Annotated in this window: 42 protein-coding genes (1 of these 42 cut by a window edge); 20 read left to right on the top strand and 22 right to left on the bottom strand. The window is 59.5% G+C overall.

Annotated elements, in window-relative coordinates:
• The 6 genes from FHX08_RS19415 to cysG form a co-directional block, all read left to right on the top strand.
• A protein-coding gene (locus FHX08_RS19415; protein WP_132655449.1) for a CmpA/NrtA family ABC transporter substrate-binding protein crosses the window boundary here: on the top strand, positions 1-464 show its 3' end. 811 nt of this gene lie to the left of the window's left edge; 464 of the gene's 1275 nt are visible here — the last part of the coding sequence; its start codon lies off the left edge, out of view; the stop codon is at positions 462-464.
• Between the two features lie 450 nt (positions 465-914).
• Positions 915-2156 carry an MFS transporter gene (locus FHX08_RS19410; RefSeq protein ID WP_132655191.1) on the top strand — a complete coding sequence of 414 codons (1242 nt, stop codon included), beginning with the start codon at positions 915-917 and terminating at the stop codon, positions 2154-2156.
• A gap of 18 nt (positions 2157-2174) precedes the next feature.
• Entirely contained in the window at positions 2175-4625 is a 2451-nt protein-coding gene (gene nirB, locus FHX08_RS19405) for a nitrite reductase large subunit NirB (protein ID WP_132655189.1), read from the top strand.
• An 11-nt stretch (positions 4626-4636) separates the two neighbouring features.
• Positions 4637-4966: a nitrite reductase small subunit NirD gene (gene nirD, locus FHX08_RS19400; RefSeq protein WP_132655187.1), complete on the top strand. Its 330-nt coding sequence runs from the start codon at positions 4637-4639 to the stop codon at positions 4964-4966.
• A complete protein-coding gene (locus FHX08_RS19395; protein WP_132655447.1) occupies positions 4966-7623 on the top strand; it encodes a nitrate reductase in 2658 nt (885 codons plus the stop codon). The genes nirD and FHX08_RS19395 overlap by 1 nt, the downstream gene beginning before the upstream one ends.
• The gene (gene cysG, locus FHX08_RS19390; protein ID WP_132655185.1) at positions 7595-9070 is read left to right on the top strand and encodes a siroheme synthase CysG; all 1476 of its coding nucleotides are present in this window, start codon (positions 7595-7597) and stop codon (positions 9068-9070) included. Before FHX08_RS19395 ends, cysG begins: the two co-directional genes overlap by 29 nt.
• Before the next feature lie 41 nt (positions 9071-9111).
• Here cysG and FHX08_RS19385 read toward each other — a convergent pair whose 3' ends face one another.
• Positions 9112-9999 carry an AraC family transcriptional regulator gene (locus tag FHX08_RS19385; protein WP_132655183.1) on the bottom strand — a complete coding sequence of 296 codons (888 nt, stop codon included), beginning with the start codon at positions 9997-9999 and terminating at the stop codon, positions 9112-9114.
• A gap of 219 nt (positions 10000-10218) precedes the next feature.
• Here FHX08_RS19385 and FHX08_RS19380 point away from each other — a divergent pair, with 219 nt between their 5' ends.
• Both FHX08_RS19380 and FHX08_RS19375 read left to right on the top strand, forming a co-directional pair.
• Entirely contained in the window at positions 10219-10974 is a 756-nt protein-coding gene (locus tag FHX08_RS19380) for an SDR family oxidoreductase (RefSeq protein ID WP_132655181.1), read from the top strand.
• A gap of 297 nt (positions 10975-11271) precedes the next feature.
• Positions 11272-14565 (top strand): GH36-type glycosyl hydrolase domain-containing protein, encoded by a 3294-nt coding sequence (locus FHX08_RS19375; RefSeq protein WP_132655179.1) that lies wholly within the window; start codon positions 11272-11274, stop codon positions 14563-14565.
• A gap of 51 nt (positions 14566-14616) precedes the next feature.
• Here the strand turns inward: FHX08_RS19375 and FHX08_RS19370 are convergent, their stop codons facing one another.
• From FHX08_RS19370 to FHX08_RS19340, 7 genes are all read right to left on the bottom strand, one after another.
• Positions 14617-15624 carry an ABC transporter ATP-binding protein gene (locus tag FHX08_RS19370; RefSeq protein ID WP_132655177.1) on the bottom strand — a complete coding sequence of 336 codons (1008 nt, stop codon included), beginning with the start codon at positions 15622-15624 and terminating at the stop codon, positions 14617-14619.
• Positions 15621-16628, bottom strand: coding sequence for an ABC transporter ATP-binding protein (locus FHX08_RS19365; RefSeq protein ID WP_132655175.1), 1008 nt, complete (start codon positions 16626-16628; stop codon positions 15621-15623). Before FHX08_RS19365 ends, FHX08_RS19370 begins: the two co-directional genes overlap by 4 nt.
• A complete protein-coding gene (locus FHX08_RS19360) occupies positions 16625-17506 on the bottom strand; it encodes an ABC transporter permease (RefSeq protein ID WP_132655173.1) in 882 nt (293 codons plus the stop codon). The genes FHX08_RS19365 and FHX08_RS19360 overlap by 4 nt, the downstream gene beginning before the upstream one ends.
• On the bottom strand, positions 17506-18441 hold the full coding sequence (locus FHX08_RS19355; protein ID WP_132655171.1) for an ABC transporter permease: 936 nt from the start codon (positions 18439-18441) through the stop codon (positions 17506-17508). Before FHX08_RS19355 ends, FHX08_RS19360 begins: the two co-directional genes overlap by 1 nt.
• A gap of 86 nt (positions 18442-18527) precedes the next feature.
• Positions 18528-21089, bottom strand: a complete 2562-nt coding sequence (locus tag FHX08_RS19350) for a hypothetical protein (RefSeq protein WP_132655169.1) — start codon at positions 21087-21089, stop codon at positions 18528-18530.
• Between the two features lie 203 nt (positions 21090-21292).
• Positions 21293-22912, bottom strand: a complete 1620-nt coding sequence (locus FHX08_RS19345; protein ID WP_132655167.1) for an ABC transporter substrate-binding protein — start codon at positions 22910-22912, stop codon at positions 21293-21295.
• 221 nt (positions 22913-23133) lie between these two features.
• On the bottom strand, positions 23134-24228 hold the full coding sequence (locus FHX08_RS19340) for a LacI family DNA-binding transcriptional regulator (RefSeq protein ID WP_245508310.1): 1095 nt from the start codon (positions 24226-24228) through the stop codon (positions 23134-23136).
• Positions 24229-24603: 375 nt separating this feature from the next.
• Between FHX08_RS19340 and FHX08_RS19335 the strand changes: the two genes are divergently transcribed.
• Positions 24604-26793 (top strand): alpha-amylase family protein, encoded by a 2190-nt coding sequence (locus FHX08_RS19335; protein WP_132655163.1) that lies wholly within the window; start codon positions 24604-24606, stop codon positions 26791-26793.
• A gap of 66 nt (positions 26794-26859) precedes the next feature.
• Here the strand turns inward: FHX08_RS19335 and FHX08_RS19330 are convergent, their stop codons facing one another.
• The gene (locus FHX08_RS19330) at positions 26860-27672 is read right to left on the bottom strand and encodes an IclR family transcriptional regulator (RefSeq protein ID WP_132655161.1); all 813 of its coding nucleotides are present in this window, start codon (positions 27670-27672) and stop codon (positions 26860-26862) included.
• 567 nt (positions 27673-28239) lie between these two features.
• Between FHX08_RS19330 and FHX08_RS19325 the strand changes: the two genes are divergently transcribed.
• The 8 genes from FHX08_RS19325 to FHX08_RS19290 all read left to right on the top strand — a co-directional run bounded on the left by FHX08_RS19325 (position 28240) and on the right by FHX08_RS19290 (position 37616).
• A complete protein-coding gene (locus FHX08_RS19325) occupies positions 28240-29373 on the top strand; it encodes a transporter substrate-binding protein (protein ID WP_132655159.1) in 1134 nt (377 codons plus the stop codon).
• Entirely contained in the window at positions 29370-29951 is a 582-nt protein-coding gene (locus tag FHX08_RS19320; RefSeq protein WP_132655157.1) for an ANTAR domain-containing response regulator, read from the top strand. The genes FHX08_RS19325 and FHX08_RS19320 overlap by 4 nt, the downstream gene beginning before the upstream one ends.
• Positions 29951-30799 carry an ABC transporter permease gene (locus FHX08_RS19315; RefSeq protein ID WP_132655155.1) on the top strand — a complete coding sequence of 283 codons (849 nt, stop codon included), beginning with the start codon at positions 29951-29953 and terminating at the stop codon, positions 30797-30799. Before FHX08_RS19320 ends, FHX08_RS19315 begins: the two co-directional genes overlap by 1 nt.
• A complete protein-coding gene (locus FHX08_RS19310) occupies positions 30799-31719 on the top strand; it encodes an ABC transporter permease (RefSeq protein WP_132655153.1) in 921 nt (306 codons plus the stop codon). Before FHX08_RS19315 ends, FHX08_RS19310 begins: the two co-directional genes overlap by 1 nt.
• Before the next feature lie 25 nt (positions 31720-31744).
• Positions 31745-33364 carry an ABC transporter substrate-binding protein gene (locus tag FHX08_RS19305; protein WP_132655151.1) on the top strand — a complete coding sequence of 540 codons (1620 nt, stop codon included), beginning with the start codon at positions 31745-31747 and terminating at the stop codon, positions 33362-33364.
• A 66-nt stretch (positions 33365-33430) separates the two neighbouring features.
• Positions 33431-34375, top strand: coding sequence for an acetamidase/formamidase family protein (locus FHX08_RS19300; protein WP_132655149.1), 945 nt, complete (start codon positions 33431-33433; stop codon positions 34373-34375).
• On the top strand, positions 34372-36048 hold the full coding sequence (locus tag FHX08_RS19295) for an ABC transporter ATP-binding protein (protein ID WP_132655147.1): 1677 nt from the start codon (positions 34372-34374) through the stop codon (positions 36046-36048). Before FHX08_RS19300 ends, FHX08_RS19295 begins: the two co-directional genes overlap by 4 nt.
• Positions 36049-36554: 506 nt before the next feature.
• The gene (locus tag FHX08_RS19290) at positions 36555-37616 is read left to right on the top strand and encodes a porin (RefSeq protein WP_132655145.1); all 1062 of its coding nucleotides are present in this window, start codon (positions 36555-36557) and stop codon (positions 37614-37616) included.
• 294 nt (positions 37617-37910) lie between these two features.
• Here FHX08_RS19290 and FHX08_RS19285 read toward each other — a convergent pair whose 3' ends face one another.
• The 4 genes from FHX08_RS19285 to FHX08_RS19270 are packed head-to-tail and all read right to left on the bottom strand — an operon-like array spanning position 37911 to position 42767.
• Positions 37911-38909, bottom strand: a complete 999-nt coding sequence (locus FHX08_RS19285; RefSeq protein WP_132655143.1) for a TRAP transporter substrate-binding protein — start codon at positions 38907-38909, stop codon at positions 37911-37913.
• Positions 38910-38926: 17 nt separating this feature from the next.
• Positions 38927-40756, bottom strand: coding sequence for a TRAP transporter large permease subunit (locus FHX08_RS19280; RefSeq protein ID WP_132655141.1), 1830 nt, complete (start codon positions 40754-40756; stop codon positions 38927-38929).
• A 24-nt stretch (positions 40757-40780) separates the two neighbouring features.
• Complete coding sequence (locus FHX08_RS19275) at positions 40781-41911, bottom strand: LLM class flavin-dependent oxidoreductase (protein WP_132655139.1); 1131 nt, start codon at positions 41909-41911, stop codon at positions 40781-40783.
• Between the two features lie 10 nt (positions 41912-41921).
• Positions 41922-42767: an ABC transporter substrate-binding protein gene (locus FHX08_RS19270; protein WP_132655137.1), complete on the bottom strand. Its 846-nt coding sequence runs from the start codon at positions 42765-42767 to the stop codon at positions 41922-41924.
• Between the two features lie 209 nt (positions 42768-42976).
• On the opposite strand from FHX08_RS19270, the gene FHX08_RS19265 reads away from it, so the two are divergent.
• Positions 42977-43342 (top strand): ArsR/SmtB family transcription factor, encoded by a 366-nt coding sequence (locus tag FHX08_RS19265; protein ID WP_132655135.1) that lies wholly within the window; start codon positions 42977-42979, stop codon positions 43340-43342.
• A gap of 7 nt (positions 43343-43349) precedes the next feature.
• Positions 43350-43985 carry a glutathione S-transferase family protein gene (locus FHX08_RS19260; protein ID WP_132655133.1) on the top strand — a complete coding sequence of 212 codons (636 nt, stop codon included), beginning with the start codon at positions 43350-43352 and terminating at the stop codon, positions 43983-43985.
• A 23-nt stretch (positions 43986-44008) separates the two neighbouring features.
• Here the strand turns inward: FHX08_RS19260 and FHX08_RS19255 are convergent, their stop codons facing one another.
• From FHX08_RS19255 to FHX08_RS19230, 6 genes are all read right to left on the bottom strand, one after another.
• A complete protein-coding gene (locus FHX08_RS19255; RefSeq protein WP_132655131.1) occupies positions 44009-44440 on the bottom strand; it encodes a hypothetical protein in 432 nt (143 codons plus the stop codon).
• A gap of 119 nt (positions 44441-44559) precedes the next feature.
• A complete protein-coding gene (locus tag FHX08_RS19250; protein WP_132655129.1) occupies positions 44560-46125 on the bottom strand; it encodes a SpoVR family protein in 1566 nt (521 codons plus the stop codon).
• The gene (locus FHX08_RS19245; RefSeq protein WP_132655127.1) at positions 46122-47399 is read right to left on the bottom strand and encodes a YeaH/YhbH family protein; all 1278 of its coding nucleotides are present in this window, start codon (positions 47397-47399) and stop codon (positions 46122-46124) included. The genes FHX08_RS19250 and FHX08_RS19245 overlap by 4 nt, the downstream gene beginning before the upstream one ends.
• 36 nt (positions 47400-47435) lie before the next feature.
• Complete coding sequence (locus tag FHX08_RS19240) at positions 47436-49379, bottom strand: PrkA family serine protein kinase (protein WP_132655125.1); 1944 nt, start codon at positions 49377-49379, stop codon at positions 47436-47438.
• Between the two features lie 508 nt (positions 49380-49887).
• A complete protein-coding gene (locus FHX08_RS19235) occupies positions 49888-51255 on the bottom strand; it encodes a sigma-54 dependent transcriptional regulator (RefSeq protein ID WP_132655123.1) in 1368 nt (455 codons plus the stop codon).
• Positions 51252-53129: a sensor histidine kinase gene (locus FHX08_RS19230; protein WP_132655121.1), complete on the bottom strand. Its 1878-nt coding sequence runs from the start codon at positions 53127-53129 to the stop codon at positions 51252-51254. The genes FHX08_RS19235 and FHX08_RS19230 overlap by 4 nt, the downstream gene beginning before the upstream one ends.
• 204 nt (positions 53130-53333) lie before the next feature.
• Between FHX08_RS19230 and FHX08_RS19225 the strand changes: the two genes are divergently transcribed.
• Positions 53334-54668: a dicarboxylate/amino acid:cation symporter gene (locus tag FHX08_RS19225; RefSeq protein WP_184327562.1), complete on the top strand. Its 1335-nt coding sequence runs from the start codon at positions 53334-53336 to the stop codon at positions 54666-54668.
• A gap of 102 nt (positions 54669-54770) precedes the next feature.
• Here the strand turns inward: FHX08_RS19225 and FHX08_RS19220 are convergent, their stop codons facing one another.
• The 3 genes from FHX08_RS19220 to FHX08_RS19210 are packed head-to-tail and all read right to left on the bottom strand — an operon-like array spanning position 54771 to position 57648.
• A complete protein-coding gene (locus tag FHX08_RS19220; RefSeq protein ID WP_132655117.1) occupies positions 54771-55844 on the bottom strand; it encodes an ABC transporter ATP-binding protein in 1074 nt (357 codons plus the stop codon).
• Between the two features lie 24 nt (positions 55845-55868).
• Positions 55869-56717, bottom strand: a complete 849-nt coding sequence (locus FHX08_RS19215) for a carbohydrate ABC transporter permease (protein WP_132655115.1) — start codon at positions 56715-56717, stop codon at positions 55869-55871.
• On the bottom strand, positions 56710-57648 hold the full coding sequence (locus FHX08_RS19210; protein WP_132655113.1) for a carbohydrate ABC transporter permease: 939 nt from the start codon (positions 57646-57648) through the stop codon (positions 56710-56712). Before FHX08_RS19210 ends, FHX08_RS19215 begins: the two co-directional genes overlap by 8 nt.
• Between the last annotated feature and the right edge of the window lie 23 nt (positions 57649-57671).

Raw genomic sequence — 57671 nt, 5'->3', positions numbered from 1 at the left:
AGCCGGAAAATCATGACGCTCTTGCCGAAACGCTCGCAGATGCCCGCTATATTGCTGCCCCGGTAAAGATCATTCGTCATGTGCTGGCGGGGGAATTCAGCCTCGATGCGAAGGGAACCCGGCGCGTCATCGACAATTATTTCATGTTCCATGCAGGATTTGCCAATTATCCGCGCACCAGCCAGGCGCTCTGGATTTACAGCCAGATGATCCGTTGGGGTCAGGCCGAACTCGGCCTCAACCCCGCTCGCGCCGCCGCCTCCGCCTATCGCCCCGATCTCTATCGTGCAGCCCTCGGGGAAGGCAGCGCTCCTGATGATGCCGACGTGCGCATCGAGGGCACGGACGAAGATGACCGCTTCATGGACGGCCACATCTTCGACCCCTCGAAGCTGCCGGACTATATCGCCGGTTTTACCGTCAAGAGCGCCCTACCCCTCTATTCCGGCAGCGATGAGATCTGATCTCATGCCTGTTTGCACAAAACGCCATCAAGGATCTGCGCCCGGCACACAAGGGCGCACAAAAGATTTGCACGAGCAGCAACAGCCCGAAAAACGGGCAAACGCTGAATCTTCAAAAAATCCTTTAGTTTCAACGCACTGTACCAACCGCCGAGAACTGGCACACGGTTTGCTTTGTTAATACTGCACTGGTCAAAGGCGATCGGAGCAGATGAGCGCGCAATAGGCGCTTACGGAGATACAGGAATACTCCTCAGGCCGTCTGGCGTACGGATCGCATGAGGCAGATAGGCCGAGAGGCCATGATTTGACGTCCAACGGCGGACGTCACCAGCAAAGCCGCTGATCAGGATATTTCGCGCAGCTCATACATGCGCGTCCTGACCAGCGGCTTTTTGTTTTAACCCCCAGCGATGAATCGGCACGACCTTGTCGGGCCACGGAGAAGCCATGTCTGTCATCAAGAAAGCGCAGCCCATGTCCGCCGGCGAACCAGCCAAAGCATTGTGGATCTCCACGATCGCCTTTACTCTCTGTTTTGCCGTCTGGACGATCTTTGCGATCATCGGCATTCGCATCAAACAGGAACTCGGGCTGAACGAAGCCGAGTTCGGGTTGCTGGTCGGCACCCCTGTGTTGACCGGTTCGCTCGTCCGCATCGTCCTTGGTATTTGGACGGGACGTTATGGCGGTCGTCTCGTTTATACGCTGACGATGCTTGCCGCAGCGTTGGCGACCTTCCTGCTTTCCTACGCCCACACTTATACTCAGATGCTGATCGCCGGCCTCGGTGTCGGGCTTGCCGGTGGTTCTTTTGCCGTCGGCGTCGCCTATGTCTCGCCCTTTTTCCCGGCGGAGAAACAGGGAACGGCGCTTGGCATCTTCGGCGCGGGCAATGTCGGCGCGGCCGTGACCAAGTTCGCGGCCCCCTTCGTGCTGATCGCATGGGGCTGGCAGGCAGTTGCACAGATTTGGGCGGTCGGCCTTGCGATAATGGCAATCGTCTTCTGGTTCACCACGACAGATGATCCGGCTTTCCGTCTTCGCCGCGAACGTGGCGTCGCCTCGAAGAGCCTAGCCCAAGAATTCGCACCGCTGCAGAACCTTCAGGTTTGGCGCTTCTCGCTTTACTACTTCTTCGCCTTCGGCGGCTTCGTCGCCCTGTCCTTGTGGCTGCCGCGTTATCTGGTCGGCGTCTACGGCTTCAACCTGGAAACTGCCGGCATGGTCGCGGCTGCCTACTCTATTCCGGGCAGCATCTTCCGCGCCTTCGGCGGTGTACTGTCAGACAAGAAGGGCGCGCGCAGCGTGATGTATGCGATGTTTGCCGTGTCGGCTGTCGCCACCCTCATCCTGTCGTTGCCAGCTGCTGCCATCACGCCTGTCATCTTCATCGTCGTCATCTTCGTGCTCGGCTTCTTCATGAGCCTCGGCAAAGCGGCGGTCTACAAGCACATTCCCGCCTACTACCCAGAAAGCGTCGGCGCCGTCGGCGGCATCGTCGGCATGATGGGCGGTCTCGGGGGCTTCATCCTTCCGATCGCCTTTGGCCTGCTCAAGGATATGACCGGCCTCTGGTCGAGCTGCTTCCTGCTGCTCTTCGCAATCGTCGCGATCTCGCTCATCTGGATGCACCTGTCCGTAAAGCAACTGTCGCGCCAGGGGCACTCCGCGCCCGTGCCTGCAACCTGATCCAAGGACCTGTAAATAATGACTGAAAAACTCGTCATCATCGGCAATGGCATGGCGCCCGGGCGCATGCTGGAACATCTCTTCGAACAGGCGCCCGGCCGCTACGACGTTACGATCTTCAACGCCGAGCCTCGCGTCAATTACGACCGCATCATGCTGTCGCCAGTCCTTTCGGGAGAAAAGGACTACGAGCAGATCATCATTCACGGCGACGGTTGGTACATCAAGCACGGCATTACGCTCTACAAGGGCCACAAGATCGTCAACATCGATCGTATCGCAAAGACCGTCACGTCGGATCATGGTGTCACTGAAAGCTACGACAAGCTGGTGATTGCTACCGGCTCGGTACCCTTCATCATTCCCGTTCCCGGCAAAGATCTGCCCGGCGTCATCACCTATCGCGATCTTGACGACGTGCAGGCCATGCTGCTGGCAGCGCAGTCGCGCGAGAAGGCCATCGTCATCGGCGGCGGCCTGCTCGGACTTGAAGCGGCTGCCGGCCTTGCCCAGCGAGGCATGGATGTCACCGTGCTGCACGTCATGCCGACATTGATGGAGCGCCAGCTCGATCCCGCCGCCGGTTACCTCCTGCAGAAGGCGGTCGAAGAGCGCGGCATCAAGGTAGTCTGCAAGGCCAATACCAAACAAATCATCGGCAACGGCAAGGTGGAAGGCGTCGAGCTCGATAACGGCACGATCATTCCGGCGACGCTTGTCGTCATGGCGGTCGGCATTCGTCCGAACGTTAATCTCGCCAAGGATGCCGGGCTCGCCGTCAACCGCGGCATCGTCGTCGACGCCGGCATGCAGACTTCGGATGGTAATATCTACGCGCTCGGTGAATGCGCCGAGGTGGGCGGCATGGTCTATGGCCTCGTTGCACCGCTTTATGAAATGGCCCGGGTTGCTGCCGCCCATCTTTCCGGCGATACGAAGCCAGGTTTCGTACATTCCGACACGCCGACAAAGCTCAAGGTCACCGGTATCGAGCTCTATTCTCTCGGTGATTTCGCCGATGGCGATGACCGGCAGGAAATCGTACTGCGTGATGCGACCGCCGGCGTCTATAAGCGCCTCGTGCTCAAGGACAATCGCATTATCGGCACAGTGCTTTATGGCGAAACGTCCGATGGCGCCTGGTTCAACGATCTTAAGAAAAAGGCGGTCGACATCTCCGACATGCGCGACACGCTGATTTTCGGCCAGGCCTACCAGGGAGGGTCCCCGCTGGACCCTATGGCGGCCGTTGCAGCCTTGCCGGATGATGCGGAAATCTGTGGCTGTAACGGCGTTTGCAAGGGGAAAATCACATCAACAATCACGGCTAAGGGGCTGACGTCGCTTGACGATGTGCGCGCCCACACGAAGGCCTCCGCCTCTTGCGGCTCCTGCACCGGCCTTGTTGAACAGCTGATGTCGCTGACGCTCGGCGACACCTATAATCCGAAGGCCGTCCAGCCGATGTGCACCTGCACCGAGCTTGGCCATGACGATGTGCGCCGCCTCATCAAGGCGAAAAAGCTGAAGACCATACCCGCTATCATGCAGGAACTGGAATGGAAGACTTCAGGCGGATGCGCGAAATGTCGCCCGGCACTCAACTACTACCTCGTTTGTGACTGGCCCGACGAATATGCCGACGATTACCAGTCGCGCTTCATCAACGAGCGCGTTCACGCCAACATTCAAAAGGACGGCACCTACTCCGTGGTGCCGCGCATGTGGGGAGGCGTCACCAGTTCCGGTGAATTGCGTGCCATCGCCGATGTCGTGGACAAATTCTCAATCCCCATGGTCAAGGTGACGGGTGGCCAGCGCATCGACCTTCTCGGCGTCGAAAAGGAAGACCTGCCGGCCGTCTGGGCCGATCTTGGCAAGGCCGGTTTCGTCTCCGGCCAGGCCTATGCCAAGGGCCTGCGCACGGTGAAGACCTGTGTCGGCTCCGACTGGTGCCGCTTCGGCACGCAGGATTCCACCGGGCTCGGCATCCGGATCGAGAAATTCATGTGGGGCTCCTGGACGCCGGCCAAATTGAAGATGGCAGTGTCGGGATGTCCGCGAAACTGCGCCGAGGCGACCTGTAAGGATATTGGGGTCATCTGCGTGGATTCCGGCTTCGAGATCCATTTCGCCGGCGCCGCGGGCCTCGACATCAAGGGCACCGAAGTACTCGGCCTGGTCAAGACCGAGGACGAAGCGCTCGAACATATCGTGGCGCTGACGCAGATGTACCGTGAACAGGCCCGTTATCTCGAGCGCATCTACAAATGGGCCAAGCGCATCGGCCTGGATGAAATCCGCCGGCAGATCATGGAGGATCACGACAAGCGCAAGGCCTACTACGAGCGCTTCGTCTTCTCCCAGAAATTCGCGCAGGTCGATCCTTGGTCTGAGCGTGTCTCCGGCAAGGACAAGCACGAATTCCGGCCGATGGCGACCATCGGTTTCAGTCAGGCAGCCGAATAAGGAGAACGATCATGAACTGGCACCCGATCGGCGATATCTCGGATATCCCGCTGCGCGGTTCGCGCTGCGTCAAGACCCCGCATATGAACATCGCCGTCTTTCGCACCGGCGAGGATGAGGTCTATGCGATCGAAAACCGCTGCCCGCACAAAGGCGGGCCGCTTTCAGAGGGTATTGTGCACGGCAATGCCGTCACCTGCCCGCTACACAACTGGGTGATTTCGCTGGAAACCGGCAAGGCGCTTGGCGCCGATGACGGCGCGGTGCGGACGATCCCGCTCAAGAACGAGGGAGGCTCGCTTTATATCGCACTCGAAAGCCTGATGATGGCGGCCGAATGATGGAGAAGGAGGTCAAGACCACCTGTCCCTATTGCGGCGTAGGCTGCGGCGTGATCGCCAAGGTGGACGAGGCAGGCAGCGTGACCGTGAAAGGCGATCCCGAGCATCCGGCCAATTTCGGCCGGCTCTGTTCCAAGGGGTCAGCACTTGCCGAAACGATCGATCTCGACGGCCGCCTCCTGCATCCGGAAATCGAAGGCAGGCAGGCCGAATGGGACGAGGCCCTTGATCTTGTCGCGCAGCGTTTTGCCGACACCATCGCCGAATTCGGGCCGGACTCTGTCGCCTTTTATGTGTCTGGGCAGTTGCTGACCGAAGACTATTATGTCGCCAACAAGCTGATGAAAGGCTTTATCGGCTCGGCCAATATCGATACCAATTCCCGCCTCTGCATGTCCTCTTCGGTCGCCGGCCATCGCCGCGCTTTCGGATCCGATACCGTGCCGGGCCTCTATGAGGATCTGGAACTTGCCGATCTCGTCATCCTGACCGGCTCGAATCTCGCCTGGTGCCATCCCGTTATTTACCAGAGGCTGGCAGCCGCCAAAGCGGCCCGGCCCGGCCTGAAGATTGTCGTCATCGATCCGCGCCGGACGATGACATGCGATATCGCCGATCTGCATCTGGCCATAAGGCCCGACGGCGACGTGGCTCTCTTCATGGGACTGCTCGCCCACCTCGCGGCGAGCCCCTCCATCGATCAGAACTATATCGGCGCCTATACGGAAGGTTTCGGCGCGGCCTTTGCCGCTGCTGCAGCGCAGACATCCGATGAACTGCTCGACCGGACCGGCCTGCCGGCTATGCAGGTAAGAGAGTTTTTCCGTCTGTTCGAGACGACCGAAAGGGTTGTCACTTGCTATAGCCAGGGCGTCAACCAGTCCGCTTCGGGCACCGACAAGGTGAATGCGATCATCAATTGCCACCTGGCGACCGGCCGCATAGGCCGGCCCGGCATGGGGCCATTTTCGCTGACGGGACAACCAAATGCCATGGGTGGGCGCGAGGTCGGCGGGCTTGCAAATATGCTTGCCGCCCATATGGCGATCGAACGTGCCGATGATCGCGACCGGGTGCAGCGCTTCTGGAACGCACCCGATATCGCCGCAAAACCCGGCCTGAAAGCTGTCGACCTGTTCCGGGCGGTCGAGGATGGGCGCGTCAAGGCGCTCTGGATCATGGCGACCAATCCCGTCGTCTCCCTGCCCGATGCCACCAGGGTCGAGGCGGCGATTGCAACCTGTCCTTTCGTCGTCGTGTCCGACATCTTACAAAAGACCGATACGACACGACACGCCCATGTGCTCCTGCCATCGCTCGGCTGGGGCGAGAAAGATGGCACAGTCACCAATTCGGAACGTCGCATATCGAGGCAACGTCCTTTTCTCGACCCGCCGGGCGAGGCACGTGCCGACTGGTGGCAAATGGCCGAAGTCGGCCGCAGGATGGGCTTTTCGGCAGCCTTCGACTATGCCTCGCCGGCTGATATTTTCGCCGAACATGCAGCCCTTTCCGCCTTTGAGAATGACGGCAGCCGCGACTTCGATGTCGGCGCCTATGCGGAGACGAGAGCACCAGCCTATGATGCGCTGAAACCATTCCAGTGGCCGCAGCCTTTAGGAGCGGAGAAAAGAGAAACGCGGTTCTTCGCCGAAGGTGGCTTTTTCCACCCCGATCGCAAGGCGCGCTTTATTGCCGTCGATGCTCCGGCAACCGACAGAACGGATGCAGCCTATCCTTTCACGCTGAACACCGGGCGGATTCGCGACCAGTGGCACACGATGACACGCACAGGAAAGAGCGCGCGACTGTCTTCCCATATCGCCGAACCTTTCGCCGAAATTCATCCGCGCGACGCGATGGAGCTCGGCGTGGCGGATGCGGCTCTGGTTCGGGTCGAAAGCGCTTACGGAAAGGCTGTCATCCGCGCGCTAGTGACGGAGCGGCAGGCGCGCGGCAGCATCTTCGTACCGATGCATTGGAGCGACCAGAATTCCGCACAGGCGCGGATCGGCGCCGTCGTCAATCCGGCAACCGATCCGCATTCCGGTCAGCCGGCTTCTAAGAATGTTGCTGTCGCCATCGGCCGTTATCGCGCAGATTATTATGGCTTTGCCGTCAGCGCGGCCAAACCAGAGGTTTCCGATGCGGACTATTGGGCGCTTGCGAAGGCAGATGGTGGCTGGCGGCTGGAACTTGCCTTCAACAATGGGCACGAAGACTGGACGGCATGGTGCAGGCAGATCTTCGCCATTCCCGACCATGTCGAGCCAATAGGCTATGCCGACCGGCAATCGGGAGACCGGCGTATTGCCTTTTTCGATGAAGAGAGGCTGCTTGCAGCGCTCTTCCTCGCTAGAGGGCCGGTTGCCGTTGCGCGTAACTGGGCGGTGTCGCAGTTGACGGCAGATCACCGTGATCAGCGCCGCCGCTTTGCCATCATTGCCGGCCGACCGGGTGCCGACAGGCCCGATCCGGGAGCGACGGTCTGCTCCTGTTTCAGCATCGGCGTCAACCAGATCGTTGCCGCCGTACGTTCAGGCTGCCGCAGCGTTGAGGCGATCGGAAACGAACTGAAAGCCGGCACCAATTGCGGTTCGTGCCGCGCCGAAATCAGGGGGATCATCAATGCCTGTGTTGCAGATGCTGCCGAATGAGATTGCCGAGCGGGCGCCTGCCCGCATGGCGCCGCTCGCCAAGCTGCCGGTTTTCTGGGCGCTCGCCGGACAACGGGTCATCGTCGCGGGCGGCTCCGACGCCTGCGCCTGGAAAGCGGAATTACTCGCTGCCTGCGGCGCGCAGGTTGAGATCTATGCCGACCGGCTCAGCGAAGCCTGTGCTGCTCTCGTCGAACGCGGTTCCACGCATCCGGAAAGCGCGCTCATCCATCGTCACACAGTATGGCACGAGGATATATTTGCGGGGGCAGCACTTGCCGTTGCCGATTGTGAAGACGAAGCCGACGCCCGGCAGTTCTTCGAGGCCGCGAAGCTGGCCGGTGTCCCGGTCAACGTCATCGATAAGCCGGCTTTCTGCCAGTTTCAGTTCGGCTCCATCGTCAACCGCTCCCCAGTCGTGGTGTCGATCTCGACGGATGGCGCGGCACCCATCCTCGCGCAAGCCATTCGCCGCCGCATCGAAACGCTGCTGCCTTCATCTTTGAAGTCATGGGCGACTCTTGCCCAATCGCTGCGTGATGAGATTGCTCTTCGCTTGAAACCCGGAAGAGAGCGTCGCGCTTTCTGGGAGCGCTTTGTCGATCGCGCCTTTGCAAGTGTACCGACTGAGGCCAGTGCACTCGATCTGCTCGCCGAGACGCAACGGCGAGCTCACACACGTCCGGTTGGACGCGTGACGCTTGTCGGCGCCGGCCCCGGCGACGCGGAGTATCTGACGCTGAAGGCCGTGCGGGCATTGCAGGCGGCCGATGTCATCCTCTTCGACGATCTGGTGTCGGACGAGGTTCTCGAACTTGCGCGGCGTGAAGCAAAGCGCCTGCTCGTCGGCAAGCGCGGCGGCCGAACCAGCTGCCGGCAGGAAGATATCAACGAGATGATGCTGACCTTCGCCACGGCCGGCAAGAATGTCGCCCGGCTGAAATCCGGCGACCCTATGATCTTCGGCCGCGCCGGCGAGGAAATCGCCTATCTGAGACAGCATGATATTCCGGTCGAGGTGGTACCTGGCATTACGGCGGCGAGCGCTATGGCGTCGCGGCTCGGCATTTCCTTGACACATCGCGATCATGCGCAAAGCGTACAGTTCGTCACCGGCCATTCGCGCCACGGCGAGCTGCCGGAGACGATCGACTGGCAGGCGCTTGCAGACCGAAACAAGACCACGGTCTTTTACATGGGTGGCCGAACAGCCGGCGCCATACAGACGAGGCTGATCGACGCTGGTCTCGATGCAGGAACGCCGGTTGTGATCGTCAGCTCTGTTGCCAACAGCGACGAGCGGCGCTGGGCCGGCAGTCTGGACGGCCTTTCTTCGGCCATGGCGGAAATGGGCCTCGACCGGCCAGTATTGATCGGCGTCGGGAATGTTTTTGCCGCTTGCGACCTGACGGCTGAAGCCAATCTGCCGTTCTTTGCCCAGGCTTAAGGAAACGCCGGAACGCTAAACAAAAGCTTGTGTTGGCAAACTCACGCAACGGTTACGCCATTTTGCAGCAACGCCTTGAGATCACGAACGGGCGGCGCCCCAAACTGGCGGGCATATTCCCTCGTGAACTGCGTGACGCTCTCATAGCCGACGGAATACGCAGCCGAACTGGCCGGAATGCCTTCCGAGATCATCTGCCTTCGCGCCTCGATCAGGCGCAACTGCTTCTGGAACTGAAGTGGTGACAATGTGGTGACTGTGCGAAAATGCTGATGAAATGACGAAAGGCTCATGCCCGCCGTCTCGGCAAGCTCATTCACCCGTAAGGGACGAGCGAAGCCTTCGCGGATGACGGCAACAGCACGACCAATTCTCTCCGCGTGGCTATCTGTCTGACCGAGCGCCCGCATTGGTGCTCCGTGCTTGCCGGTCATCAGCCAGAAGTGCATCTCCCTTAGATGCTGCCTCGCCAGGATCGGCATGACTGAGGGCCGATCGATGAGGCCCATGAGCCTCGTGGCGATGTCCGCGACCTCGGTTTCCGTCGGGTCTACGCTAACGGGTTTCGAGGTCGAAGCTGTCATTGGACCAATTTCCGAACCCAGTTCGCGAATCATGGCGAGGTCGAGTTCTAGAACGAGAGAATAATAGGGAGCAATGCGGCTTGCCGTTGTGATTTGGCTCACCGTGGGGACATCCGCGGTGATCAGGAGGCTATCCCCTGCTCCGAAGTCGAATGTTTCCGACCCGATGCTCACTCTCTTTCGACCCTGGAGAACCAGCGCAACCAGAGGCCTGTTGATCGCAAACTGGATTTCGCTTGGGTTCAAGGCGCGGATAGCCGTGAGACCGGCGATCGGGGTTACTGCCGCTCCGAAGCGATCGACGTTGACGTCTGCATGACGGCGGACGATATCCAGCAAACTCATTACACCCCCTGCGACAATGGAGAAAAAGGCAAGTCGAGTTTGTCGCCGGCCTTCGGCAATGCCAGATTAGCAAGCCTTCGAGCCATACTGCAAGCAGGCGAGACGGTGGCATGCTTCGCTTTCGGATAAATAGGCAACTCGTTTGGAGAAATAGGCAGCAGTTCCAATCCAGTTGAGAGCATAGTGCTGATCAGCAATCAGCACAAAAGGAGTTGACCTATGACGACGATCTCAATTGTAACAGGCGGCAGCCGCGGCCTTGGACGTAACACCGCCATCAGCATCGCCAAGCATGGTGGCGATGTGATTTTGACCTACCGAAATGGCGCAGAAGAAGCCAATGCCGTTGTGGCCGAAATAGAAGCTCTCGGCCGCAAGGCGGTGGCGCTGCAGCTCGACGTCGGTACCACATCGGCGTTCCCGGCCTTCGCGGAAGCCGTTCGATCCGCCCTGACGGTTACCTGGTCGCGCACCAATTTCGATCATCTCATCAACAATGCCGGTCATGGTGAGATGGCGGCTTTCGCGGAGACCACGGAAGTGCAATTCGACAATCTCTTCAATGTCCACGTCAAGGGCGTCTTCTTCCTGACCCAGACCCTGCTCCCGCTCCTTGTCGATGGCGGTCGTATCGTCAACTTCTCGTCCGGCCTCACCCGCGTTTCCTACCCGGGGTTTTCGGCCTACTCCGCAGCTAAGGGAGCGGTCGAAATCCTCACGCTCTACCTGGCGAAAGAGCTCGGAAGTCGCGGCATCACAGCGAATACGGTCGCTCCGGGCGCGATTGCGACAGACTTCCTGGGCGGCGCGGTTCGTGATACGCCGGCCTATAACGAGGCATTCGCAAACATGATCGCCCTCGGCCGTGTCGGGTTGCCCGACGATATCGGCCCGATGGTCGCCAGCCTGATTGGGCCTGACAACGGCTGGGTCACGGCACAGCGCATTGAAGTGTCCGGCGGTCAGAACATCTAGTCAGCCAGGGGCGGTTCGGCGTTACGCGGGACCGGCCTCGTATATCTTCAATGCATCTGCCCTCCCCGAGAAGATCTTGTTCCTCGACGTTGGGAAGGTTATGCGCTTCAATACTCGCGTCGTCGAGGGGCCAAGGCGGATTTGGTTCTGCTGTCCTCGGTCCTGAGCCAGTGTTTGTTACACTCTAGGGCGGGTTCGTCACACGTCACTGATCTAACTCAGTGACAACGGTATTTATTTGGCTCAAACATTTTTGCGTCATTGTCCGATTCCCTGTTAGGCGACACGAGATCTCACATGTCTTCGAGACTGAATCGCAAATTGCAAATGCCCCGCCGCGACGACCTTGGCCTTCTGACAATTGCCAACGGCTCCGGCCTCTCAATATCCGCGCTGTCGAACGGCGCGCTCTTTTCGATCGACTATGTCGATAGCCTTGGATCGGTGCAGATCAACCAGATCCAGGGCTCGCCGCTTTCCGGCGGCGTCGGGCGCCTATACCTGCGGGTCGGCGGCAAGAAGCCTGCCGTTGCAGAGATCGTTGGGCCTCGGGCGCGCGGTCGCTTCGGCCACAGCGAGACGGGTTTTTCCTGGAGCGGCGATGTCGGAGACATCCGCTATCAGGTGAGCCTGCTGCTTGCTCCTTCCGAGACGACGTGGTTCTGGCAGGTCACGCTCACGCATTCCGGCAAGGTGACGCTACCGGCCGATCTCGTACTGGTTCAGGATATCGGCCTCGGCGACCGCGGCTTCCTGATGAACAGCGAGGCCTATGCCTCGCAATATATCGACCACCATATTGCTAAGCATCCGGCATTCGGCTTTGTCGTAATGAACAGGCAGAACCTCAAGCAGGGTGGCGGGCGCAATCCCTGGCTCGCGCAGGGCTGCCTCGAAGGGGTCGCCGCCTATGCCACCGATGCAATCCAGCTCGTGCAATCAGCCGCCCGGAACGACGATCTGCTGGTCGGCCCGTTCGGCACGGATCTGCCAAGCCAGCGCCGTCAGCATGAACTTGCCTGCCCTGCCCTCCAATCCCAGCCGCTCTCTGTATCGTCCGAGGGGGTGACCGCGACCTTCTTCGGCCTGTTCCTCAACGATCATCCGGCGGCGTCTGACGACACCGACCTTTCCCGTCTCGACCTTCTGGGCACAGTGGAAAAGAAAGCCTCCGGTTCGGCCGAGCAAGTGCCGCCGCGCAGCATCCTGCAGGACGCCGGCCTGCTGGCGGCCGAAACGCTTGACGACAAGGCGCTCAGCCGCCTCTTTCCCGATCGCATGCTCGAAGAGCGGATAGACGGAAAGCTCCTGTCCTTCTTCGTCCCAGAAGGGGCCCTCAACCGGCATGTCGTGCTGCAGGAGAAGGAACTGAAAGTGGCACGCCGCCATGGCGCGATCGTGCGCAGCGGCCAGAACATGCTGCTCGACGACGTCACGCTGGCGTCGACCTGCTGGATGCAGGGCATATTCGCTGCACAGCTGACGATCGGCAACACATCGTTTCACAAGCTGTTTTCCGTCTCGCGCGATCCGTATAACCTGACGCGAACGAGCGGATTGCGCATCATCGTCGATGCCGGCCAAGGCTGGCAACTGCTCGGCGTCCCCTCGGCCTTCGACATGGGCCTCAGCGACTGCCGCTGGCTCTACCGTCTCAAAGACCGCACCATCACTGTGACGGCCACAGCCTCCGGCGAGGATCCCGCCATGCAATGGGCGGTCTCTGTCGAAGGCAAGCCCTGCCGTTTCTTGATCTTCGGCCATCTCGTTCTTGGCGAGCGTGAATATGACACGAGCGGCTACGCCGAATTCGACGACGACGCCAAGCGCATTCTCTTCCGCCCGGATCCGCACTGGCTCTGGGGCGAACGTTTCCCCGACGCCAGTTACTGGCTGGTGAGCTCCAAGCCTGATGACATCGAGGCGATTGGCGGCGACGAACTCCTCTATGAGGATGGCGTGGCCCGCAACGGTGCCTTCATTGCCCTGCGATCCAGGGAGACGCAGTCGCTCTCCTTCGCTATCGTCGGCTCGATGACGGATAAGGCAGAGGCTGAGCGTCTTGCGGAGCGTTATGCACGCGGCGTGACGCAGGAAGCAATGCTGACACCGGCACTGCGCTTCTGGCAGCACACGATCCGTGGCTTGGCGCTCGACAAGCCCAAGGCCGACGCTCAGGCGCATGTGGCGATGCTGCCTTGGCTGGCACATGATGCAATCGTGCATCTAAGCGTGCCGCATGGGCTCGAACAATATACGGGTGCCGCCTGGGGCACGCGCGACGCCTGCCAGGGACCGGTTGAATTCCTGCTCGCCTATGAGCATGATCGCGAAGCCAAGGAGGTCGTGAAGACGGTCTTCAGCGAACAGTACGTCGAAAAAGGCGACTGGCCGCAATGGTTCATGCTGGAGCCCTATTCCAACATCCGTTCCGGCGACAGCCATGGCGATATCGTCGTCTGGCCGCTGAAGGCGCTTTGTGACTATATCGAAGCGACCGGCGACCTTGCCATCCTCGATGAAAAGGTCTCTTGGCGCGATGACAAGACGATGGGCAAGGCGCCTGCCGATACGATCTCCGTGCACGTCGACAAGCTCCTTGACGCCGTGCGTGAACGCTTCATTCCCGGCACGCATCTAATCCGTTACGGCGAAGGTGATTGGAACGATTCCCTGCAGCCGGCCGATCCGCATCTGCGCGACTGGATGGTGAGCAGCTGGACCGTTTCCCTGCTCTATGAGCAACTCGTGCGCTATTCCGCGATCCTTCGCCGTGTCGGTCAGGGCGCGAGCGCTACGGAATTGCGGAAGATCGCCACCGCCATGCGCCGCGACTTCAACAAGCACCTCATCCGCGATGGCGTCGTTGCCGGCTACGGCATCTTCGATCCGTCCCACGACGGCGTCGAACTGCTGCTCCATCCCGACGACAAGCGCACGGGACTGCATTACTCGCTGATCTCGATGACGCAGGCTATGCTCGGTAAGCTCTTCACGCCGGAACAGCGGCAGGAGCACATGAAGCTGATCGAAAGGCACCTGCTCTTCCCCGATGGCGTGCGCCTGATGGAAAAACCTGCGACCTATGCCGGCGGTCCGGAAACACTCTTCCGTCGCGCGGAGTCCTCATCCTTCTTCGGTCGCGAGATCGGCCTTATGTATGTGCATGCGCATCTACGCTATTGCGAAACTCTTGCCATTGCCGGAGATGCCAATGCGCTGTGGAAGACGATAAGCCTCGTCAATCCTATCGCCGTCACAGATGCACTGCCGAATGCATCGCTGCGCCAGCGCAACACCTATTTCAGCAGCAGCGACGCCGCCTTCCATGACCGCTATCAGGCAATGCGGGAATGGGATCAGGTCAAGAAAGGTCAAATCGACGTCGATGGCGGCTGGCGCATCTATTCCAGTGGCCCCGGTCTCTTCACTCGCAGCTTCGTCGAAAACATCCTGGGCCTCAAACGCCGCTTCGGACGGCGCAAGCATGTGCCACTGCTGCCGTCGTCCGCCTCGATCACGATCAAGACGGATCATGCGCCCTGGCGCCAACTGAAAACTCCGTCAAAGACGCCGAAGCGGAAAGGTTAGCCTCGTTTCACGTAATTCCGGCAAACCGCAGTATAGTTCTGACCAAATTGCTTAGGCAACCTCGCGCGCCCGAGCCGGGATCGGATTGGGAGCAGCAAAATGGCAGGCGGCCATCTGGCCGCTCGCGACGTCCCGCAATGCCGGCCGCTCGACTTTGCAGATGTCCTGGGCAATCGGGCAGCGCGTATGGAAGCTGCAGCCGGGTGGGATGCGCGACGGGCTCGGCACGTCGCCTTCCAGCACGATGCGGCGGCTCTTACGATCCGGATCGGGTTCGGGTGCTGCTGAAAGCAGTGCCTGCGTATAGGGGTGCTGTGGTGCGGAATAGACCTTCCGCTTTTCGCCGATCTCCACGATCCTGCCGAGATACATCACCGCCACACGGTCAGCGATGTGCCGGACGACAGCGAGGTCATGGGCGATGAAGAGGAAGGAAAACCCCTTCTTCTCCTGCAGGTCCTGCATCAGGTTAATAATCTGCGCCTGCACGGAAACATCGAGAGCCGAGACAGGTTCATCTGCGACGATGAAGCCGGGATTGAGCGAGATTGCCCGCGCGATACCAATGCGCTGGCGCTGGCCGCCGGAGAATTGCCGAGGGTAGCGATCCATGGCACTCGTCGGCAGACCCACCTGGGTCAGGAGGTCGGCCACCCTTTCACGCCGCTCGCGCTTAGAGCGGACAAGGCCGAAGGCCTCCAGCGGTTCGCCGATGATCTCGGAGATCGAGCGACGCGGGCTCAGCGAGCCATAGGGGTCCTGAAAAATCATCTGCACATTGCGCCGCATGCCGCGCATCTTTTCGCGCGACAGCGCCGTCAGCTCCGTGCCGTCGAAAAACACGCGGCCATTCGTTGGCTCGATCAGCCGCAGCAGCAGCCTTCCAAGCGTGGACTTGCCGCAGCCGGATTCGCCGACCAGTGCAAGAGTCTCCCCGCGAAGGATCTCGAAGCTCACCTCGTCGACGGCGCGCACGCCACTGTTCTCTTGGCCGAAGGACAACATGGTGCCCTCGGAAAAAACCTTGCTCAGCCCTTCGGCACGCAGGATCGCGCTCATCGTATATGCTCCTCGATCGCCGGGGCTGCTGCCTTGTTTTCGGCGGTGACCCAGCAGGCCGCCTTGTGTCTGGGACCAAAGGAAAACATCGGCGGCATCTCGCTGCGGCACCTGTCGACGTGCAGCGGACAACGTGCGTAAAACGGACAGCCCTGCTTCACCGAACCTGCCGTCGGTACCGAGCCGGGGATCTGGTAGAGCCGCTTCTGATCGTCGTCGAGACGCGGAATGGATTTGAGCAGACCCTGCGTATACGGATGGCTCGGATTGGCGAAAATAGAGCGGACATCGGCATCCTCGACGACGCGGCCGGCATACATGACAATCACCCGGTCGCAGACTTCGGCGATCACACCGAGATCGTGCGAGATCAGCAGAACGGCCGTGTTCAGCGTCTTTCGCACCTTCGCCATCAGGTCGAGGACCTGCGCCTGGATGGTGACGTCGAGCGCCGTCGTCGGTTCGTCGGCGATCAAAAGTTTCGGATTGCAGGCGACTGCCATGGCGATCATCACGCGCTGGCGCATGCCGCCGGAGAACTGATGCGGATAGGCGTCGAGACGACCCTCGGGATTGGGGATGCCGACGAGTTTCAGGAGTTCGATGACGCGCGCGCGCCGCTGCTCGCGGCTCATCTTCTCATGCAGTTTGATCGCTTCGCCGATCTGGTCGCCGATGGTCATGACCGGGTTCAGCGAACTCATCGGTTCCTGGAAGATCATCGCGATATCGCGGCCGCGGATTTCGGGCAGGGCACTTGCCGGCAGTTTCAGCAGATCATTGCCCTGGAAACTAATCTTGCCGCCGGAAATCCGACAGAGTTCCGGCACAAGCCGCATGATCGCCAGCGAGGTAATCGACTTGCCCGAACCGGATTCGCCGACGATACCAACAGCGCCGCCGGGTTCAATCTCGAAGCTCACATCGTCGACGACGACAATCGGGTTCGTGGGTGTTCCGAACTCAACACGCAGATGTTCCACACTCAGCAATGGCTGCTTCATTGCGCCGTCTCCGGATCCAGTACGTCGCGCACGGCGTCGCCGATCAGGTTGAAGGAGAGCACGACCAGAGTGATGGCAATACCGGCGCCTATGATCGGCCAGGGCGATCCGAAGAGATTGTTGAGACCATCGCGGATGATATTGCCCCAGCTCGGATTCGGCGGCTGAGTGCCGATACCCAAGAAGGAGAGCGAGGCTTCGAGGCGGATGGCCGAGGCGACCCACAGCGTCATCAGCACGACGATGGGGGCTGCGATATTCGGAATGATGTGGCGGAAAATGATGGTCGGGGTGCGCACGCCGACGGCGATCGCTGCTTCCACATAGGGCTCCTGCTTGACGGCGAGGGTCGAGGCACGGGCGACACGGGCAAAGCCGGGGATGAAGGCGACGGTGATGACGGCGATGATATTCCAGAAGCCGCCGCCGAGCACGGCTGCGATGATGATCGCCAGGAGCAGTTCCGGAAAGGCAAGCAGCAGATCGATAAGACGTGAAATGATGCGATCGGTCATGCCCCCGAAATATCCTGCGGTAACGCCGAGCAGCGTGCCGAAGATCGCTGCCAGCACCGGCGAGACGAATCCGAAGATCAGCGAGTTGCGCGAGCCGTAGATCATGCGCGAGAGCACATCACGTCCGAACTGGTCGGTGCCGAGCCAGTGGGCAGCCGACGGGTTTTGGTTGATCGCCAGAATGCTCTGGGCGAGCGGATCATAGGGTGCCAGCCACGGCGCAAAGGCCGCAACGAAGATGAAGATCAGAACGACGAGCAGCGCAAAGCTGGTCGAGATCCGTCCGTAGAGAATGTGACGGAACGCATCTGCCAGCCGGTGGTCGTCCGCAATCACCTGCGGAGCCTGTTCAGTTGCAGCCATTACTTCACCCGGATTCTTGGATCGACGACGATGTAGATGAGATCCATCGCCAGGTTGATCAGCACGACGAACATTGCAAAGACCACGACACCGCCCTGGATGACGCCGTAATCGCGCTCGGAAATGGCGCTGATCAGGAGCTTGCCGATGCCGGGACGGTTGAAGACGAGCTCGATCGCCACCGAGCCCGAGAGCGTGGCGAGCATGCTGAGGCCAAGCCCCGTTGTCAGCGGCAGAAGCGCATTGCGCAGACCATGGCGATAGATCACGCGCGTCTCGCGCGCGCCCTTGGCGCGGGCGGTGCGCACGTAATCGCGGCCCATCACTTCGAGCAGCGACGTACGGGTAAGACGGCCGATGAAGGCAGCTTTGACGAGCGCAAGAGTGACTGCCGGCAGAAAGACATGGTGCATGCGGTCGATGAAACCCGTGCCGCCGCCGTTGATCGGAAACCAGCCGAGATTGAGCGCGAACCCGATCAGCAGCAAAGCGCCGAGATAGAAATCCGGAATGGCATAGCCGAGCAACGAGAAGCCGCGCATAGCCGAATCCGGCAGGCCATTGCGATGTGTGGCCGCCCAGACGCCGAAGGGAACGCCGACGACGACGCCCATGATCATGGCGACGATCGTCAGCTCGATCGTATAGGGAAGGTTATAGGCGATTAATCCGAGCACCGGCTGATCGGTCATCGCGGAACGGCCGAAATCAAGCCGCAGCGTACCGATGACGAAGTTGATATATTGCTGCCAGAGCGGAGCGTTCAGCCCCATGCGCTCACGAAAGAGTTGAAGCTGTTCGGCTGTGGCATTGTCGCCGAGAGCCGCAATCGCCGGATCGCCGGGCAGAATGCGCATCGCGATGAAAACGAGTGTCAAAACGAGCAGGACGGTCGGAATGGCATCCGCCAGCCTGAGCAAGAGATATCGGGTCACTGATCCGTTTCCTCCCTGTCACCGCTTGAGCGGTCTCCTTTGGCGTATCCGCGTTCCCGTCGGCGGACGCCTGTGGTCTTGCCTGTCTAGTCCTGCAGCGCCGTATAGTAGGGTTCGTTGGACAGGTTGTCCTCAAGACCCGGTGAAAGCACACTCCGTCCGCCCCTCCTCGAGCTGACGAAAAATTGCAGGTGAAACTTGGAGTCGGTATAATCTCCAAGAATGGTCGCAGCAAAACCGCTGCCATTTCGGGTCATTTTCGCCGAATTCCAGCGCTCGGCCTGATTGACGTGACGATAGTGCAGCACCGGTTCGTCGTCCACCGTTTCATCAATCCGCACCGTGAAGGCCTCGCCGGCCTTGAATGTTGCAGGTGCAACGATACCCGCAGTGCTGGATATGACCGGCTGACGGGCTCTGAGTGCCTTAACGGCTGCACGTACTTGTTCGTCTGCGACAACAGATTCGAATTTGCCGGCGCCGCGCAGCGATTCCAGGTCGAGAACCTCAGCCGTCATTTCTGGCAGTCGTGACTGCCAGGAGCCGCGCAGCCAGGATTGTGGACCATAGGTCAGGTCGTCGTGATAGACATCGCGGGAAATGTCGGCGGCCGCTTGCCAGGCCATGACAGACCGTCTCGCGTGATCGATCACGGGTTCGATCAGCGTCGTGACCTTGGTGGCGATGAACAATTCCGCCCAGCACGCGGCCCGGAAGCGCTCGGCAAAGAAGCGGGCGATACCGGCTGAGATCTGGACGTCGATCATGATACGCTGGACAGCCGCCGAGCCGTAGCTTCCGGTTACCTTTGCTCTGATCAGGGCCGCTTCGCAGCCCTCTGCCATCTCTTCCAACCAATCGGCCACATCAAGCGGCGTATAGCGGTGAGAAGGCTTTCCGGCGAGAAGCAGTTCGGCATATTCGCGCGCATTGGCAAAGAGCGACGAATCAAAGGTCGGCGCATTTCCGAAGCGGACCGGCCCTTCCATATCGAAGGCGTAGGCGCGGCGGCCGGAACCTTCGACGAGCGGCAGATTCGTATAGATTTCCGGCCAGTAATGATTGTTGGAGGCCGAAGGACCGTGCGCCAGCGTGATCAGCGGCAGCACACGGCTCGCCCAGGAAAGCCCCTTCTCGCAGTCGACGGCGGCATCGCCGCATTCATGCTCGAGATAGCGCATCCAGCTTTCGCGTGGCGCGTCCGGATAATAGAGCAGACGCCCCCACACGCGGTATTGGTACTCATATTTCTGCCAGTCGTGGCGCGTCGGCAGGCCGTGCTTCTGATAGTTGAAGCGGCCACCGGGAATGCCGGTGCCCATGCGGCCCTTGAAACTCTGCGGCTCGCACCATTCGACTCCATCCGAACCTGCAAACATCGAGCTGCGACCATAGCCGGCAGCAAATTCCGGATCGCCCCAGAGCAGAACGCGCTGCGTTCCAGCCCAGATGCGGTAGATGACCTTGTAGTCCTTGTCCTTGGCGAGGAGGTCGCCGTAGCTGTAGCGCAGGAACTTACGGGAGCCTTCACTGAGCTGCTCGCGCTCGCTGCGCGCCACTTCCGGCGGGTACTCCTTGTTGCGGATGGCCGACTGGTGGTAGGGCGGCCCCATATGCTCGGCGAGATATTTCGGCGAGGCAGCAAAGGGCATGCCGGATTCACGGGCGATCTGCAGCATGGTGTGATCGAGGCCCTTGCCGTGCATGTCGATCTCGACTGGACGGCCGGCTGCGGCGACGCCCGCAAACGCCTCTTTCCAGAAGCCATATTCGCCTTCTGCAATGCCACCTTCAACATGGACGCGAAATGTCAGGCCGGTAATCTCGGGAACTTCCCGCAGCAACTGTGTAATCGCGTCGCGGCAATAGGGCGCGAGATTATTATCAGTGACACCCGTCACCGTGTAATTGGCGCGCGGAACATCGTCGAAATCATAGCGCTGCGTCCAGAGTGCCAGCTGGAATTCGAGGCCGCGCCTTGCAGCCTCGCGGCCGATGAACTTCAGCATTTCGAGATTGGTTTCGCGCTCCTCATCGGAGAGCTCGGTGACCTCGACATCGTAGCCCGGCAGCTTCAGCAGGAACGGATAGGGGAAGTAAAAATAGACGTCGGTGATCCAGGGATTGTGGTAGGGATAATTATAGCCCATGCCGAGCGTCAGGGCGAAACGGTTGAAGCGGTTCGATGCCAGCATGGTCAGATAATCGCGCCACTGCTGCTTGTCGTAGAACCAGACCTTGTCCTCCTCCTCGCTGCAGAACAGCCGCGCCATGCTGCGGATGCGTGCAGCCGGCTTTTCCGCAAGCGGAAACTTACCCGCAAATAGATCCTCGCCATCATTGTAGCGCACGCGGTCGGCAAGTTCGGTCAGGGCATAGACCATACCCCTTTCATCATGCGCCCATACTGTAATCGTATTGCCGTTACGAGCGAGAGCAAATGCTTCTTCATCGCGCGCCATGGCTGTCGGCGCGTGAGGCGACCCGACTTCGGCGACCACGATTGAGATACCTTCGCCCACCGTCTTGTCTGAGGTCCTTACACCTCGGCGCCTCAGGCGGCTGCGCAATTCGTCGATCGCCCATGTCACGCTATCCGAAAGCGGAGCGGACGGAAGGTTGATGGATACGCTATCGGCTCGCGCCATATCTGACCTCGCAAAATAGGACCAATGTCTTCGCGCAAAGGCGCAATGCCCCCGGCTTAAAGCCGGGAGAAAGATCACGATTTCGGAACGTGTTCGCGACTGGTGCATCGGGCCGAAATGCGTGACACGTTTTTCGGATGATCCGATGTTTGAACCTGGAGAGGCGGACGCGTTTCCGCTTCCCTGCCGCCGCTCCAGGCGGCTCAGGCCTTGATCTTGGCCTTGGTGAGCGGCCAATTCACATAGCCGGAGACGACGTCATAGCCGAGATCGACCTTTTCGGAGCGAACGATCATAAAGCCGTTGTTGGAAACGGGTAGGATGACCGCGTCCTTGAGGGCTTTGATCTCGATTTCCTTGACGATCTCCAGACGCTTGCTGAGATCTGGCTCGGCAAGTGCCTTGCTCAGAAGGTCGTCGATGCCCGGAATGGCGACTCCATAATGACTCATGTTCGCCCCGCCATTGCCATCCGAGCGGACTTCGGCGCCCTTCGATAGGTAGGTGACAATCACCTGCGTCGGCACCGGCGGCAATGCAGACGACTGCTGCGACAGCGTATTGGTGCCGATGTTCTGGTCGGCATGGAAGGCCGTATGGTCTTTGATGTTCAGATCCATATTGATGCCGACCTTGCGCAACTGTGCCTGGATCATCAGCATGATGGCCGAGAAGTCCTCGCGCTGTGATGTATCGTTCTTGAAACTGAAACCATTCGGGAATCCGGCTTCGGCAAGCAGGGATTTCGCCTTTTCGGGATCATATTTGTAGGCGACATCAGCTGGAATGCTTTCTGCCGAGAAGCCACCCGGATAAGAGGGAGGATTGAGCCCGTAGGTACGCTTGCTGATCGGCGCGATCGCCGTGGTGATTTCGTCGCGGTCGATTGCATAAAACAGCGCCTGACGTACACGCACATCGTCGAAGGGCTTCTTCGTCACGTTGACCTGCATCGTGAAGAAACTGCCGGGGCTGACGACATCGAAGATCAGGTTCGGATCGCGCTGCGACATCGAAGCCGCCCAGCCGGGGGCACGAACGCCCTCGATCAGATGCACGTCACCGGAGAGCAGCGCAAGCGTACGCGCCGTCGTATCGGCGATGTAGAGGCACTGCAGCTTCGGCGTCGCCGGCTGGACGTCCCAATGTTCCTTATTGGCAACCAGCATGACGCCCTGTGACGGATCCGGATAGACAGTTTCCAGCACATAGGGACCGGTTCCGATCGGATCCCGGCCAATTGGCTCCTCACCTTTTTCCTCGACCGCCTTTTTGCTCATGACAGAGGCATCATAGTCGCTGAGGACGCCGAGCAGGAAGAGCGGGTCAGGCTGCGCCAGCTTGAAGGTGATCGTATAGGGATCGTCGGCGATGACCTCGCTGATATTTGTGAATTTCGGGCGTACCCCGCCGACGCGCACGGCATCGCGGATGCGGTCGAAGGTGAACTTGACGTCTGCAGACGTCATCTCGCCATAGCCCTTGTGGAACTTCACGCCTTGGCGGAGCTTCAGCGTCCAGGACTTGGAATCCGGCGTCGAAGTCCAGCTCGTAGCAAGACGCGGCACGAGCTCGTCCATGGTCGCCGGGAACTTCCAGAGCGGCAGATCGACGAGCTTGTCGTAAATATGGATGATGGCCCAGTTGTCGACACCCTGGATCGATTTCGCAGGGTCGATAGTCCTGAGGCCACGGGCGGCAAAAGCAATTTTCAATGTATCGGTGGTTTGCGCGAAAGCGGCCGCCCCAAGGCTTGCCGCAATACTGGCGCCGACAGCAGCAGCCGCAGAATTTTCGATAAGTTTACGTCGAGTAATCGCCATGCTCAGATCCTCCCTTATCGAGGCGCTGCATCCCGGCTGACGCTGAATTTCTGGTGTTTTTATTGTCAGGCGTCTTCTGGGTCGACGAGCAACGCAAGGGCACGGTAGCGCTACCAGATACGAGCGTCAAGTTTTGTTCGGCTGCGGATTTATGGCGTTTTGGAAAAGCTCTTATTCAAATTGCGACATATGCGTGAAGCAAGAAACCGGCAGTCCCGACATCACCTAGCCGCCTGCTGGCGACGAAGTTCGCCGCTGCGATCCGTGCTGGCGCGTTTTTGGATTTTGAAGCCCAAGTCGACAATCCGGTCTCCGCTGTCGTCTCCGCTCAAACGGCGACGGAGCGCCATGACGGCATGGTAGCCGGATTCCCAGCGGGGGCTGCGCACGCTAGTGATCGACGGATAGGCTGCTTCCATGATGTCGAAATCGTTGAAGCCGGCAATACCAAAATCCTCAGGCACGCGGATGCCGCGCTCCATGCATTCGAACAGCGCGCCAAGCGCCATGACGTCATTGTTGCAGAAGACGGCATCCATATCCGGATTGGCGTCCAGAAGATCGGCCATCAGCTTGCGGCCCGTCGAAGGTGTTGCAAAGCGCGGCGTTTCCCAGCCCACGCCTTCGGGAATATGGTCGCTCCTGTCGATCGGCGAGATATAGCTCGGATTATAGATGCCGGCTTCCGTCAACGTATCCTTCAGACCGGAATAGCGGCCGAAGGAGCGGCCATTCAGCCAGCCGCTCAGGAAGCCGATATGCCGATAGCCGGCCTCGATTAAATGCCGGGTGATCGCCCGGCCCGCCTCGTAATGCGAAAAACCGATGATCGTATCGATCGGTTTATCCGTCAGGTCCATGATCTGGATAACAGGGCAACGAGCATTTTCCAGCATCTCGCGGGAGCGGTCGCTCTGTTCGGTCCCGGAGACGATCATGCCAGCCGGCTTCTGCCGCAGCATCTGGGCAATCAGCCGCTCCTCTTCTTGCAGCTGGTAACGGGTGTTGCCCATCTGGATCTGCAGTTCGGTGCCTTCGACACCGTCATAGACACCGCGCAGAACATCGGAGAAGATGTTCTGGGTCAGCGATGGAACGAGCACACCAATGACATCGGCCCTGACAGAGGCAAGCGCCCTGGCGCTGAGGTTGGGAACATAGTTCAGTTCCCTTATCGCCTTGTCGATATTTGCGCGCAGGGTCGCAGAAACCTGACTCGGATCGCGCAGCGCCCGCGACACCGTGATCGCGCCGACCCCGGCCAGGCGCGCGACATCGGCAATCGTGGGACGACCATCGGTCCGTCGGCTTCGCAATCTTTTGTCTCCTCGCGGCATCTAGGAACGGCGCTGCCCCTTCCCCGGAAGGTGTCTCAGGCATTACTCAAACCGAATATGTCAATTCCAAAAAGCAACAGCGGAGTCAACGCAGGCGTAAATCGGCCGGTCCACGTAGCGCCCGCTGCTGGACATTTCTCGATGATCCAAAGGAACCTGATATCGATACGGTGCAATTGCTGCAGAGTTCGAGCGCAAGCAAGTAAGTTGAAAAATATCCCCATTTCCGGCTGGCCATCGAACGCTTTGCTGTGATTTTCCGCATCGTGGAATTTCCGGGAAAAGTCGGCGACTAAGCGCCGCTTTCATTTAGTCTGGCGACGCAAACCAACTGAAACGAGGGTGGAAATAATCATGGGATCGGAGCCTTGGTACCGCACGGCGCTGCGATGGGGACAGACCAATCTGGTCGAGATCGACCCGTCGCGTTACGACGATACATGGTGGCGGGAACACTGGCGCAAGACGCGCGTTCAAGGCGTCATCATCAATGCCGGCGGCATTGTCAGCTACTATCCGACGAAGTTTCCGCTGCATCATAAGGCCGAAGCACTGGGCGACCGCGACCTCTACGGCGAGATTGTCAAGGCGGCCCGCGAGGAAGGATTGAAAGTTATCGCGCGTATGGATTCAAACCGCGTCGCGGAAGATTTCTACCGCGCCCATCCGGACTGGATCTGCCTCGATATCGACGGCAAACCCTATCGGCAAGCAGACAAATACGTCACCTGCATCAACTCGCCCTATTACAGCGAATACCTGCCCGATATCATGCGCGAGATCATCGAGCGCACCATGCCGGACGGTTTTGCCGACAACAGCTGGGCCGGCATCCCGCGCAAGAACATCTGCTATTGCCGCCATTGCACCGAGCAGTTCTTCGCATGGTCAGGTGTAGACCTGCCTCGCCGCCATGATTGGGCCGATGAAAACTATCGCCGTTGGATCCAGTGGAATTACAAGCGCCGCACCGATCTCTGGGAATTCAACAACAAGGTCACGACCGAAGTCGGCGGCAAGGATTGCTGCTGGATGGGCATGATCAGCGGCGATATCCTGAACAACGGCAACCGCTTTATCGACCTTAAGGAAATCCTTGCCCGCAGCCCGATCGTCATGCTCGACCATCAGCGCCGCAATCTCATCGATGGCTTCGAGGACAATACCGAAACCGGCAAGCGGCTGCATGAAGTCGGCGGCTGGGATAAACTCATTCCCGAAAGCACGCCGCAATATCAGCTTGGCTCGCCAGCCTTTCGTCTCGCCAGCATGCCGCCGGCCGAAGTGCGGCTCTGGTCGTCCTCCGGCTTTGCCGGCGGCATCCAGCCCTGGTGGCATCATATCGGCTCGCTGCATGAAGACCGCCGTCAGTACAAGACGGCCGAGCCGATCTTCAAATGGCACGAAGCGAACCAGGATATTCTGATCAACCGTCAGCCGCAGGCTGATGTCGGTGTCGTCTGGTCGCAGAGCAACCACGACTATCACGGTCGCGACAAGGCGAACGACCGCACGATGAACCCCTATCGCGGAGCGACGCGGGCACTCGATCGCGCCGGCATCACCTATCTGCCCGTCAACGCCGACGATATCGGCAAGGCAGCGGGACGCTTCGCCGTGCTTGTCCTTCCGAACCTTGCGACCATGTCGGACGCGCAGGTTGCCGCCGTCGAAGCTTTCGCGGCTCAAGGCGGTTCGGTGATCGCCTCGTCGGAGGCGAGCCTCTACAACGAGTACGGCGACCGCCGGACAGATTTCGCCCTTGCCAAGCTCTTTGGCGTTCATCGCAAGAGCGGTGCGCATGGTGACTTCGAGGCAGCCAACCCTGATATCGAAACCAGTGCGCGTCACACCTATCTGCGCCTCTCGCCCGAACTGCGCGCCGGTGTGCACGGTCCTTCAGACAAGACAGCTCCGAAGGCGGACGGAAGCCGCCATCCGGTGCTTGCCGGCCTCGATGAGACGGATACTCTGCCCTTCGGTGGTTATCTACCTGTCGTGAGTGTCGACGACGACGTCAAGGTTCTGGCGACCTACATTCCAGATTTTCCGATCTATCCGCCGGAAACCTCCTGGATGCGGCAGCCTTATTCGGATGCGCCCGCCATCACCGTTCGCGAAAACGGCAAGGGCAAGTTCGTCTGGTTAGTCGCCGATCTCGACCGTTGTTATGCGCGGGACGACCAGTTCGAGCATGCGCGCCTGATCACCAATGCCGTGCGCTGGATGCTTGCCGATCGCTCGCTTCTGAGGCTCGAAGGCACGCACGGTCTCGTTACGGCCGTGCTCTATCAGCAGGACAGACGGCAGATCGTTCACCTGAACAACCGCGTGCTGGTCTCCCGCGTGCCGGGCCGCCAAAACGAGCTCGTGCCGATCGGTCCGGTAACGCTGCGCCTGCGTAAACAGACCGGCAAGGCTGTCTCCCTTGCAAGCCTCAGGGTTGCCGGGAAGACGGTGAAGGTCAGCGACGAAGGCAGCGAGATCGCCATCGATGTCGGTGCAGTCCTCGATCACGAAGTAATCGTTGTCGACTGGTCCTGATTGGCAAAAGAAAACCGCCGGTACATGCGGGTCGGCGGTTGACTTGAGCGAGCAGAGTGTTTCGCGTCAGCTCGCCATGGCGTTGAACGGCGGCATCTCCCCACTGAGAGCCGTCGTCAACTGCGCCGAGGTTTCGGTCAGCAGGCGTCCCAGCACCGGAACCCGCTGCGGCGTGATCCTTGATGCAAGGCTCGACAGCGATATGGCGCAAATCGCCTCGCCTTGATGGTTATAGACGGCAGAGGCCACGCAGCGCAGGCCTGATACCAGTTCCTCATCGTCGACCGCATACCCGTCCGCCCGGATTCTATCGAGATCGGCACGCAATGCTGCCTGGCCCGTCAATGTATTCGCCGTAAAGCGCCGGCTTCCTTCGCGCGAGAGGATCGCTTCGAGATCCTGCTGTGAGTAGGTTGCGAGAATGGCCTTGCCCATGGCGGATGCCGTCATCGGCACCCGGCTGCCGACGCGAGCGACGGTGCGGGTGATATCGCGGCTTTCAACACGATCGACGAAGACGACCTCGCCGTCGTGGACGAAACCGAGATTGGCAGTTTCGCGCGTCTGATCGCGCAGTCTTCTGAGATATGGGAGCGCGGTAGCGACGAGATTGCTCTGGCGGGTGAAGACCGAACCGATGGCAAAGGCCTGCCGGCCGATATGCCACATGCGATCATTAGGATTGTATTGGATGAATTGCCACTGCTCCAACGTCGTCAGAATGCGGTGAACCGTCGAGGGCGCCAAGCCCGTACGGCTGGCGAGATCGACCAAGCGGTTGCCATCCTCTTCCGTTCCCATCGCTTCGAGCAGCATCATGGCGCGGTCGATCGACTGAACGCGCCCGTGAAGACTTTTCTCCTCCACATGCTCTCCCATGCGTCTCCTCCGTTGCTATTTCCAAGCGTCTCCCCGGCGCTGTCGATGCTGATGGTAACGCTACCATGTAACAGCGTCAACGGCGGAAACGCGGTTAACCGGAGCGAAAAACGCCTCCTCACGGGATCGTGCGCCTTGCCGGCAGCAAGTCCGGCGATATCTTGCGACCGAACTGGCGTAGGTTTGAAGAGGTCGGAAATGTCGCGAAACTATCTGCGGCAATTCATTAGACCTGGGCAGTTTTCCTGTTTATTAATAACAGGATGCCTCAAGAGCCGATCTTGTTTCGCGCCACGTCCACAGCAGATATTTCCGCTGTCATGCCCCTACTCTCTCGAATCGATCTCCCCCAGAGTATATGGCTGCAAATGGATCTTGCCGGGCCGTCCCGAATCCGCCGGATACACGCTTGACAAAACTGGGGTGCCTGTATTTTATTCAAGCCTGCGGATTAGGCAAAGTGCCCCGTAACCTTACATGACTCCGACAGTCGCTGGGCAGTTTCGCCCCATGATGGCCCCATCGCGGATGGATGCCCTCATGGGGTTTTTGGTTTTTGGCTAACAGATGAATGATGCGTTGAAAATCGGCATTCTTTACTCCACCACAGGGCCTTACGGCTCGATGGGGCGCGACGCGCGCGATGGCGCGGAATTCGCAATCGCCGAATTTGCCGCAACGAGCGATCGGCCGATCGAACCGGTTTTCTTCGACCCGCAGGCCGATCTTGCCGCCTATCTCGAGGGGGCGCGTCATCTGTTGCGTGCCGGCTGCCGCCATATCATAGGCACCATTACCTCTGCTTCCCGCAAGGAGGTCATCCCGCTCATCGAGAAACATGACGGCCTGCTCTGGTATATGTGCCCCTATGAGGGTTTCGAGGCGAACGAGAATGTTATCTATGTCGGCGGCTGCCCAAATCAGCACCTGCTGCCACTCTTCGAACATCTGATTCCGCGCTACGGAAACCGGCCTTATCTCGTCGGTGCGAACTATGTCTGGGGCTGGGAGATGAACCGGCTCGCTCGCGAACTGACCACCAACGCCGGTGGCGAGGTTCTTGGCGAGCGTTACCTGCCGCTCGAGGAAACCGCAGTCGAGCGGATCGTGGCCGATATTGAACAGCGCCGGCCAAGCTTCATCCTGAACAATCTGATTGGGCCATCGAGCTATGCCTTCCATCAGGCAATCCGTCGGCTTGCCGATCGCGACGCGACCTTCAGGCCGGAGAACTGCCCTGTTGTCAGCTGCGACCTGATGGAATGCGAGCTTGACGATATCGCGCCGGGTGCCGCGATCGGCCAGCTCTGCGCTGCCTCCTATTTCGACAGCGTCGTAACCTCGGAAAATGCCGATTTCAAGCAACGTGTCGTCATGCATCACGGCGCTCCGCGTCGGATTTCCAGCGTTTTTGCCAGTGCCTATACTGCGGTTCGCCTTTGCGTCGAAGCAATCCTGGCTGCCGGCGGGGACGAGCCTTCCGCTGTGCGTCACGAACTCTATAGCAAAAGCTGGGCGACGCCCTTCGGCGCGCTCAACATCGATAGGGACACAAACCACGCTGCCTTGCCTTTCCATCTCGGCCGTATCAATAGCCAGAACGGTTTCGACGTGATCGCATCCCGCCCGCCACTCGCTGCCGATCCCTATCTGACCGGCCGCAATAAATCGGCCTCGCCGAAATTGCGGGTGGTGTCATGAAGGAAACGCCCAATTTCACAGGCTGGCATGCCGTCGTTCTACACCGCGAAGACGGCAATACCGATAGACTGATCCGTCAACTGCGTCTTCTCGGCTTATCCGCAACGCTGCAATGGGCACCGCTTTCAGCCGCAAGCGTACCCGATCTCGTCATCGTCGATGCCGACCAGGGTTTTGACGATCTCCTGCCCTGGAGCGGTGCCGCTTCGACATGCCCGGTTGTCGCGCTGCTCGGCTCGGAAGCGCCAGGCCGTATCGCATGGGCGCTTGTCCAGGGTGCCGGCGCGATCATCGCCAAGCCGATTGCGGCCTCCGCCGTCTATCCGGCCCTCGTCATGGCCGTCTCTATTCATCAGGAGCGCAAAGGTGTTGTCGAGCGCCTGCAATATCTCGAAGAGCGCGTGCGCCTGCGCCCGCTCGTGCATGCCGCCGTCGAAAAGCTGATGAAGGCGCATGGGATCGATGAGGAACGCGCTTATTCAATCCTGCGCAATTGCGCCATGCGCCGCCGCCTGCCGATGGAGCAGATCGCCGCCTTCATCATCGGTGGCATAGAGCCCCTGCCGGAGGCCGGCTGATGCGTGTAATCAAAGCAATGCTGCGGCAGCCGACCGCTCTCTTCGGCCTTATCGTCGTGCTCGTCGTCATCGGTCTTGCAGTGGCCGCACCCTGGATCGCGCCCTTCAATCCCGATGAGCAGATGTTCGACGGATTGTCTCTGGAAGGTGCGCCGTTGCCGCCCGGCGGCCCCTATCTGCTCGGCACGGATACACTGGGGCGCGACCTCTTCTCGCGGATGCTCTTTGGCGCCCGCACCTCGCTTGTCATCGGCCTCGTTGCCAACGGCATTGCGGTCGCGATCGGCCTCTTCATCGGCATTCTCGCAGGCTATATGCGCGGCATCGTCGGCAACATCCTGATGCGTTTCACCGACCTGATGATGGCTTTCCCGGCCTTGCTGCTGGCGATCGTTCTTGCTGCACTGCTGCGACCTAGTCTCTGGATCGTTGCGATGGTGATTGCGCTCGTCAACTGGGTACAGGTCGCACGCATCGTCTATACGGAGACGCGCGGACTTGTGGAGCGTGATTTCATCATGGCGGAACGCTCGCTTGGCGCCGGCCATATGCGCGTGCTTTTCCTGCATATTCTGCCGCATCTGATGCCGACGGCAATCGTCTGGGGCACCCTCGGCATTGCAACCACCGTGCTGCTCGAAGCGACACTCTCCTTCCTCGGCATCGGCGTGCAGCCGCCGCAGCCCTCGTGGGGCAACATCATCTTCGAAAGCCAGAGCTACTTCCAGGCGGCGCCCTGGCTCGTTTTCTTCCCCGGCGCGATCATCCTTCTGACGGCGCTTTCCTTCAATCTCGTCGGGGATGCTCTGCGCGATATCCTGGATCCGACCCAGCGCGGGAGAGGCTGATGTTTTTCCTCGCCCTTCGCCGTCTTGTCCAGGCCGCCCTCATCCTTCTCGGCGTTGCCGCCATCACCTTCGTGCTGCTCTACGCACTGCCCGCCGACCCAGCGCGTATGATCGCCGGGCGCAGTGCCACGGCGCAGACGGTCTCGAATATCCGTCACGAGCTTGGCCTCGACCAGCCCCTACTCGTGCAGTTCAGCACCTATCTTACCAATCTCCTGCACGGCAATCTCGGTCGATCTTACGCGCAGAAGACGGAAGTCTGGACGCTGATTACCGCCCGCCTGCCGGCAACGCTTGTCCTCATGCTGGCCGGCATCCTCGTGGAAGTAGCCCTTGGATTGACGCTCGGCACGATTGCCGCCGTGCGCCGCGGCGGTTTCGTCGACCGGCTTGTCATGACGGCCTCCTTCGTCGGGGTTTCGGCGCCGCAATTCGTCCTCGCGCTGCTGCTTCTTTACGTCTTTGCCGTAACGCTCGGATGGCTACCCATGAGTGGCTACGGCACTTTTGCTCATGTCGTGCTGCCAGCCTCCACCCTAGGCGTCCTTGGCGCCGGCTGGTATGCACGCATGGTACGATCAGCGATGATCGACGTCCTCAATCAGGACTATGTCCGCACCGCCCGCGCCAAGGGCCTCTCTTCGCGTCGCATCATTTTCCGCCATGCTTTGCCGAATGCCATCCTGCCGATCATCGCCATGATCGGCATCGACATCGGCCAGTTCATGGGCGGCGTGGTCGTTGTCGAGGCGGTCTATGGCTGGCCGGGCATCGGCCAGCTCGCTTGGCAAGCCATCCAGCAGGTCGACATCCCCATCATCATGGGCGTCACGCTGACCTCAGCGCTCGCCATCGTCATCGGCAACCTGCTCGCCGATCTCGTTGCGCCGCTCATCGATCCACGCATCCGCACACGTTGAACGCAACCAAAGAAGGGGAACACGAATGTTCAAACGCTGGCTTCGACATACGACAATGGCAACGATGGTGGCACTCGCCCCCTTCACCGCCAAGGCGCAGGAAACGCCTAAGCAGGGCGGCGATATTGTCGTCACCTACAAGGATGACATCACCACGCTTGACCCGGCCATCGGCTACGATTGGGTCAACTGGTCGATGATCAAGAGCCTCTATTCGCGGCTGATGGACTACGAGCCCGGCACGCCACACCTCATCCCGTCGCTAGCCGAGAGCTTCACCGTTTCACCTGACGGCCTCACCTATACATTCAAGCTGCGCAAGGGTGTGAAGTTTTCGAATGGCCGCGAAGTTGTTGCTTCCGACGTGAAGTATTCGATCGAGCGTGCCGTCAATCCAAAGACGCAAGGCCCCGGCGCCGGCTTCTTCGGTGCTATCCAAGGCTTTGATGAGGAAACAGGCGGCAAGACTGAGACGCTTTCGGGCATCGAGACGCCGGATGACGGCACTGTTGTCTTCCGTCTGTCGCGTCCGGATGCAACCTTCCTGCACGTTCTCGCCATCAATTTCGCATCGGTCGTGCCGAAGGAAGCGGTCGAAGCGGCTGGCGGCGATTTCGGCAAGAAGCCGGTCGGCTCCGGCACCTTCATTCTGAAGGACTGGACCATTGGCCAGCAGCTCGTTTTCGAGCGCAACAAAGACTATTTCGTGAAGGATATGCCGCATCTCGATAGCTTCAAGGTCGAAGTCGGTCAGGAGCCACTTGTGGCATTGCTGCGCCTGCAAAAGGGCGAGGTCGATATTGCCGGCGACGGCATCCCGCCGGCAAAGTTTCTGGAAATCAAAAACTCGGCCGATGGCGCGCAGATGATCGTCGATGGCGAACAGCTGCACACCGGCTACATCACACTCAACACCAAGGTGAAGCCCTTCGATAACGTCAAGGTGCGTCAGGCCGTCAACATGGCCATTAATAAGGATCGCATCGTCCGCATCCTGAACGGCCGCGCCACACCTGCCAATCAGCCGCTGCCGCCGCTGATGCCAGGCTACGACAAGTCCTTCACCGGCTATGCCTATGATGTCGCCAAGGCAAAGGCGCTGCTTGCCGAAGCGGGCTTCGCCGACGGCTTCGAAACCGTGCTCTACTCGACCAACACCGATCCGCAGCCGCGCATCGCTCAGGCGATCCAGCAGGATCTCGCCGCGATCGGCGTAAAGGCTGAAGTCCGGGCTCTCGCCCAGGCCAACGTCATTTCTGCCGGAGGCACGGAAGGTGAAGCGCCGATGATCTGGTCTGGCGGCATGGCCTGGATTGCCGACTTCCCGGATCCGTCGAACTTCTACGGCCCGATCCTTGGCTGCGCCGGCGCTGTTCAGGGCGGTTGGAACTGGTCCTGGTACTGCAATGCCGATCTCGACAAGCGCGCCGTTGCTGCCGACTCCATGTCCGATCCGGCAAAGTCCACCGAGCGCACCGCAGCCTGGGGCAAGGTCTTCACCGACATCATGGCCGATGCGCCGTGGGTTCCCGTCATCAACGAGCGTCGCGTCGTGGCCAAGTCGCTGCGTATGGGTGGTGCGGACAACATCTACATCGACCCGACCCGCGTCATCAATTACGACGCGATTTTCGTGAAGCAATAAGCCCTAAGGAAACAGTGTCTTCCCGGGCAAACCGGGAAGGCATCATAAAATCGTGGGAGACACCTTATGTGCATTGCCTGCACGCACACCATTCACCGCGCCCAGCATAACTTCGGTTGGAACAAGGACTTCGCACCGGCCGCGGTCGCCAAGCCCGGAGAAACCATCCATTTCGAATGCCTGGATTCTTCCGGCGGCCAGCTCGGTCGCGATGCGACGCTGGATACGCTGAACAATCTTGATTTCGGTAAGATCAACCCGGTTTCCGGCCCCATCTATGTCGAGGGCGCCAAGCGCGGCGATGCGTTGAAGGTAACACTGCGCAAGTTCATTCCCTCGGGCACCGGCTGGACGGCCAATATTCCAGGCTTCGGCCTACTGGCCGATCAGTTCAAGGACCCGGCATTACATGTCTGGTCCTATGACGCCAATAGCATGACGCCAGCCCTTTACGGCCCCGGCGGCCGTGTGCCGCTCAAGCCCTTTGCCGGCACCATCGGCGTCGCCCCCGCCGAGCCTGGTACTCATTCGGTCGTACCGCCTCGCCGTGTCGGCGGCAATATGGATATTCGTGACCTGACTGCCGGTGTCACTCTTTATCTGCCGATCGAGGTCGAAGGAGCACTCTTCTCCATCGGCGATACACATGCCGCGCAGGGTGATGGGGAAGTCTGCGGCACGGCGATCGAAAGCCAGATGAACGTCGAAGCGACGATTGAACTCGTCAAAGATGCCCGCCTGCAGACGCCGCGCTTCACGACGACCGAACCGGTCACCCGCCATCTAGACGGCGCGGGCTATGAGGTCACCACCGGCATCGGCCCCGACCTGATGACCGGCGCACGCGAAAGCGTCATGCGCATGATCGACCTTCTGACAGCTGAGCATGGCATGAGCGCCGTCGATGCCTATCTGCTCTGCTCGGTCTGCGGCGATCTGCGCATCAGCGAAATCGTCGATATGCCGAACTGGGTCGTCTCCTTCTACTTCCCGAGGATCGTATTCGCGTGATCGACGCCATGCCCGCCGCACCCGTTCTCAGCGTTCGCAATCTTAGCGTCGATGCGCGAACGCCAGAGGGTCGCAAACCGGTTCTGAAAGATATCAGCTTCGACCTCGCCAGCGGCGAAACGCTTTGCCTTGCTGGCGAATCCGGCTCCGGCAAGTCGGTGACGTCGCTATCAATCATGGGATTGCTGCCCAAAGCCTCTCTCAGGGTCGCCTCTGGCAACATCATGCTCGGCGAGCGCGATCTGCTGCATCTGTCCAACCGGGCCATGCGCAGCGTGCGCGGCGGCGATATAGCCATGGTCTTCCAGGAACCGATGACCTCACTCAACCCGGTCATGTCGATCGGCGCGCAATTGACGGAGGCGATCCGGGAACATCAGGGCAGAGAGAATGCCGACACGGTCGCGATGCAGATGCTCGATGCCGTGCAGATCACCGATCCGGCACGGCGGATGAAGCAATACCCTCACGAACTCTCGGGCGGCATGCGCCAGCGCGTGATGATCGCCATGGCGCTCTCCTGCCGCCCCAAGGTGTTGATCGCCGATGAACCTACCACGGCGCTCGATGTGACGGTGCAGGCGCAGATACTCAAGCTCATGCGCGAGCTGAAATCGGAATTCGGTACGTCGATCATCCTGATCACCCATGACATGGGCGTCGTCGCCGAGATGGCCGATCGTGTCGTCATCATGCAGAATGGCGGGATTGTGGAGGAAGGCTCGGCGGCCACCGTTTTCCGTACGCCGCGGCAGATCTATACGCAGCAATTGCTCTCGGCCGTGCCGCGCCTTGGTGCCTTTGCTGGTACCGACGGTCCGCCGCGCATAACCTCACGCAGCGTCGAAACCCTGCACCCCGACCGCACCCCCGTGCTGAACGTGCGTGGCCTTAACGTCACCTATGGCAGCTCGGCAAGCTTGCTCTTCAAGGGCAAAGCACCGGCTGCAGCCGTCAGCGACATCTCATTCGATATTCTGCCAGGTGAAACACTCGGCCTTGTCGGCGAAAGCGGATCAGGAAAATCGACGACGGGCAAGGCGGTGCTCGGCCTCATCCCGTTCACGGGCGACGTGGTCATCGACGGCCGCAATATCGCCAACCTCGGCCATCGCGCAATGCAACCTGTACGCCGCACCGCGCAGATGATTTTTCAGGACCCGTACGCTTCGCTCGATCCGCGCATGGCGGTCGGCGCTGCAATCGCCGAACCATTGGTCATTCACGGCATCGCCAGCAAGTCCGAACGAAAGGACAGGGTTGCAGAACTTCTACGCCGTGTCGGCCTGACGGCAGACGCCGCCACACGCTATCCGCATGAATTCTCCGGCGGCCAGCGCCAGCGCATCTGCATTGCGCGCGCACTTGCACTTGAACCGAAGCTGATCGTTGCCGACGAAAGCGTTGCGGCACTCGACGTCTCCGTGCGCGCGCGCGTGCTAGACCTGATGCTGGAACTGCAGGAAAGCATGGGGCTCTCCTATCTCTTCATCTCGCACGACATGGCGGTTGTCGAACGCATGTCCCATAAGGTCGCCGTCATGCGTAGCGGCAGGATCGTCGAAACCGGCACGCGCCGTCAAATCTTCGAACACCCGGAAGAGGATTACACGAAGGCCCTGATGGCCGCCGTTCCGATCCCCGATCCTGAAGCGCGGCGAGCACAGGTCTGAGTTCCTAGAAGCGGAGCAGAAGCGCCTCCTTTGCCTTGTAGCGTTGGCGAGGCTTGCCTTGGCCGGCGCGAATCATCGCTCAAAATCGAATTGCGGCACAGTCGGATGGCTGTCCGGCCTGCCACATAAACATATTTTTCGGCCGTATTTTCTCTCGGCAGCCCTTTCCGGATGCGTAAACACAGGCTCGCGGCAGCGGGATTTTCGATAGATTGAGGCTTCAGCGACGGACTCCCGTGCGCATTTGCGCTCGGCCAATCCCCGCTAACTCGTACTAATATAGCGATATTTCGCCATTCTATTTTACCTCTTGTTAATACCCGCCCAAGGGGTGTTGTACTTCTGTCACACACATGGCGGTTTAGTTAGAATTCTCTGTAAAATGAGACCATTCATTGTTGAGCCCTCCTGCCTTTCGGTTATTTTAGGTCTCACCGAATTAATCGGTTTTATCAGAGGGGACGTTCTTTCGTGGAACGCACTCGAACTTAGGAGATTGGCTTTCCATGAACATTCGTATGATGTTGCTTGGTTCTGCAGCTGCCCTCATCGCTGCACCGGCATTCGCAGCAGACGCAATCGTTGCTGCCGAGCCGGAACCGGTTGAGTACGTTCGCGTCTGCGACGCTTACGGCACCGGCTACTTCTACATCCCGGGCACGGAAACCTGCCTGAAGATCGAAGGCTACATCCGTTTCCAGGTTAATGTCGGCGAAAACGTTGGCGGCGACTCGGATTGGGATGCTGTAACCCGTGGTCAGGTTCAGTTCACGGCCAAGAGCGACACCGAATACGGCCCGCTCACCGGCGTGATCGTTATCCAGGCCAATGCCGACAACGCGACGGACCAGGATACGATCCTCGACTCCGCTTACCTCGACGTCGCGGGCTTCCGCGCTGGTCTGTTCTACTCCTGGTGGGACGATGGTCTCTCCGGCGAAACGGACGACATCGGTTCCGTCGTAACGCTGCATAACTCCATCCGTTATCAGTACGAAACCGGTTCCTTTTACGCTGGTCTCAGCGTCGACGAACTGGAAGACGGCGTTTACCAGGGTAGCGTAGATCCCGTCACCGGCCTCCTGGTTCCGGATGATGGTCCGAACAATGTCGGCATTGCCTTCGGCATCGGCGGCACGGCTGGTGCCTTCAGCTACCAGATCACCGGCGGCTGGGATGTCGACAACGAAGACGGCGCAATCCGTGCAATGGGTACGGTTGAAGTCGGCCCGGGCACGCTCGGCCTCGCAGCTGTCTACTCCAGCGGCCCGAACTCCTACTACTCGACGGCTGAATGGGCAGTTGCTGCCGAATACGCCATCAAGGCAACGGACAAGCTGAAGATCACCCCCGGTGTTCAGTACTACGGCAACTACATCGGCGGTGCCAGCGCGTTCGACACCGTTCCTGATGATTTCGACGGTACCGGCGATGCCTGGAAGGTCGGTCTGACGGTTGACTACCAGATCGTTGACAACTTCTACGCCAAGGCTTCCGTCCAGTACCTGGATCCGGAAGATGGCGACGACTCCACGACCGGTTACTTCCGTCTGCAGCGCTCGTTCTAATTTGAATATTGAAGACCCCGGGATAATATCTCGGGGTTTTTCATCACGAGCTTCTGGTTTGGTGACCTCCAATTCAGAAGATAGAGGTCGGGCCGGTTCCCTGCCGGGCCGGCCTCGCCCATCGATACAGAACTCCACTCCTGTAGATGGTTATGGCCCGCCCTCACAAGAGGGCGGGCTTTTTTGATATGGCGAGCTTGTTGACCCGGCTGCTGTCAATCTGGCAATTGTTTCGGCAAGACCGGCAAGCCTGAGAATACACGCCGCTTATGTGTCATCTCCCGTCCTCCTTCGTCAGGCCGATTGGACGGCCTTAATGCGATCGAGGCCGCCGACAATCGGAGCGAAATCGTTCCAAACACCTTGGGCGCCTTTCTGCCATTCCTCGAAAACTTCCGGCTTCAGGAGCTTGCCACCGTTTTTCAGCGAGACTTCGACCGATGCCACTTCGTCATCGGCAATGAGCTGGTTGAAATAGGCAGCTCCTTCGGTCGATGTCTGCTGGAAGACGGCCTTCTGTTCGTCGTTCAGACCGGCCCAGAAGGTCGAGGAATAGTAGATGACGCCCGATGCCCAGATGTGACCGGTCTCGGTCATATAAGGCACCACCTCGTAGAGCTTGAAGCCGGCATAGGCCGATTTGGTGAGATCCATCGCGTCGGCAACGCCGGTTGCCAGCGAATTATAGGTCTCGGTGATCGGGATGCCGATCGGTGTCGTGCCGAAAGCACTCCAAAGCTTGGTGTGCAGCGGGCTCTGGATGACGCGGATCCGCTTGCCCTTGAGTTGTTCCGGACGCGTCACCGCCTCCTTGGTCAGGAGATGACGCGCGCCGTAGTTGATAAAGTCGCCGACGACAAAATTCTGCGCCTGCAACCTGCCTTTCAGATCGGCGCCTACACCACCGCTAACGGTGCGACGCACATGATCTGCATCACGAAACAGGAAAGGAAGATCGAGGATCTGCAGTTCCGGAGTCCAGCCGGAGAGAGAGGAGACTGTTGACAGGCTGGCGTGGATGGAGCCGAGCCGAACACCTTCAGCTACCTCCTTTTCACCGCCGAGCGCACCATTCTTGACGATATTGAATTTGAACTGACCGGGCAGCTTGGCTTCCACCAACTGGCTGATCTTCACCCAGATCTTCGTCTCCGGCTTGTCGTCGCCGAGCAGCGAGGCAATGGTGATCGTCGTCGTGCGGGCGGCGGCCCTGCGAACGAAGGCCGGCGCGGCAAGGGCAGTGGAGGCAACCGTGGCGGTCTTCAGGAAATTACGTCGGTTGAGATTATCCATGGATCAGGTCCTGTCCGTTAAAAGATGATCGCCCAAGCGCAGAGAATTGCGAGCGAGACGAGAAGGGCAAGCAGATAAGGAACGACTGCCTTGAAGAGAGCGGAAGCCGGGATACGGGTCACGCCGCTGACGACGTAGATCAGCATGCCGAGCGGCGGCGTCAGGCCGTGAATCATCAGGTTGACCACGATGATGACTCCGAAATGGATGGGATCGATACCGGCGGCGACGGCTGCCGGCAACAGGATCGGCCCGAACAGCAGGATCGCAGCGCCAATATCGAGAACGAGCCCGACGACGAGTAGGATAATGTTCGATAGCAGGATTACGGCGAGCGCGCTGCCGCCAAGCGCCGTCGTCAGGTTAGAGATCAGGCCTGAGACATTGTCGACGGCGAGCAGGAAGGCGAAGGGGCCGGCCGTGCCGATCAGCAGGCCGATCGCCGCAGCTTCGACGGCAGCCTGCCGGAAGGCAGCATAGAGCGAGAGTATGCCGAGTCGCGCGCCGATACCAAGCAGGAAGGTATAGAAGGCGGCAAGGGCCGCGGCCTCTGTCGTTGTGACAACGCCGATACGGATGCCGACCACCACAATGATGCCTAGACCGAAGGCAGGAATTGCCTGGACAGCCGACTGCCAGCGCTGTGCAGATGTGGCCCGCGGCAGCGGCGCCTGATCGCGGACCGTCAGATGAATTGCGACGGCAAGGCAGATGGCCATTAGGCCACCGGCAAAGAAGCCGCCGACCAGTAGTGAACCGACCGAAAGATTGGTGGCAGTTGCAAGAATCAGGAAGGCGATCGACGGGGGAATGACGTTGTCGAGCACCGAGGTCGCCGCGATGATCGCCGCAGCCTTGGCCGGCTGATAACCGTGGCGGACGAGCTCCGGCTGGAAGGTGGATGCACCGAAGGCGGCATTGGCAACCGATGAACCGGAGGCGCCGGAGAACAGCACGCTGGTCAGCAGCGTCGTCTGGGCGAGACCAGCACGACGATGGCCGACAATGGCGGCGGCAAAGCGAACGAGCTGGTTGGCGACGCCCGATGCTGTCAGCAATCCGCCGGCAAGCAGGAAGAAGGGAATGGCAAGCAGCAGAAATTTCGAGATGCCTGTCACAGTCGATGAAACAATCGCCGGCTCCGGCAGGCTGCTACCGAAGGCGATCACGACGTAGGCAGCCGCCAGAAAGGCATGTGGGAGCGGCGCTGCGAGCACCAGGCCGATTGAAGCGATCAGGCCGAGAAAAATGCTGGGCGGCCAGTCGACTTCAATCGAGATGAAAGGGATGCCGGCATAGAGCGCTGCGCCGATTGCGAAGGAGAGCAAGACTGGCCATGTTTTTCCCTCGGCGATGCGCTGCAAGAGAAGAACGATCAGGATCAGCCCGCCGCCGGCACCGAGAAAACCGAAGCGGATCCATTCCGGCACGCCGAGCGTTGGTGAAACGCCGCCGAGCATGGTCATGATCTCGTTACCGCCGAAGCTCAGAATGAAGCCCGAAAGCACTGTGAAGACGTCGGCAGCAACCTGCGTTGCCGGATACAGCCGTTCCGGCATCATCTTGATGAAGACATCCAGACGCATGGCGAGCGCACTATTGAGGCTGAGGGGCGCGCCGAGCGCAATGAGCAGCACATGCAGCCAGATACCGAGATCTTCCGCGCCGATGAAGCCAGCGGCAAAGAAATAGCGCATGCAGACCGTGATAAGCACCATGAACAGCAGCACGGCCAGCACCAGGGCGGCTGCGGCGCCGAGCACCGCCTCGATTGCGCGCAGAATACGGGCCGCAAGCCCGTCGCCTGTCGCTTCCTGTTCGGCTGGATGAAATTCGCTTGCTGCCACGGTGCTTGCTTTCTTGCCGTATTGTCAGGCGCTCTTGACGGTGGAAAGGTCGCGATCGAAGAGCGTTGACCAAGTGTAGTTGCGCGCCGTCGACACCTCCCTGGTGACATCGAGACGCGGCAGAACCTTTTCGCCGAAACGATAGGCTTCCTCAAGCAGCGGCATGCCGGAAAGAATAAAGGTTTCGACACCGGCCTCCTGATAGGCTTCCAGCGTGCGCAGCACCGTATCGGGAGAGCCGACGATCGCCGTGCCGGGTCCGGGGCGCACAAGGCCGATGCCGGCCCAGAGATTGGGGGCGACTTCGAGATCGCGTAGGTTGGCCGGCTTCAGACCGCCGTGGAGCGCCGTCATGCGCTGCTGGCCGACCGAATCACTGCGGGCGACGAAACGCTGATTGGCGGCGATAGCCGCGTCATCCATGCGACCATAGAGATCGGCTGCTGCCTCCCAAGCTTTCTCGTCCGTGTCGCGTACGATCACATAGAGGCGGATGCCATATTCGAGCTCGCGTCCGTAACGGGCGGCTCGTGCTTTCACAGCCTCGACCTTGCCTTTAATTTGCTCAGGAGTTTCGCCCCAGGAAAGATAGGTGTCGACATGTTTTGCCGCGACATCGAGCGCCTTGTCCGACGAGCCACCGAACCAGAGCGGCGGCGGAGCGATGCTTTCGCCGACGGGCAAGGCGAGCTTGGCGCCGTCGGTGGAGAAATATCTTCCCTGATAAGTGACGCTTTCGCCGGCAAAGAGGCGATGCCAGAGCTGCAGATATTCATCCGCCATGGCGTAACGTTCGTCATGCGGCAGCATCATGCCATAAGCGCCGAGCATCTTCGCATCGCCTGAGACCACATTGATCAACAGGCGCCCGCGTGCGAACTCCTGAAACGTGGCGGCCATCTTGGCAAGCAGGGTCGGCGCGACCAAACCCGGATGGATGGCCACGAGGAAACGAAGCCGTTCGGTATAGGAGAGCAGCGCGCTTGCCAGCACCCAGACATCATGGGCGCCAGTCGCAAAGAGCGCGCCAGTATAACCGAGGTGATCATAGGCCTGTGCAAGCTGCTTGTAATAGCCGTAATCGACCTGACGCGAGCCCTCCGGCTGCCATGGATAAGCACCGTCAGGCGCGCACATATACCAGAAGACATTCATCTCCGGCTCCTTACTTGGTTGCCTGCAGCGGTCGGCCAATGGCGACCGCGCGATCGAAATGGCCGTGGCGGAAGAGCGTATCAGCCTCTTCCTGCTGCTCGGCAAGCACTGGCGCATCGATCGACACGACCGAGAAATCACGTGAGCGCACTATCTGCCCCCAGGCGTCAGCACCAGTGCCGCTGCGGTCGTTTTCTGCCAGAAGATGGGCCGCCGTCACCGGATCCGCCGCAATCTCACCGCCGATCCGGGCAAGCTCTGAAACAATACCTGCGATTTCTGCGGAAGAGAGCCCGATGCGCGCAAGGCTCCAGAACAACGACCGATTGGGAATAGTCGCCCCGCAGCGGACGATGAGGCGGAGATCGGTGCGCCCGATCGCCTTCTCCAGCCGCGGCGACATGGCAACCCAAGCATCCACCCTGCCCTCCAGCAGTTCTGCCAAGGAATCTCGTGTGCCACTTTCGACGCGTTCGACATCGTCAAGCATAAGACCCTCGGCCTCGAGGCTGCGGGCAAGCAGATAGGTATGAAACGAACCATCGATCAGCGAGATTCTGCGCCCAGCAAGACCGGCGACAGACTCGACATCAGTCTCGGCGCGCACGAAGATCGCGCCATTGGCAGGCCGTGGCGCGGATGCTCCAACATACTCAACGCCGAGGCCTCGGGCATCCGCCTCGATCGGCGGCGTCGATCCTGTTCCACCAACATGGATAACGCCGGCTTCGAGCAGCGACGCCGTATCGCGGCCCTCGCTATAAGGAACGAAGATCGGATCGAGATCAGCAAAGGCACCGGGCCAGACGCTGGCGAGCCGCAGATGGAGATTGTTGGGATGAACGCCGATTCTCATCTTCATTCCAAGATTGTGACTGCGATCAATCTACTTTTTTATATATTGACGGCGAGAAATGTCATCCCTGGAAGCGACAGGAAACCAAATCAAAAATCTATAAAATCTACCGATAATAAAATCTTCTGCCACAACACTCGTGTCAGTATGTTCAGCATTGAAAATCCGACTTGCTCACTTTACTTTTTTGTAGAACAAAAGAGGTGGCCATGACCAAACCCGTGTCATCGAGGGTCTGCCGCAGTGTCGGCGAGGCGAGCGAACTGCTGAAGCTTATCGCCAATGCAAACAGGCTGGCGATCGTCTGTTATCTTATGGAAACCGAGGCGTCCGTCTCTGCGCTGGAGGAAGAGCTCGGCATCCGTCAGCCGACGCTCTCGCAACAGCTTGCGGAACTGCGCGAAGCAGGCGTCATCGAGGGGCGTCGCGAGGGCAAGGCGATTGTCTATCGCGTCGCCGATGCGAGGGTCGAAACCATTGTCTACGCGCTGCGGAACATGTTCTCCGGCCTCGACGATGTAACCGGTCGTTTCGGCATGGCAAAGCTGCCAGTCGATGAAGTGATGTTCGACTGATCGCCCTATGATCGATTTCTATACCTGGATCACGCCGAACGGCCTGAAGATATCGATCGCACTTGAGGAATTCGGCCTTCCTTACAAAACCCACGCAATCGACATCACTAGGGGCGATCAGTTTTCCGCCGGCTACCTTGCGATCAATCCGGGCGGCAAGATCCCGGCCATCGTCGACCACGAGACCGATGTCACCCTTGCCGAATCCGGCGCCATCCTGTTCTATCTCGCCGAAAAGACGGGAAGATTCCTGCCGCGCGAAGGCAGTGCTCGCCACCACACCATCGAATGGCTGATGTGGCAGATGGGTGGCTTCGGACCGACGCTCGGCCACGCGCATTATTTCCTGACCTATAATGAAGGTCACGCGCCCTTCGCCGAGACGCTTTTCCGCAGAGACACGATCAGGCTTTATGAAACGCTCGATGCAAGGCTCAATGGCCGGGAACACCTTGCCGGTGACTATTCCATCGCCGACATGGCTGTCTGGCCCTGGGTTTCTCGCTTCACGCGCCACAAAATCGACCTCAACGACTTCCCGAATGTCCGCCGCTGGTATCTGCAGATCGCCGCCCGGCCTCAGGTGAAGCGCGGCTACGAAGTACCGCACTTCACCGGGCCGGTTCCGCTGCCCGGTCTCTAATCGCTAAAGTTTTCGGCCGCAGCCTATCGCGTGAAAAGCAGCCGCATGCGTGCCAGGATACCCTTCACACCTGGCATGGAGGCTGCCCTCAGATGGCGGGCGACAACACCTGCATCGACCTGTGCTCCAAAATGGCAGGAGCACACGAGCCCGTGCAACTGACGATCGTTAAGGTCGAAAAAGCTCTGAGCGTCCCCATAGGTATCGCCCTCGAGACCTGCGGCACGCAGAACCGGATCGGCATAGGCTACGGATATCGGCGATCCGGCGATCCTCATCATCACCCGCTGGTCACGGGGCAGATATTCGGTTTCCCGAAGGGTAACGAGCGAACGCGTGGGATCGCTTTCCAGAAGCTCCGCCCACCGCTCCAGGCGCTCGGCGCGAGACAGTTGTGGAGTGGTGCGGCTGACTCTGGCTATAGCTTTGAGCTGATCGACTGCGTATTGTTCCATAGCGGCCTCCTATTCGGAAATAGATTGCACGCCCCCATCAGAAGGTTGACCCCAACTGCGCTGCCTGTCCAATCACGTTTGAAGAATCAGGCCCCTCGAACGGACAGAATCTTGGCTCCTCAGGCGAATTCGCCTTGTCGCGAAAAAGTTCGCGGATGCGCGATATGCTTCCGAACGATACTTTCCTTGCTGTCGAGCTCTTCCAGCAGAACGTCATAGCTCCACAAATCGGCAAGGTGCTGCAGAACGAGCTTCAGGTCATCCTCTTCCAGGAATTCGTCGTTGCTCGCCCGGTGCTGTAGCAGCAGTCTGCGGTCGCCGGAGAGATCGACGTCGACGATCTCAATCGCCGGATCGGTATAGCCTATGTCGTAGTCGCGAGAGAGCTGCCGGCGGATGCGCCGGTAACCACGCTCGTCATGGATTGCCGAAACCAGAATACCCTCCTCAATCTCCGGATCGTCATGGAGCTGGAACATGCGCCACTGCCGCATGAGGCGTGGACTGAGGAACTGGCTCACAAAACTCTCATCGCGGTAATTGGCCCAGATATCGCGCAGGACAGCCATAGCATCGCCTCGTCCGGCGATATCAGGAAACCACTCGCGATCTTCGTCTGTCGGCTCCTTCACGATGCGTTCGATATCCTGCATCATCGCAAAACCCAACGCATAGGGATTGAAGCCGGAGAAGCGGCGGTCGTCGAACATGGGCTGGAACACGACGTTCGTGTGAGATTTCAGAAACTCGAAATAGCTGCCGTCGCTAATCTGCCCACGCTCATGCAGGCGCTTCATGATATTATAGTGGACGTAGGTGGCAGTTCCCTCGTTCATCACCTTGGTTTGGCGTTGGGGATGAAAATACTGGGCGACGTGCCGGACGATGCGCAATATCTCGCGCTGCCAGGAATGGAGCCGTGGCGCCGATTTCTCGAGGAAGTAGAGAATATTGTCTTGCGGTAAACCGAGTGCAGCCCGCCTCTGCTCCAGATCTCGGTCCGACTTGCTGCGCTTCTGGCCGACAGGCACCGTCCGCCAGAGGTCGTTGAAGATCTTCTCTTCATGGGCGCGGCGTTCCTGCTGCCGTTTTTCCTCCTGCCTCAGGTCCACCTGCGTCTTGCCGGCATAGCGGTGTACGCCATGCGACATCAGCGCATGGGCGGCATCCAGCGTTCGCTCGACGGCTACCTCTCCATAGCGTTCCTCGCAGCGGGAAATATAACCCTTTGCGAAGTCGAGATAATCTAGGATGCCCTCTGCATCGGTCCAAAGCTTGAAAAGGTAGTTGTTTTTGAAGAAATGGTTATGGCCGAAGGCGGCGTGCGCAATGACCAGGGTCTGCATGGTCGCCGTATTCTCCTCCATCAGATAGGAGATGCAGGGTGAACTGTTAATGACGATCTCATAGGCGAGATCGCGCATCCCGCGGCGGTAGAATGCTTCATGATGGGCAAAGTGCTTGCCAAAGGACCAGTGGCGATAGAAGAGCGGCATGCCGGTCGAGGAATAAGCGTCGAGCATCTGCTCCGAGGTGATAACCTCGATCTGGTTTGGATAGACATCCAATCCCAGTTCTCCGAGGGCGATGTCCTCGCAGGCGTCGTGGATGTGCTGCAGGGTCGGGAAATCCCAATCGGCGCCCTCAAACAGCAGCCCTCCCCTATGTCGTGCGCTGGTTTTCATGCCGTTTCTCCCGCCTTGGCGGTCTTTTTCTGGAACAGATCGTGGAAAACAGGAAATATCTCGTTCTTGCGGCAGACCTTTCGCATGGCCAGAGGAAGCGCTGCGGAGCGAATCTCCTGATAGAGCGTCCAGAGCGGTGATCGCGACATCGAGGAATCGCCGTCCTCGTCACCGACTTCGATATAGGCAAAGTACTGGCAGACCGGCAGGATTTCGTGCTCCAGCAACTGGCCGGTCAGAGCGCCGTCGGAATAGGAATTATCGCCATCCGAAGCCTGGGCTGCGTAGATGTTCCATTCCGTCGGATCGAAGCGCGCGGCAACGATCGAACGCATGGCAGCCAGCGCACTGGAAACCAGCGTACCGCCCGTTGCCGGGCTGTAGAAGAAGGTTTCCTCGTCGACTTCCTCTGCCTTCTCCGTATGCCGGATGAAGACAATCTCGACCTTTTCATAGCGCTGCGACAGGAAGAGATAGAGGAGCAGGTAAAAACGTTTGGCGAGATCCTTCATATGTTCGCTCATAGAGCCGGAAACATCCATGAGGCAGAACATCACTGCCTTGATGACAGGCTTCGGCGTGTTTTCAAAGCGCCGATAGCGCACATCGAGCGGATCGATATAGGGGATGCGTTTGCTCTTGAGGGTCAGCATCTTCAGCCTCTCCTCCAGTATGAGGCGCTCTTCAGCGCTGTCGCATTCGTCGATCTGCTTCTGAAGCGCCTCGATTTCCTGTGCCTTCGGACGGTGAAGCGCGAGGCGCCGCATCATGGCAAGGCGCGTGGTGCGACCAACGGCGATGTTCGAGGGGGAGCCGGAGACGGAGAAGCCCGCCCGTTGCGGCGTCACTTCTTCGGTCTCGCTCAGCTTACGTTTTGCGAGGTCAGGCAATTCCAGATCTTCGAGGAAGATATTGAGAAATTCCTTCCGAGTGAGCACGAAACGGAAACCATCCTCGCCGTCGCCCTCTCCTGCCTCCTTCGGTCGGCCGCCGCCCGATGCCGGTGGCCGTTTGATAAGGTCGCCCTCGACGAACTCCTGATTGCCTGGAAGAACACGGTCGTGAACCCCGCCTCCACCCCGGTGAAAACCTGGCTCGGACATGCCGCCGATCGGAAGAGTGACTTCGCCGCCATCAAGCACATCGCGAATGGAGCGGTTTTGCAGAGATTGTTTTACCGCTTGCCCGACGGCGTCCTTGGCGCGCCGAAGGAACCGTTGTCGATTTTCCAAACTTTTACCGCGCGGATTAAGCCGCCGGTCTATGATGTGCATGTTTGCTCCTACAGGGTACTCGCTCGGACAGCCTACCTAACTTGCCTGCTTGACCCGCATGTACCATTCCACCAGACGGCGAACCTGCCGTTCCGTGTAATTCCTCGCGACCATGCGCGAAACGAATTCACTGTGTTTCTTTTCGGTTTCGCTATCTTTCTTCGAACCGAAGGAGATCACCGGCAGCAGATCCTCGACTTGCGAGAACATCCGCTTTTCGATGACTTCCCGGATTTTCTCATAGCTCGTCCATGAAGGATTCTTGCCGCCGTTAGCTGCCCGCGATCTAAGCGAGAACTTGACGATCTCGTTGCGGAAATCCTTGGGATTGGCAATGCCCGCCGGCTTTTCGATCTTCGTCAGTTCCTGGTTCAGAAGTTCGCGATCGAGCAACTGTCCCGTATCCGGATCCTTGAAATCGATATCCTCGATCCAGGCATCCGCATAGTCGACGTAACGATCGAACAGATTCTGACCGTAATCAGAATAGGATTCCAGGTAAGCCTTCTGGATCTCGTTGCCGATGAATTCCGCATAACGCGGTGCCAATTCAGCCTTGATGAACTCCATATAGCGCTTTTCCGTCTCCTCGGAAAACTGCTCGCGGCGGATAGCCTGTTCCAGAACATACATCAAATGCACCGGATCGGCGCCGATATCCGTCGTGTCGTGGTTGAAGGTCGACGCAAGAACTTTAAAGGCGAAACGTGTCGATATTCCGTCCATGCCCTCATCGACGCCGGCAGCATCGCGATATTCCTGCACACTTCTGGCGCGCGGATCGGTTTCCTTGAGGCTTTCGCCGTCATAGGCACGCATCTTCGAAAAGAGATTGGAATTCTCGTGCTTGCGAAGCCGTGACAGGACAGAGAAACGAGCGAGCATCTCGAGTGTTGCCGGCGCGCATGGGGCGTTCGCAAGCTCCGATCCTTCGATCAGTTTCTCGTAGATTTTCTGCTCCTCAGTGACCCTTAGGCAATAGGGAACCTTGATCACGCATATGCGGTCGATGAAGGCTTCATTGTTTTTGTTGGCCTTGAAGGTCTGCCATTCCGCTTCGTTCGAATGGGCAAGGATGATACCGGAGAACGGGATCGCACCAATATTTTCGGTGCCCATGTAGTTGTTTTCCTGCGTCGCCGTCAGCAGCGGGTGCAGCATCTTGATCGGCGCTTTGAACATTTCGACGAATTCCAAGATGCCCTGATTGGCGCGGTTAAGACCGCCGGAATAGCTGTAGGCATCGGAATCGTTCTGCGGATAATGCTCGAGCTTGCGGATATCGACCTTGCCGACCAACGATGAGACGTCCTGATTGTTCTCATCACCCGGCTCAGTCTTGGCAATCGCGATCTGGCGAAGCCGGGACGGCTGGATTTTCACGACGCGAAAGCGTGAGATATCGCCGTCGAACTCGTCAAGACGCTTGAGGCACCATGGGCTCATCAAGCCGCTGAGGCGACGGGTCGGAATGCCATATTGCTCAAGCAGCAACGGCCCCATGGTAAGCGGATCAAAGAGGTTGAGGGGGCTTTCGAAGACCGGGCTCAATTCGTCGCCAGCCTTCAGCACATAGATGGGATTGACCTCCATGAGCTGCTTCAAGCGCTCTGCAAGCGAGGACTTGCCGCCGCCGACAGGGCCGAGCAGATAAAGGATCTGCTTGCGCTCTTCGAGACCTTGGGCGGCGTGACGGAAGAAGGAAACGATCCGCTCGATCGTCTCTTCCATACCGAAAAATCCCACGAAGGCCGGATAGGTTCGGATGGTTCTGTTCATGAAAACGCGTCCGAGCCGCGAATCCTTTGCAGTGTCGATGATCTCGGGTTCGCCGATGGCATCGAGCAGGCGCTCGGTGGCATTGGCGTAAGCCATCGGCTCCTTCTTACACAGCGTAAGATAATCCGCCACAGACATATCCGTCTCGCGGCGAGCCTCGTAGTTGCGGGTGAACGCGTCGAATAGGGAGTTTTCTAGCATAGGCCCTCCTAATAAAGGTCTGCCTCAGCGATTTTCGCTTTCGCTAAGTAAGATGGTGCGCCAATGTCTCGAAAGATCAAGGTCTGGAGCGACGGAAATAAGACATGGCAGGCATTCCGGCCTCGCCACACAAAAAAGTGCGCGCAATTCATCGATTTGATCCTCGAAAGTTGACCGTCTCTATAGCTTTGCGGCAGCGCCGGGAGTATCATTCGCGCCCGGTCTCAAAGAACGCCGCACACCTTCACCTCAATGACGCAAACTTGTGTTAGTGCCGATTGAGGGCCACCTGATTCGCTGGAGCGAGGATTTCTCGCTGTCCACCTTGTGGTATTGTCTCCAAGAGGCACCTCCAAGAAAAGCAAGACATGATCGAAAACGCGGCCATTTACTCAGCCTATGAGAGCTGAAGCTTCGATCTCCTGTGCATGTCGACGGCTTGTTATGGCAAGGGAATTGCAACTTAACGTTTTGCATTCGCTTCTGCCGCCAGCACATGCCTAGCATGTCAACTATCCGCCTTCGAAGGGCTGAAAGCGGCTCGCTCGATGCCGTGGCGCTGCAGCTTGTCATAGAACGTCTTGCGTGGGATGCCGAGTGTCTCAATGGTCCGACGCACGTTGCCCTCGTTGCGGGTCAATGTTTCGCGGATGATATCGGCCTCGAAGCGGTCGATCCTCGCCGGCAGAGACAGGGGAACCTCTTTGTCCTCCATCCCTCCCTGCTCCGGCTCCGCCGGCGTTGTTTCGAGGCCGAGTACGAAGCGCTCGGCAAAATGCGAGAGCTCGCGCACATTGCCCGGCCAGTCGTGGTTTCTCAGATGCCGATACAGCTGAGGTGAAGCCGAGGGAGCCGGGCGCTTGAAACGATTGGCAGCGCGTTCCGTGAAATGGGCGAAAAGAAGCGGGATGTCATCGCGCCGGTCGCGCAGCGGTGGGATGCTGATCGTAACGACATTGAGGCGATAGTAGAGATCCTCGCGGAATTCGCCACGCTGGCGCGGATCACCGAGATCGACCTTTGCAGCAGCGACGACACGCAAATCGACCGGCCGCACCTCGTTGGTGCCGAGCGGCATGACTTCACGCATTTCCAGCACGCGCAGCATCTGAACCTGCGCAGCAGCCGGCATGCTTTCGATTTCGTCGAGGAAAAGCGTCCCGCCGCTCGAATGTTCGATACGGCCGACACGCTTCTTTTGGGCCCCGGTAAAGGCACCGGCCTCATGGCCGAAGAGTTCGCTTTCGATCACCGTCTCCGGCAGAGCACCGCAGTTCAGCGCCACGAAGTTTCCTTTGGCACGGCGGCTCCAGCGGTGCAGAAGGCTCGCCACCACTTCCTTACCGCTGCCGGTCTCACCAGTTACCAGCACATCAACGTCGGTATCGGCAATCTGGCGGAGCGTCCGTCGCAAGCGCTCCATGGCCGGCGTCTGGCCGATCAGCGGCAGGTCGCTCTGTGCCTGTTCGGCGGCCTCGCGCAGCAATCGGTTGTCGAGCACGAGACGGCGCTTTTCCGCCGCCCGATGCACGCTCTGCACCAGCCGGTCAGCTGCGAAGGGCTTGGTGATGAAATCATAGGCTCCGTCCTGGATCGCCTTGACGGCCATCGGGATATCGCCATGCCCGGTGATCAGGATCACCGGCAGGTCTTCGTCCAGCCGGCGGATGCGATCGAAGAGCTGCAGCCCGTCAACATGCGGCATGCGGATATCCGAGACCACAACTCCGGAAAATTCTGATGTCAGCACCTTCAACGCCTCAGCGGCGGCGAGAAAGGTCGAAACGGAAAAGCCGGCAAGTTCCAGCGTCTGTTTCGTCGCCTTCAGGAGATCCTTGTCGTCATCGATAAGGAGGACTGGGATCATGTCGCTCATGCCTGTGCTCTCTGGATATGGACGGTAAAGCGCGTGCCGCACTCATTGCTATCGACCTCGATGCGGCCGCCATAATCGGAAATAATGTCCTTGGTAATGACGAGCCCAAGGCCGAGGCCCTTTTCCTTCGAGGTATTGAAGGGCGAAAAAAGCGAGCCGAGAATGTCTTGCGAAATGCCGGGGCCGTTGTCGGCGACAATCACAGCCACCTCGCCCTCAGTCTCCTCACAGAAGATATCCACCTTTGCTTCCTCCCTGCCTTCAAGCGCTTCGAGCGCATTCTGAAACAGATTGATCAGCACCTGTTCCAGGCGAACACGGTTTCCGCTCACCTTCAGGCCCGCTGACGGCAGCTTGATATTCAAGGCATCCAGCCGTCCGGCAAAGCGGCTTCGCAGCAGCATGACCGCCCCTTCAATGACGGCGCGCAGCTCCACCGGCTCGGCGGCGGTGCGGCCCTTGCGAGCAAAGGCCTTCAGCTCCTCGGTGATCATGCCGATGCGCTCCGTCAGGCCTGCAATCGCGTCGAGATTGTCGTCGGCTGATTCCGGCTGCTGGCGTTTAAGGAAGGTGCGGGCATTGTCTGCATAGGCGCGGATGGTCGCCACAGGCTGATTGATCTCATGCGCCACGCCCGCAGCCACCTGACCGAGGATCGCCAGACGATTCGCCTGGACGAGTTCCTGCTGCACCACCTGCAGCCTTGCTTCGGTTACGCGATGATCGGTTATCTCTTCCTGCAGCCTGTCACGGGCGCGGCTCAGATCCTCCGTGCGCTCCAGCACCCGGCGCTCCAGCAACTCTCGCGCGGCGCGTTCGGTCGCAATACGCATGCTCGCGATCTGGCGACGGCGCAGCAGGAAGGTCATGATAGCCAGCACGGGAAGGAGCCCGGCCAGTGTCAGCAACCGCCACTCGCGCACGGAAGTGGCGATCGGTGCTTCGGTCGGCACAAGATATTCGAGCTGCCACGATGTCGATGGCACCTCGGTGCGCAGCCGCAGGAACTCGCCCTCCCCGCCGCCCGGCATGATGGCACGCACGATCGCGGCTCCGGGTCGAAGTGCCTGACGCTCATCGATCGGCAATGGCAGCAGCGGCGCCTCGCCGAATTGCAGGCTGTTCCTGATCACCGCAAGACTTTCCTGCGGCAGCGGCTTTGCCGTCATGAAGCGCCAGGACGGTAGGCTGGTGATCAACACAACCCCATGCTCATCGGTGACATAGGCCGGTCGGGCTGCATCGCGCCAGTCGGATTCCAGCTGATCGAATTCCATCTTGACCACGACGACTCCGAGCGGATCTGCAGCATTCCCAACCCGCCGGGAAATATAAAGGCCGGGCCGGCTGCTGACATTGCCGAGCGCAAAATGCTCCGCCGTGCCCGTTTCCATCGCACGGCGGAAATAATCGCGAAAGGAATAGTCGTTGCCGACGAAGCTCAACGGCTCCTGCCAGTTGCTGGAAGCGATCGCGATGCCATTATTGCCGGTTACATACAGAACCGAGGCGCGGGTGCCGGCGACCAGACTCTGCAGCTTGCGATCAAGCCCCATGACGGCCTCGCCCTGCCCCGAGGCCAGAGCGTCTCGCACCTGCTGATCATCGGCGAGAAGCAGCGGCAGGGCTCGTGGTCCCTCGAGCACGGCGCGCAGCAGCGCCACCTTGAGATTGGCGTCCGTTTGCCCCTGATCCTCCAGTGCCGCGATTGCCTGCAAGCGGCCATAAGTGCCGGCGCCGTAAAGCGCTGCGCCAATCACGATGGCGGCAAGTGCCGCAAAGATCAGCCAGACGGAACGGGATCGCCGGCCGAGCTGTTCGAGTGTCAGGAAACGTTCAGATGCGATGCTTTGGTGCATGGCGGTATTGTGCATGTATTCGCACTGCGGGCAATTCACATTGTGCGAAAATCCGCACTTGTCCGAAAACGACGAAGATCATGAGCAATGATATCAATGGGTTAATGCGAGCCAGAAACTGGCACGCGCATTGCAAGCCATGTCCTCATCAGTCGGGAGGCTGTTTGACCATCATGACTTGCCCGCCGCCGCCTTGGCGCCGGCACAGTGGAGGACACCATGGATATCGCAATGAACCCTGCCGCGGAGCGCGGCAAGATTCCCTTTTACCGGCACCTCTACGTGCAGGTTCTGGCGGCCATCGCCGCCGGCATTCTGCTCGGCCACTTCTACCCGTCTCTTGGCGCTTCGTTGCAGCCGCTTGGAGATGCCTTCATCAAGCTCGTGCGCATGGTGATCGCGCCCGTCATCTTCCTGACTGTCACGACCGGCATTGCCGGCATGGCCGATCTCAAGAAGTTCGGCCGCGTCGTCGGCAAGGCGCTCGGTTATTTCCTCGTCTTCTCGACGCTGGCGCTCGTCGTCGGCCTCGTTGTCTCGAATGTCCTGCAGCCTGGCGCCGGCATGCATATCGATCCGGCAACGCTCGATACGAAAGCCGTCAACAACTACGCCGCTCAGGCCCATGACGCGACGGTCGTCGGCTTCCTGATGAACATCATCCCGGATACGATCGTCGGCGCTTTCGCCAAGGGTGATATCCTGCAGGTCCTGTTCTTCTCCGTGGTCTTCGGCATTGCGCTCGGTTCCGTCGGCGACCGCGGCAAACCCGTGCTTGACTTCTTCCAGGTTCTGACGGCCCCGGTCTTCCGCCTCGTCGCGATCCTGATGAAGTTTGCGCCGATCGGCGCCTTCGGCGCGATGGCCTTTACGATCGGCAAATACGGCATCGGCGCGATTGCCAACCTCGCCTTCCTGATCGGCACTTTCTATCTGACATCGCTGCTCTTCGTGCTGGTCGTGCTCGGCGCGGTCGCCCGCTATAATGGCTTCTCCATCCTGGCGCTGCTCCGCTATATCAAGGAAGAGCTGCTGCTGGTGCTTGGCACCTCCTCGTCCGAAGCCGCCCTGCCCGGCCTTATGAATAAGATGGAACAGGCCGGCTGCAAGCGCTCGGTCGTCGGCCTCGTCATTCCGACCGGCTATTCGTTCAACCTTGACGGAACCAATATCTACATGACGCTGGCAGCGCTCTTCATCGCTCAGGCGACGGACACGCATCTGAGCTTCGGCGATCAGATCCTGCTGCTGCTCGTGGCGATGCTGAGCTCTAAGGGCGCCGCAGGCATCACCGGTGCCGGCTTCATCACGCTTGCCGCCACACTCTCGGTCGTCCCCTCGGTTCCGATCGCCGGCATGGCGCTGATCCTCGGCATCGATCGCGTCATGTCGGAATGCCGTGCGCTGACGAACCTGGTCGGCAATGCGGTTGCTACCATCGTCGTCGCCCGCTGGGAAAACGAGCTCGATCAGACCCGTTTTGCCGCAGCAATGGCCGGCAATTTGCGCGATGACCGCGATCTGCTTGTTCCGGTGGCTCAGCCGGCGGAATGAGCTTAAGACAAATAAATTCTCCGCCAGTCGTGCGATTGGCGGAGGATCGCATTTGGTGTCGGCTGACACGCCATGAGGGGAGCAGCCTGTCGTCCGTCCGGATTAAAGTGCCAAGCCTGTGCCGCGGTCGAAAATATGGACCTGCTCGCTGGCGATATTCGCTTCGAAGCGAGCGCCATAACGAGCAGCATAATCCCCATCCACCACAGCCGTTACCGGTTGACCGGCAAGATCGAAGACGACATGGGTCTGAGCACCGGTCGGCTCGACGAGCAGGGTGTGCCCGGCAAGCGCACTTCCATCTTTGCCACCCGGCGTCAGATGCTCGGGGCGCAGGCCAATAGTCACCGCCTGACCGGGGCGAACCTTGCGGTCAGGAGCGATGCGGATCGCAGTGCCATCCGAAAGACGCGCGGCCGGCTTGCCGTCTTCGCCATCCACGGTACCATCCAGCATATTCATCGCCGGCGATCCGATGAACGCGGCCACGAAGAGATTGGCAGGTTTCTTATAGAGTTCAAGCGGCGTACCCTGCTGCTCCACTCTGCCCTGATTGAGCACGACGATGCGATCTGCAAGCGTCATCGCCTCGATCTGGTCATGCGTGACATAGATCGAGGTGGTTTTGACCTTCTGGTGCAACGTCTTTATTTCCGAACGCATCTGCACTCGCAGCTTGGCATCGAGGTTGGAGAGCGGCTCGTCGAACAGGAAGACGGCGGGATTTCGCACGATAGCGCGGCCCATGGCGACACGCTGGCGCTGGCCGCCGGAAAGCTGGGCCGGCTTGCGGTCGAGAAGCTGGGCGAGATCCAGCATTCGGGCGGCCTCGGCGACGCGGGCCTCGATCTGCGGTTTTGCGACACCGGCGAGCTTGAGATTGAAGCCCATGTTTTCTGCGACCGTCATATGCGGATAGAGCGCGTAGGACTGGAAGACCATTGCGATGTTGCGCTCGCGAGGCGTCATACCGTTGACGACATTACCGCCGATCGCGATCTCGCCATCCGTGATCTCCTCCAGGCCGGCGATCATCCGCAGCAGTGTCGATTTTCCGCAGCCGGACGGCCCGACAAGGGCGACGAATTCCCCATCCGCGATATCGAGCGAAATGCCGTGGATCACGTCGACGGCACCATAGGCCTTGCGAATGTCGCTCAGTGAAACGGATGCCATGATTGCACCTCCAATAGCTCGGGCTCAGGACTTCACGGCGCCGGCGGTCAATCCGGCGATGATGTGCCTCTGGGCGATGAAAAAGACGATGATGGTCGGCAGAATGGTGAGCGTGATGAAGGCCAGCACCAGCTGCCACTCAGTCCCGTATTCGCCGCGATAGACCATAATGCCGAGAGGCCAGGGATATTTAGACTCGGAATTCAACATGATCAGCGGCAGGATATAACTGTTCCAGCTGCCGACGAAGGAGATGATGCTGACGGTAGCGACGATGGGGCGGGAAAGCGGCAGCGATATATGCCAGAAGAAGCGCAGATAACCGCAGCCATCGACGAACGCCGCCTGGAACAATTCTTCCGGAAGATTGCGGAAATAGTTGCGAAACAAGAGGATGCTCATGCCCAGACCGAAGGCCACCTGCGGCAGCACCACGCCCCAATAGGTGTTCAAGAGGCCAAGATCGCGGATGCGGATGAAGAGCGGCAGGATCGCGGTCGCAGCAGGAAACATCAGGCCGAGCAAAAAATAATTGAGCAGGAAGGACGAGCCGAAGAACCGGACATGGGCAAAGGCAAAAGCCGCCATGGACGAGACGATCAGCGTCAGGAGCACAGTGAGAGCTGCGATGACGAGCGAGTTGCCGATCTGCAGCCAATAACGCTCACCGAAGAGAATGTCGGTATAATTCGCCCATTGCCATTCCGTTGGCAGGCCGAAAGGGTTGGTGCGCAGGTCGCCTAGCGTCTTAAAGCCGCCGAGTGCCGTCGTCACCAGCGGCACGAGCACGATCGCGGCAATTAGGCTCAGCGACGCGTAGAGGTAGACGCGCGTAGACACGCTCATGCGAATGGAAGAGCTCATATCAGTCATGGCGCATGAAGATCCTTTTGTAACCGAAGGCGAGCGTGACGCAGATGATGAAGAGCACCACGCCGACGGCGCTCCCCAAACCCACCTGCATACGCATGACGCCATAGGTGTAGAGGAAGGTGACCATCGTCTGCGTGGAATTGGACGGCCCGCCGCCTGTCAGCGGCATGATCATGTCGAAGAGCTGCAGCGAGCCGACGACCGCGAAGAAAATCGAAAGGCGCAGGGTTGAGCCGAGCAGCGGCAGCGTGACGTAACGAAATTTCTGCCAGCCGGTTGCGCCATCGATTTCGGCCGCCTCTAGCACGTTCTTGTCGACGGACTGCAGGCCGGCGATAAACAGCATCATGTGGAAACCAAAATATTTCCAGACGATGACCCCGAGTATCGCATAGATCGCTACGTCCTTGTCGGCGAGCACATAAGGATTGGCGAAACCGAAGAAATTGGAAACGGCCGCAAACAGGCCGTAATCGCCGTCGTAGACGAAGCGCCAGATGAGGCCAGCGGCGACATCCGCCAGCACATAGGGCAGGAAAAAGATCAGGCGGAAGCCGACTACGCCGGGAATGCGGTGGGCAAGCATTGTCGCCAGCCAGATGGCGAGCGGCACCTGAATGCAGATCGAGATGACAATGATCAGGCCGTTATTGATCAGGGCCTGCGTGAAAGCCGGATTGCGGAACAGGACCTGGAAATTGCGGAGTGCTACGAACTCGGTCGGCGTACCGTATCCGTTCCATTTATAAAGGCTGTACCACGCCGCTTCGCCCATCGGCATGATAACGAAGAGCGTGAAGAGCACCAGCGCCGGCGGAAGAAAGATTAGAAGCACCGTGAGCCGGTCATGGGCAACCGAACTTTTTCCGTTTGCGGCTCGTCTTGTCTGCCTTGCCGTGGCTGACATAGAGGGGACTGAAATATTGGCCATGGCACCTGCTTTCGTGTCTCGTC

Source organism: Rhizobium sp. BK529 (assembly GCF_014194105.1).
Taxonomy (GTDB): Bacteria; Pseudomonadota; Alphaproteobacteria; order Rhizobiales; family Rhizobiaceae; genus Rhizobium.
Note: the sequence above shows the minus strand (reverse complement) of the source record. Positions and strands in the feature narration are given on the sequence as shown.

Excerpts from the sequence above, each read along its gene's own strand:
- FHX08_RS19410 (WP_132655191.1), top strand. The coding sequence starts at position 915 with ATGTCTGTCATCAAGAAAGCGCAGCCCATGTCCGCCGGCGAACCAGCC.
- nirB (WP_132655189.1), top strand. The coding sequence starts at position 2,175 with ATGACTGAAAAACTCGTCATCATCGGCAATGGCATGGCGCCCGGGCGC.
- nirD (WP_132655187.1), top strand. The coding sequence starts at position 4,637 with ATGAACTGGCACCCGATCGGCGATATCTCGGATATCCCGCTGCGCGGT.
- FHX08_RS19395 (WP_132655447.1), top strand. The coding sequence starts at position 4,966 with ATGGAGAAGGAGGTCAAGACCACCTGTCCCTATTGCGGCGTAGGCTGC.
- cysG (WP_132655185.1), top strand. The coding sequence starts at position 7,595 with ATGCCTGTGTTGCAGATGCTGCCGAATGAGATTGCCGAGCGGGCGCCT.
- FHX08_RS19385 (WP_132655183.1), bottom strand. The coding sequence starts at position 9,999 with ATGAGTTTGCTGGATATCGTCCGCCGTCATGCAGACGTCAACGTCGAT.
- FHX08_RS19380 (WP_132655181.1), top strand. The coding sequence starts at position 10,219 with ATGACGACGATCTCAATTGTAACAGGCGGCAGCCGCGGCCTTGGACGT.
- FHX08_RS19375 (WP_132655179.1), top strand. The coding sequence starts at position 11,272 with ATGTCTTCGAGACTGAATCGCAAATTGCAAATGCCCCGCCGCGACGAC.
- FHX08_RS19370 (WP_132655177.1), bottom strand. The coding sequence starts at position 15,624 with ATGAGCGCGATCCTGCGTGCCGAAGGGCTGAGCAAGGTTTTTTCCGAG.
- FHX08_RS19365 (WP_132655175.1), bottom strand. The coding sequence starts at position 16,628 with ATGAAGCAGCCATTGCTGAGTGTGGAACATCTGCGTGTTGAGTTCGGA.
- FHX08_RS19360 (WP_132655173.1), bottom strand. The coding sequence starts at position 17,506 with ATGGCTGCAACTGAACAGGCTCCGCAGGTGATTGCGGACGACCACCGG.
- FHX08_RS19350 (WP_132655169.1), bottom strand. The coding sequence starts at position 21,089 with ATGGCGCGAGCCGATAGCGTATCCATCAACCTTCCGTCCGCTCCGCTT.
- FHX08_RS19345 (WP_132655167.1), bottom strand. The coding sequence starts at position 22,912 with ATGGCGATTACTCGACGTAAACTTATCGAAAATTCTGCGGCTGCTGCT.
- FHX08_RS19335 (WP_132655163.1), top strand. The coding sequence starts at position 24,604 with ATGGGATCGGAGCCTTGGTACCGCACGGCGCTGCGATGGGGACAGACC.
- FHX08_RS19330 (WP_132655161.1), bottom strand. The coding sequence starts at position 27,672 with ATGGGAGAGCATGTGGAGGAGAAAAGTCTTCACGGGCGCGTTCAGTCG.
- FHX08_RS19325 (WP_132655159.1), top strand. The coding sequence starts at position 28,240 with ATGAATGATGCGTTGAAAATCGGCATTCTTTACTCCACCACAGGGCCT.
- FHX08_RS19320 (WP_132655157.1), top strand. The coding sequence starts at position 29,370 with ATGAAGGAAACGCCCAATTTCACAGGCTGGCATGCCGTCGTTCTACAC.
- FHX08_RS19315 (WP_132655155.1), top strand. The coding sequence starts at position 29,951 with ATGCGTGTAATCAAAGCAATGCTGCGGCAGCCGACCGCTCTCTTCGGC.
- FHX08_RS19310 (WP_132655153.1), top strand. The coding sequence starts at position 30,799 with ATGTTTTTCCTCGCCCTTCGCCGTCTTGTCCAGGCCGCCCTCATCCTT.
- FHX08_RS19305 (WP_132655151.1), top strand. The coding sequence starts at position 31,745 with ATGTTCAAACGCTGGCTTCGACATACGACAATGGCAACGATGGTGGCA.
- FHX08_RS19300 (WP_132655149.1), top strand. The coding sequence starts at position 33,431 with ATGTGCATTGCCTGCACGCACACCATTCACCGCGCCCAGCATAACTTC.
- FHX08_RS19290 (WP_132655145.1), top strand. The coding sequence starts at position 36,555 with ATGAACATTCGTATGATGTTGCTTGGTTCTGCAGCTGCCCTCATCGCT.
- FHX08_RS19285 (WP_132655143.1), bottom strand. The coding sequence starts at position 38,909 with ATGGATAATCTCAACCGACGTAATTTCCTGAAGACCGCCACGGTTGCC.
- FHX08_RS19275 (WP_132655139.1), bottom strand. The coding sequence starts at position 41,911 with ATGAATGTCTTCTGGTATATGTGCGCGCCTGACGGTGCTTATCCATGG.
- FHX08_RS19270 (WP_132655137.1), bottom strand. The coding sequence starts at position 42,767 with ATGAGAATCGGCGTTCATCCCAACAATCTCCATCTGCGGCTCGCCAGC.
- FHX08_RS19265 (WP_132655135.1), top strand. The coding sequence starts at position 42,977 with ATGACCAAACCCGTGTCATCGAGGGTCTGCCGCAGTGTCGGCGAGGCG.
- FHX08_RS19260 (WP_132655133.1), top strand. The coding sequence starts at position 43,350 with ATGATCGATTTCTATACCTGGATCACGCCGAACGGCCTGAAGATATCG.
- FHX08_RS19255 (WP_132655131.1), bottom strand. The coding sequence starts at position 44,440 with ATGGAACAATACGCAGTCGATCAGCTCAAAGCTATAGCCAGAGTCAGC.
- FHX08_RS19250 (WP_132655129.1), bottom strand. The coding sequence starts at position 46,125 with ATGAAAACCAGCGCACGACATAGGGGAGGGCTGCTGTTTGAGGGCGCC.
- FHX08_RS19245 (WP_132655127.1), bottom strand. The coding sequence starts at position 47,399 with ATGCACATCATAGACCGGCGGCTTAATCCGCGCGGTAAAAGTTTGGAA.
- FHX08_RS19240 (WP_132655125.1), bottom strand. The coding sequence starts at position 49,379 with ATGCTAGAAAACTCCCTATTCGACGCGTTCACCCGCAACTACGAGGCT.
- FHX08_RS19235 (WP_132655123.1), bottom strand. The coding sequence starts at position 51,255 with ATGAGCGACATGATCCCAGTCCTCCTTATCGATGACGACAAGGATCTC.
- FHX08_RS19230 (WP_132655121.1), bottom strand. The coding sequence starts at position 53,129 with ATGCACAATACCGCCATGCACCAAAGCATCGCATCTGAACGTTTCCTG.
- FHX08_RS19225 (WP_184327562.1), top strand. The coding sequence starts at position 53,334 with ATGGATATCGCAATGAACCCTGCCGCGGAGCGCGGCAAGATTCCCTTT.
- FHX08_RS19220 (WP_132655117.1), bottom strand. The coding sequence starts at position 55,844 with ATGGCATCCGTTTCACTGAGCGACATTCGCAAGGCCTATGGTGCCGTC.
- FHX08_RS19215 (WP_132655115.1), bottom strand. The coding sequence starts at position 56,717 with ATGACTGATATGAGCTCTTCCATTCGCATGAGCGTGTCTACGCGCGTC.
- FHX08_RS19210 (WP_132655113.1), bottom strand. The coding sequence starts at position 57,648 with ATGGCCAATATTTCAGTCCCCTCTATGTCAGCCACGGCAAGGCAGACA.